Below are 54,627 nucleotides of genomic sequence, written 5' to 3' on the forward strand. Positions count from 1 at the left end.
CAGCGACAGGGCTGCTTAGCCGATATCCGGCAGTCCCCAGTCCTTGAGCGAGAACTCGGCCAGTGAATCAATGACCAGATCCGCATGCTCATACTGTTCACGCGGCATGTGCGAATCAGGCACTGCTACGGCATACATGCCCGCCGCCTTGGCTGCCGTGACGCCGAACGGCGAGTCCTCGAACACCAGGCAATCGGCCGGGTCCACGCCCAGACGGCGCGCGGCTACCAGAAAAATGTCCGGCGCCGGCTTGGCGGCCGTCACGTCCGGGTCATCAGCGGTCACCACGGTTTCGAACAGCTCGAACCAGGCGCGGTGCAGCGTGGTCTTGGCGTGGAAGTAATGCACCGACGAACTGGTGCCCACGGCGATCGGAATGTTGTGCTCGGCCAGATGACGCACCAGCGTCTCGGCACCCGGCATGGCAGGCGAATGCGGGAAGCGCTCGTCGAGCATCGGCTGGCGAATCTCCAGAAACTCCTCGGCGGTCATCGGCAGCTCGAGTGTTTTGGTCACGTACTCCGCAAAGTCGGTGGCGCCCCGGCCGATGGTGTGCTGCTTGATCGCCCAGTCAAACGTCTTGCCGTGGCGGCTGGCGATGGCGTGAGTAACTTCGGTGTAGATGCCTTCGCTGTCGAGCAGCAGGCCGTCCATATCGAAAATGACGGCCTTGATCGGGCCGCGTGGGTTCTGCGTCGTGCTCATGTGATTCCGTCCGGTCAGCAAATTCGTTTCAGCCTAACGTTTCCGCCAAGACCATGGCTACCCCATGTTTTAAGGAGCGTGTCTTGAAGGCAGTTTCAGAACGGCCTGTTCGCAACAAAAGGCAGAAGGCCATGTCCAAGGGGCACTCAATAAGTGCAAACGCACACAGAACTGACCAACAATGCTGGGCTGTCGCGAGCTGGCGGTGATAATCTCTCGCGACTTTTCGGCAGCGCTGCAGGCTCTGTCGACCCGCGACTCACAGGTGTGAACACACTGTGATTTCAGGGACGACTTCTCATCATCAGAACGGACATCTTCGAGTCACTATGAATAAATCAGCAGGTATAGCGGTTGGCGTGATCGTCGTGGCAGGAGCTCTGGCGACGGCTGGCGCCTGGTACACCGGTACTCAACTGGAAGGCGCGTTGAACGACTCCATCAGCCAGGCCAACCAGGAACTGGCGAAGTCGTTCAAGGGCACCGACACCAGCGTCAAGCTCGAAATGCTCTCCCTTGAGCGCCATTTCTTCAGCAGCACCGCGCACTACCGCGTCGATATCCAGAACCTGTCCGATAGCACACAGGGCGGGCAGTTCCTGTTCGTCGATCACATCCAGCACGGGCCGATCCCGCTGTCCCGCCTCAAGACCCTGAACCTGCTGCCTGTGATGGCGCTGAGCAATTTCGAGATGGAGAAAAGCCCAAGCTCGGAAAAATGGTTTGCGCTGAGCAAGGACGTATCGCCCCTCAAGGGTCAGGCCAGCATCGGTTATGACCGCGCCACCAAAGGCTGGGTGCAACTGGCACCGCTGGAAATGAACGAAACTGACGGTACGTTCAAATTCTCCGGCATGACTGTGAATGCCGCGTCCTCCGCCGACGCTCAGAAGTTCGACCTCGACGGCAGCCTGGACAACCTGCAGCTGAATGTCCTGTCGCCTGATGGTCCGGTGAACATCGAAGTCAAAGGCATGACGTTCGACACCGGCGGCACCAAGGGTAAATCCGGGTTTTACCTGGGCCATACCAACATGAAAATTCAGGCCGCCGCGTTCCAGCTGGTCGGCAAGCCGCAGGTGCAGCTCAAGGATTTCACCAACACCAACCTCGCTCAGGAAGATGCCGGTAACTTTGCCGCACAGGTCAACTACGACATCGGCATGATCGCCTATGGCGGCAAGGACGTCGGTGCCGCCCATCTGGGTATCAAGATCGCCAACTTCAATGCGGTGGCCACTCAGGCGTTGTACCAGCTCTACCAGAACACCATCCTGCCGCAACAGCAGGCCGCGATTCTGGCCGAGCGTCCGCTGCAGCTCGAACTGACGCCTGCCGAGCGTGAAGTGATGAACACCCAGACGAAAACGCTGCTGGCCGGCAAGCCTCGTATCGAACTGGAGAAACTCTCGCTCAAGACCGCCAACGGCGAAAGCCACATGCAGATCGCGGTGGACCTGACCGATCCGGGCTCGCTTGATCAGCCCGCTGATGCGCTGGCTGTGAAAACGGTAGGCGAGGTCAACGCCAAGGTCGTGCTTTCGAAGCCGATGATCCGCGACATCGTCACCCAGCAGGCCATTCGTGAAGGCCAGACCGACCTGAAGGCCATCGCCGATCAGGCCAGCGCTGCCAGTGACATGGCCAGCGCGATGGCCGAGATGATGCAACTGGCCAAGGTCGAGGGCGAAACCATCGTCTCCGACCTGCATTACGCCAACAACATGGTCGACTTCAACGGCCAGAAGATGACCCTGCAGCAGTTCATGGCGACGGTCATGGGCAAAGTCGGCGCACTGGGCGCCCAGTAAGCCTGCGTGTCGCTCGGGGCTGCAACCGCAGCCTCGGGCTACGCCTTCTTGAGGGACACGTCCCGCATCAGCGTTCTTATGACTTCCAGTGCTCGAAAATCCGCAGAGAACATCTACTGACAGTTGTGACAGTTGTGACAGTTGTGACAGGAGGCGAAGTCCTGATATCCGGTGGCACCGGGTTTTTTCGCTACTGAGTCAGCCCCACCAAGGTATCCGCCAACTGCCGGGTGCGTTGTGATGTTCCCGCCGTCATGTCGCTCGATCCCTCCAGCTCGCTCAACAACCCGGTCAGCGTGCCGACCTCGGCCGACTGCTCTTCGATATGCTGGGCGACCTTGCGAATCTCTTCAGCCAGACGCTCGATATCGGTGCCGATGTCGTTGGCGTTCTGCGAGGTCTTCTGCGCCAATTGCCGAACCTCGTCGGCCACCACTGCAAAGCCACGGCCCATCTCGCCTGCGCGTGCCGCTTCGATGGCGGCGTTGAGCGCCAGCAGGTTGGTCTGTCCGGCGATCTGCTGAATCGTCTGCACCACCGACTGGATGCGCAGGCTGGACTTGGCCAGTTCCCGCGAACCCGACACCACTTCGTCGGCCTGATTGACCAGGCTTTTGACGGTATCGCCCGCCTTGTCGATGACCTTCTCCTGATGCGTGATCGTCTGGGTCAGTTCATCCATCGAGACGTGCAACTCGCCTGAGTAGTGGCGCAGCTGCCCGGCAATCTCTTCCTGGTCCTGGTGAGCCTTGACCAGCACATCGCCCAGATCGCTCAGGCCACTGAACACCGGACGAATCTGCTCATCCAGACCGCTGGGATCAATGGACTGGACGAAGTTGCGCTGTTTGAACTGATCGATCTGTTTGACCACCACATGGCTCAGGCCCGCCAGTTTCTTGATCTGCCGACGCAGAAAGAACGCCTTGAACTCACCGTAGTAGGCGATGAAGTTGTCAATGTAGTCGTCGCGGAAGGACTGGCCCTCAGGCACCTTGAAAAAGAACACCGCGGTCAGCGTCTGATTGAGGTTCAGCCCGAGGATCTCCCCGAAGGTCGAGAAGCCCACGACAGGCGTGTCGCCGAACACATCGTTCATGCGGCCCAGTTCGCTGCCGTTGTTCAGGCGGCGCAGGATGCAGTCGCTCAACAACCCTAGCAACGGCTTGCCGGACTTGCCCTGCAGGAAGCGGGCGAAGTCCTTGCGTGTGCTGTCGATCATCGATGTTCGCTTGACCATCACCAGCTCTTCGCCCGGCGCAACGTCGCAGAACAGGTGGACCCGCTCGCTTTCGTAATCAATACGCGCGATGGAACGCACGAACAGTTCCTCGCCCACCCGGATGGCAAACGAGTACTGCGCCAGCTTGCTTTCCAGATCACGCCGCTCGCACTGCAACGCGTCACACAGTGCCGCCACCATGGTGCTGATCTCGCCACGCGCGTTGACCACTTGGCTGATGTAACGCTCTTCCAGCGACGCGGTCAGCACGCTCAGGCTCAGTGACGTAGGCTCGAAGTTCTGGCTTTTGAAAACCCCGAAACGCACATTCTTCGCGCTCTTGAGGAACACCACCTGAGCGTGGTTTTCGTAACTGCGCTTGCCGTCGTGGATCAACGTTTTCTGAAAGTCGCCCTTGCCACCCGCAGACCCTCCGACGAACAGACACGGAAAGCGCCCGGACTCATACAGCGCTTCCATGAAAAACGACTCCGACGCCGACAACCCGTCGAACGTGACATAGGCCAGCGTGTCGCGATGATCGATAGGCGTGCTCACTTGCGTGCGCTTGATCGAGTCGGTCAGCCGCGCAATACGCTCACGCATGGAAAGCCGCTTGCCCGCGCCGCGAATGTCCTCACTGTGCAACGGAATGTGCACCACCTCGGCACTCTTGATCACGCTGGCGTCGAACAACGCCAGCACGATCCGATCCCACTGATTGTCAGCTGCGCAATACAGCGAATCGTTACTCGAACACAACTCGCCCGACGTTGTGCACAAGCTGATTTTGGCATTCGGAAAACGCGCCGCCACAGACCGCGCGACCTGATCGAAATCGACATGCGGCGAGACGAAACCGGTGAGGTAAACCGGGTCGAAACTCAGGGCAGAGAGTTTTGCACTCAGCTCGCGGGCAGAGGTAATGACACTGAGAACGCCGCCGGTCCGCGTGGTAGTGGTCCGAAGACGGGATAGAAAGCTCATGATTGAGTCCGAAGAAGGTAGGAAGCGGGGCCGCGGGGGATGCGGTCAGATTCTTTTTCATCGGCTGGGAGGGGGATTGCGGTAGGGCTGACGGGTGAAAAACTGTCCGAATGGTCGGGATTTTGGATGGGTGGTTTCCGACTGTGTTTTAAAGAGGTGCCCAGACGGAGCGCTCATTGTCACGCTGATCGTTCCCACGCTCCAGCGTGGTAACGCCTCTCAGGACGCTCCGCGTCCGCTCTCGAATGTGGCGCAGAGCTTCACGGGCTGCATGCCCACGCGATGGACACGATCAGTGTTGAGGTGGGTTTGTGTATAACGATGAGGACGGAGCGTGGGGCGATATCCGGCCTCTAACGCTGCACACTGCTGCTGATCTGCCCCAGAAACTTCTGTGCGAAAAGCACTCGCTGCTCCGGAGTGTCAGCAGCGCCGCCTCGAGCCAGTTCTCTGATGCGAGCCTCCACCCCCTCGGCTCGACAGGCCAGGCCACATTCGTTGGCGATCTGTGCACTCAGGTCGGGTCGGGCGTTGATTTCAATAACCAGAGGCCCGAGATTCTGATCCAGCATCATGTCCACTTCGATGTAACCCAGCCCGCAAAGCTCGTGGCACCTGGCAGCAAGCTTCATGAAGTCGTTCCAGGCCGGCAGCCGGAAACCTTCGACAACCTCAGTCTTGTCCAGAGGCTTTCCAATATCCTTGAGCCAGGTACCTCGCAAGGTCATGCCAGACGCGATGTCGATCCCGACACCGATGGCGTCCGGTTGCCGACTGGTCCAGCCGGCCGATTGCCGCGTGGGAATACGCAGCATGGCCATCACCGGGTAGCCCATCAACACGGTAACGCGAATGTCCGGAACCCCGTCACCGCTGAAGCCTTGAAAGACGTCGTCCGGAATAACCCGATACTCGACCAGCGCACGATCCTTGTCGCCCCGCGAATAGGCTCCGCTGAGGATGTCTGAAACATGGTCCTCAATGTCCGCGTGGGTGACGATCTGCCCGGACAGCGTTCGATAACGGTCTTCGAAGCGTTCGGTGATAACCAGAATGCCTTTTCCGCCCGTGCCTCGGGCAGGTTTGATGACAAAGTCACTGTGCCCGTCGACAATCTGGCCGAGCTTTCTGATCTCTCTTTCAATGGCAATGACGCCATAGGTCTGCGGCGCTTCAAGGCCCGCCTGCGTCGCCCGTTCCTTGGTAAGGATCTTGTCATCGGCCAACTTGCTGAGCCTGCGCTTGTTGTACTTGAGTTCATAGTCGAGATCGCGCCGATTGATGCCCGGTATGCCCCATGCGTTCAGGGCCTTGCGGATTTTCCACAGGCCGGTCATTAGGCTTTTCTCTCCACGAACGCTTTCAGCTCGACCAGCTCTGTCAGGCGATAGCCGCGATAGCGACCCATCGCCAGCATAAAGCCGGTCAGGACCAGCAGCACGGCCGGGAAGGTAAAGACGAAGTAGACCAGCTCCGGCACGCTCATGATGATGTGTGCCAGCGACGCGGCGAAGAGGGTGCCGATTGCAACTTTCAGGGCGTGCCCGCCGCCGCTTTCCTCCCAGGTAATGGACAGGCGCTCGATGGTCATCGTCAAAATCACCATCGGAAACAGAGCCACCGAAAGCCCGCGCTCCAACCCCAGCTTGTGGCTGAGCAGGCTGACCGCGGCAATCAATATCACGACAAAGGTCAGCACTACGGACAGGCGAGGCAGCATCTGCAGTTTCAGGTGTTCAAGATAAGAGCGAAGCATCAGGCCCAATGCGGTGATGCCCGTGAACAGCAGAATGCCAAAGTCGAGTTGGGTTTCCCTGAACGCCAGCGCGATGAGCACCGGGGTGAACGTGCCCAGTGTCTGAAGACCGATCAAGTTGCGCAGCAGCAAAATCACCAGCACGCCGACCGGGATCACAATCATGATCATGAATGTTTTCTGAGTCTCCAGCGGCAGACCGTACAACGAATAGGACAGAAAACTTTTTTCTGCGCTTGCGTCCGCCAGCTTGGCCAACTGCATGGCGTTCATTTCGCTGTTGTTCAGGCTGAAGCTTACCGTTGCGTTCTTTCCGCCATCGACAGTGATCAGGTCTTCGTTACCGATCCACCACAACAGCCTGTCATCCGGTAACCCGGCCTGGCCTGTGTCCGGGTTGAAGTACAGCCACTTCTTGCCATTGAAACTGCGCAGCCAGAGTTCGGGTGTTTGCGGCTGATCGGCTACCAGCCGGATCGTGTGGACTCTTTCCATCGGAACATGTGCGAGCGAGAGCAGCAACTCAGTGATCTGCGCTTTTTTCTCTACCGACGTATTGCCAGCCAGCAGGAACCTCGCGTCATCGTTACCCGTATCGTTGACGCGCTTGATGGCCTCGCTCATGAAGGTTTCGACATCGGCGGAATGCCGGCGGATCGGCGCCACCAGAGCCTCTGCCGCGATTTTCTCTGCACCCGCAACCGGCAGACTGTCGCGATAGATCGGTCCTTTTTCCTTGGGCTTCTCTCCACGATATCGCTCGGTCAGCACCAGCCGGTAATACAGCTCCTGAGTCCCCTTGGCCCGACGCGATGACCAGGTCGCCTTGCGATTGCCGTCCACCACATTGACGCTCACGCCATAGTTCCTGGAAATGAAGCTTTCGTTGAGGTTTACGTAGTCCGATGTCAGCGAAGGCAAGAACATCTGAACCTTGATCGCGTCCCCGACATTGGCCTGAAACTCTACCTTGGCATCAATGTTCCAGAGATGATCGGTTTCATTCTGAGTCATCGGGATGCCGAGAACGGCAATCTGATAGGCCGTAATTCCGATCCCAAGCAGGGTCAGAATCGCGATCAGAAACTTCAGGTGGAGTGAGGTGGCGCGCATGGCTTTACTCTGCGTTGAGCGATGACGAGGTGAGTGTTGATATCGAGGTACTACGTCCGTGTGAGCAGACCATCATCTTCAGCATCGTGTGCGGATGGCCAGACAAGCAATCGCGTGCTGACATCCCAGGCAGGATTGGCCGGATAGTTAAACAGCCAGTTTCCGCTGCCGACATCTGCAAAGAACGTTTTGATCGTTGCAAAGCGGGATGGCACGCTCTTGACGCGTACAGATCAGGACAGGCACGACCCTGATCTGAGTCTGAAAGGAAGGGCTGATCACGCCTGATGGGGCCATGCATCCGACAATCAGCAGAGGGGCCTTCAGGCAGAGTGGTGGTGGGGGCTTTAGCGTCCAGCATGCATTGAATTCCATCCATTGAATAAGCATGACTCGGAAATTTGATTCCTTCGTGGCGGGTAGCATATTGCTATTTCCGCAGGCTTGGATACCTCTATCTGCTGGTGATGGAGGCGATTTTAGCGTGGGCCTCTGGAGGAGGATCAGTACGGGGGAAGCGCCTTAATCGCTTAACCGTACATGTGCAGCAGATCCTCGATCGGCTTGAGCTCATGTACCGCGAGCGGTGTTATGCCGAGCATGTTTCGTTGTTAGCTACCAGAGTTTCTCTACATTCACCCCGCATCCATTGGTGCGGATTCTATCCAGCAAATGATTTAGCGTGATAACAGGTTTTCCGATGTTTTGAGCGGTATACTCTTTCCGAAAGATTTTGAAAGTTAATAATCATCTAAGTTGCTCTCACTCTTAAAGTTGTCCTGAGTGTTCGCTAGCTCTTTATAATTAACAATTTTTCTGAATCTATTAATGCAATTTTTAGCTCGCTATCTTTCTTTCGCTAGGTGTCGACTCTATGTTGTAGGTCTGACTTAACTTCCAATTATGTTTTAAATAAAAAAGGCGTCAGGTGGTATTCTAGGTATAAGCATTTAAAGGCTCTCGAGGTTGGCTTTGCATCCATTGTTTTTCAATCGTAAGATTTCTTCTTCAAATGTGTATTTCTGCAGGTTTTCAGCTTTTTTATCATATTCTTTTCTTAGCAATCTAAATAAGACCCCTATATTTTTCTTGCTTTTTTTGTCAAGGCTTTCAATAAGGTCGTATTGGTTGTCTGATAGTAAAGGAAGTTTTTTTCTGAGGATATAATAAGCGCTTATGTTAGAAAGTAATCCGTGCGCATCTAAGTAATTTTCTTCCAGATACTTCACGTAATCATCGAAAATGCTAGTTAGTAGGCTTTGCGCTGCTTTCTGATTTTTCAAGAAGCCGCACATCTCTTGCCAATTACTGATATAGAGGTGATCTCCCCAGTCAGAGCCTCTGGCGAAATAGATGCCTTCACCTTTGAAGAATTCAGATATTTCATGTCTATCTAATGCTGTTTCGAAAGTAGTTGTCATTGAAGTTGCTCCCAGTCTTCAAAATTCTTCAATAATGTTCCAACGTCACTGTTATGGGTTACCTTTTCTGAACCAATTAGAGCGGCCTCCTTTGTTCCGCTTTTGGTCGCTCCACCTGGAACCCATTCATTAGGATAGGCGCCATTTTCTCGTCCATTTGGCATCTCATAACTAAATCGCGGGTCATCTGGTTTTATTTTGACAATCCATATGCCCTCTCCATCAAGATTCTTTGCGCCAAGATTTAGTTCTTCATTCAGGACTTTCCAGTCATTACCTGATGCTTTATATTTCGCAACAACACTTTCCATTTCCGATGTTAATCCTACAAATTTTCGTTGCGGAAAATCCGGGAATCTCGATCCGGTGATCCAACTTTCAATTACGACAAACGACCCACCTTCTTTTGCAAAAAGCTCCCGATGAGCGGTTACATAACTCTCTGGAAGATAGTCGCCAGGATTCGGTGGCCGATCCGCTTTGTCCATGTCGATAATTTCGTCGAACTTTTCCTGAGTCATTGGTAAGTGGTCAGGTTTAGTAGCGTTCGCGGAGTTTGTAGGAAGCTTACAATCAGGTCCTGGACAAGCCGAACTCAACCCCAACGGATCCACCCACCCCGTCGGGTTAGGCACGTACTGGTAGTTGTTCAACCCACCCGCAAGTTTGATCGGGTCCGGTGTCAGAAACCGTCCAGTGCCCGGATTGTAATAGCGATGGCGGTTGTAGTGTAGGCCCGTCTCGGCATCGAAGTACTGACCCTGGAAGCGCAGCGGGTTGTCGATTTCGGCGATGTCGAGGGTGGCGAGGTTGCCGTAAGCCCGGTATTTGGCCGACCACATGATCTCGCCGCTGTAATCGGTGAGTTCCTGTGGGGTGCCGAGGTGGTCAAGCTGGTAGTAGAACGGCTGGGCCTTCAGCGGACCTTCGCCATCGAGCATTGCCAAGGGGCGAAAGGTGCCCGGCTCGTGGATGTAGGTGCGATAACGGTTGGTTGCGCTTTCGGCGATGAGCCGTTCGCCTTGCCAGAGGAATTCGGTGGTATGGCTATCGACGGTCTTTTCGATGCGGCGGCCAAAGGCGTCGTATTTGTAGGACGCGGTACTGCCGCCCGGCAGGCTGACGCCGATCAGGCGGTGCTGGCAGTCGTAGCGGTATTCGGTGACGAGTTTCTGGCCGGTGCCGCGTCGCTCGCGGATCTGGTTGCCGTAGGCGTCGTAGTCGTAGTGCCGGTCGCCCTGCATGAGCAGGCGGTTGCCTTTGACGTTGGCCAGGTTGGCGACGGGCAGGTCGTTCTGGGCGAGCAGGTTGCCGGCCGGGTCATGGGCGAAGCTTTCCGGTGTGCTGCCGCGCACGCTGATCAGGCGATCCAGCGGGTCGTAGTGGAAGCTGCGGTTGCCTTTTCGGCTGTCGTTGACGCCTGCCAGATTGCCATTTGCGTCGTACGCGTAGTGGCGGTGGAACAGGTTGCGGTCCTGCTGGCTGACACTGTGGGCCTGAAGGCGGCCCTGGTCATCGTACTGATACTGGCTGAGCAACAGACCCTGCTGGCGTTGCTGCTCGCGACCGGCGATGAACTGGTGTGTGGTCAGGCGCGAGCCGTTGAGGTCAATGCTGCCAAGCTGGCCGCCGCGCTGGTGGTGGTAATCGAGTTTGCTGCCGTCAGGCAGGCGGCAATGACTCAACTGGCCAAGCGCGTCGTACTCATAACGCGTGGTGCCCCAGCCCTGATGCTCGGTAATCAGGCGATCCTGCAGGTCGTATTCGTAAGCGAGCGGCCAGTGACCGTCGTCGACGCTGACCAGGCGGCCTAGAGCGTCGTAGCGGTAGTGGACCGCGCTGCCATCGGCCAGGGTTTTGACCAGCAGGCGGCCAGCGCTGTCGCGCTGATACTCGGTGACGAGTTCGCTGCCGTCGTCGCCGAACTCGGTTTTCTTGAGCAGCTGGCCGTTGAGGTCGTATTCATAGGCGGTAGTGCGGCCATCGAAGCCGGTTTCCCGCTGGATCAGACCATTGCTGTAGTAGTCGAGGTGATAGTGCTCGCCGCGCTCGTTTTCGATTTCGGTGAGCAGCAGGCGGGCATTGTCGTAGCGATAACGCAGTTGGCTGCCATCTGGGTTGATGCGGCGGCTGACCAGATGCAGGTTGTCGGCGTATTCATAGCGGGTGATGCGGCCCAGCTCATCGCGTTCGGCAGTGACTTTGCCATAGGCGTTGTAGGTAAAAGCGCGGGTGGCGCCGCCGGGCAAAGTGATTTGCGCCAGACGGTTAGCTGCGTCCCACTGGTAATGGGTGATGGCGCCGGTTTCTTCCTGACGGGTGATCTGCCGACCCAGCGCGTCGTAACGGTATTTGCGCTGACCGCCATCAGGCAGGCGCTCTTCGAGCAACTGGCCAAGGCCGTTCCAGCCCAGCGTGTGGCGACTGCCGTCGGGGTGACGGATTTCCAGCAGGCGACCGTGCAGGTCGTAGCTGTAATGGGTTTCGTTGCCGTCCGGATCGATCTGGACGGTGATGTCGCCTTGACGATTTCGATCGTATTTCCATCGCGCTTCGCCACGTTCGACGCTTACCAGTTGGCCGTCGAAATAGCCGTAATAGGTTGGAAGTCCTTCAGAGGGAATGAGGGCGATCAGGCGTCCGGCATCGTTGTAGCGGTATTCAGTGACTGCGTCGAGTGCATCTTTTTCTGCAATCAGACGACCTTGTTCGTCGTAGATTTTCTGTAATTTTGCGCCATCAGGATCGGTTTGGCTGACCAGCCGCGCATTGGTGTCATGCACGTAGACCTGTTCGCTGCCGTCAGCATTGATGACCGTGGCTGTTCCGTTGTCATTCCAGACGTAGCGTATGTCCATCTGCGAGTAGTTGGCCCACTGACGCACGCAGCGTGAGGCCTTGCCTTCGCGCTCCCATTCCCAATGGAAGCTGGCACCACCGGCCAACTGCCGTTCGAGAATGACGTGCTGATCACTGTAACGATAGTGCTCGCTTTCACCGGCTGCGTTTGTGGCGCGGACCAGTTGATGTCGCTCGTTGTAGTGGTAGGTGACGAGGGTCTGTACTGTCAGCCATGGATCCTGTCGCTTGCCTTGCTCGTCATATTCCGGACGTTGTTGCTGGTACTCGACCGAGGCGATGTGTCGGTCGTTGTAACGCAACAGCAGCGAGCGTCCTGCTCCGTTGTCGATACGCTGGATGCGATCAACAAGGTCGTATTCGATATGTAGCTGGTTATCGTAGGCATCGCTGATGGTTGTCAGCCGACCGGCGCGGAAATGATAGAAGCGCGGCTTTTGTCCCGCTTGGGTCAGAATCAGTTCGCCTGGGGCATCACCTACAAAAATCGCTGCACTGGCCAGGCTGTTGGTAATGGCCGGACGCCGCTCGGTCGGCATCGGGAAGCGGGTCTGACGATTCTCGTTGTCAGTCCAGAGCACACCCTCATCGTCCAGTTGCAGGCGGTGGGAGAGCGAATGGCTCCAGCCGTAGCCCAGACGGCTATCGATTTCGACTGCGCTCGTCCGGTACAGGCGTGTCCATTCGAGATTCAAGAGTCCGCCGAGCTCACCGTCGGTGAGGGTCAGAAGCTCTTCCCCTGTGACCATTGAAACAGGGTCGCCGTTGGTGCAGGTTTTCTTCGCAGGTTCTGCAGGTTCATCAGCCGGGTTCTTCGACTGTGCAGGCGCGTCGTCGACGTGCTCTTTCTGTTCGACCTTTGTCGCGTTCTTCTTCTTGCCCCGTGCCTGAACCTGCGCGTCCGGTTCCACTGTGCCGGAAATGGGCGGCTTTTTCTTCGGAGCTGTAGCCGTGACAGCCGGTTTTGGTGGCGCGATGGCGACATCCGTCTTGCGCGCAGGGTTCAGCTTTGCCTCTGCATTCAGCAGCAGGGGCTTGGCGGTTTCGGCGTGAGCCTGTGCGTTTTTCCGGCTGAGCTTCATCAACATCGAGGTGAAGTCTTCAATCAGCGCCATGACTTTGCCGCTGTTTTGCGTCGCTTTGAGTGCTTTGGTGGCAACCCTTACAGTCAGGCCGATACCACCGGTCAGCACGACGCCGATCAAGATGTTCATCAGCACTTCGGTGGTCAGTTCGGCGAGCACTTCAGTACAGGTCTGCGGCGGCAGCATCTTGACCCACGCTACAATCGCAGCCACATAGATCCACATCAGCGGCTCGTCGCTGGCAATCAGCAACGCCGTGTGGATGGCTTCTTTAGACGCGTTGTAGATGCGTTTGATTTCTTCCTCGGTGAAGAACTTTTTCAGCTTTTCGTAGTTTTCCCGGGGATGGGCGACCAGGTTGTAGAGACTTTTTATATCCCCCCACAAGCCCATGATGGCTTTGAGAAAACCTTTCCAGGCCGAATCCAGTTGCTGCATGGCTCGCCCGGTCATGGACGCGTCGCTATGCGCCTGCCAGAGCGGCAGAAAGTCCGTACTCCACTGGGTGGTCAGCCAGCCGCTAAGCTCACCTATGACGCCCTGATATGAGTTGAACAGGCTGTCGATCTGTGCGGGCGTCGGGTTGGGGAAAAAAGTGATCTTGTATTGCTGGTTCGGCTTGAGCCCCGTGACTTCTTTGATGCCGCTGGGGCCAATGGTCACGTTGATAGGACCGCCAGCCTCATTCTTGCCCATGAATAAACCGTCGACCACAGGCACAAGTCGCACAGGCGTGTTGCCGATCGGCACGAAACGCGCGGACTCGAAGCTGTGCACCAGCTTGAGTTTGCCGTTGGCCGGGCATGTCGCATACAGGTCAGCGCTGCTCTTGCTGTCCTTGTCCTGGGTGCCGACTTCATCGCCTACCTGAAACTGCTGTTCCGCATCCAGAATACCGCCATACCAGGCCTCGGCATGTTTGCGGTAGTCCGCGAGGCACTTCTTGAAGTCCTTGATGATGACCTGAGCATCGGGTTGCTCGGCTGTCAGGTTGCCGACGATAGAACCCATGGAAATGTTCATACGGTCACCTCATTCTCCAAGTGGGCTTTCAGGAGCCCGGTATAGTTTTCTTCCGTGAGCGAGGTACGCTTTACGAAACGCGCCACTTTCTGCCGCAGATTGGATTCGGGAAACGAGAAGTACAGTTCGGCTTCATTTTCTTGCAGCCACTGCATCATGTTGTCGATGACAGTGTTGGGATCGTCGCCCGCAAGCTTTTTAATCAGTGCATCCGGCACGCTCCACCAAGGGAACGGCATCGGATCACCGACGACCCCCTGACCGGTTGTCAAAGCTCGTCCGTTGATCAGATAACGATCAAAAACCGGAACCACCTCAGACGCTTCTGCGCCGAGTTCGCTCAGAATCGGATAAATATGCCGCCCATCCCAAAACCGGAAAAACACCTCGGCCCCGTCCGGCATCTTCACTTGGGTCAGACTGCGCAGGTGTTCGAACACCACCTGCGGTGGATGCGTCGAAACGGCCAGCCAGCCCCAGTCCTCGGCATCGGTTTCAGCAATCCAGGTCAGGAAGGCTGATCGAGGCTTGAGTTCGCTCAGGTAGGGCATCACCGGTTGCCAGGTGTCATAAGGCGTGCCGCCCCAGATCGGAATGAATCCGGCGTCTGGCTCAGTCATGTGCAGGGTTTTAAGCGCGTCGGCATCACTGGCGGCGCTGACGACCACGTACAGGTGTTCGTCCTTGCGCAACGGTTGTTGCGTCAGCCAGTCTCGTGGCGTGAGTCGGTCAGATCGCACAGGCACCGTCCTTGCACTTCTCGCATTCTTCACAGAACGGTGCATTGCGTTTGAGGGTGTTGATTTGCGCCGGGGTCAGTACCGCACCGGCCTTGTCGGCATCGGCCTGCTGTAGCGGACCCGGCATCAGCGGGGCTGCCGGGGTGCCGCTGCCGGGACTGCCGCCGGTATTGACGTTGATCACCGGGCCGCTCAGGGTGACGCCGCTGGCGTCGATTTTGATGAAGCTGCCGCCCGCTTTGAGGGTCAGTTCGCTACCGGCCTCAAGCACGACCTTCATGCCGCTGCTCAGGTGGATTTCCTGACCGGCTTCGATGAACTGGCCGGTGCCGATCTTCACGTGCTGATTGACCGCCACGGTCAGGTGATCGTCGGCACGGGCTTCGACCTTGCGGTCGGCGTAGACGGTGTGGTGTTCCTCGGCCTTGAACTCGCTGTAACTGTTCTGCTCGACGGTGTCGTGTCGCTCGTTGCCGACGCGGATCTTCTGGTCGTGCTCGACGTTCTCGTCCCAGTCGCGCTGGGCGTGCAGGTAGATCTGCTCCTGTCCCTTGCGGTCCTCGATGCGCAGTTCGTTATAACCGCCGCCGCCCGGTGAGCTGAGGGTCTTGAACGTGCTGCGGGTCTTGTTTGCCGGCAGGTCGTACGGAACGACATTTTCCTTGTGGTACAGGCAGCCAGTGATCAGCGGCTGATCGGGGTCGCCTTCCAGGAAGGTCACCAGCACTTCCATGCCAATGCGCGGAATGGCGATGCCGCCGTACATCGCGCCAGCCCAGGCGGATGAGACCCGCAGCCAGCAACTGGTCTTGTCGTCGGCCTGGCCTTCGCGATCCCAATGGAACTGCACTTTGACGCGGCCGTACTGATCGCAGTGAATCTCTTCGCCCTGAGGGCCTGTGACCACGGCGCTCTGGCTGCCGAGAATACGTGGCTTGGGGTGGTCCAGCGGCGGCCGGTTCGGCACGTCCCACGGGGTGGCCTGGAAACGGTTGCGGTAGCCCTGATGGAAGTCATCCTTCAGGTCGGTCGTGTCGCTGGTGACCGACTCTTCCAGCACTTGCGGCTGCTTGCCTTCGTGCAGGATTTCAGTGAGCAGCCACAGGTCGTTCCATTTGGCCTTGGGGTGTTGAGTCATGGCCAGGAAATGGCCACTGACTAGCAACGGCTGATCGCTCTTGCCTTCGACCAACTGGTAGTCGCTGCGATGACGCTCCAGCGCTCGCTTGGCGAGGTGCTTGCCCCGGTCCCGGTCGACAAAGCGGCCGGGGTAGTCGTAATCCTCGAGGTCAGGCAGTGCGTCGCCACGGTTTTCGCTTTCCAGCGTCATGCGCGGCTTTTCGAAATCGTAGTCGCGACGGGTCGTGCGGCTGGTGCGGGTCTCCAAGCGCAGGTCGAAACGCTTGATCACCGGGTCGCTGGCGACCATGCCGGAGTCCTGCTGATAAGCCACGGGCGCCAGTTTCGGGAACACCGTCTGGTCATCGCCGAACACCAGCGTGTGGCCGGTGGTGCTGTGCTGGAAGTGGTAATGGATACCTTCTTCCTCGCACAGGCGCTGGACGAAGTGCAGGTCCGATTCATCGTACTGAACGCAGTAAATGCGTTCCGGGTACGTTGCCCCGACCTTGAACTGGTAGGCGTTGCTCTGAATGCCGTGTTCTTCGAGGACCTGGCCGATGATTTTCGGCACGCTCAGGTTCTGGAAGATGCGCTGGTTGATGCGGTGCGCCAGGTACGCCAGCTGTGGGCGCAGGGTCACGGCGTAGCGGGTCAGCCGCTTGCCGGAATCGCCCTGGGCGGCGCGGTAGATCTGGCCGTGAATGCCGCTGCCGTCAGGCGAAAGCTGCAGAAAGGCCGGTTTGTGCAGCAACGTTTCGAGGTCCAGGGACGGTTGCTCACTGACCAGCTCTACCTCGAAGGCGAATGGCTGGCTGATGGCTTCCCGGCCGGTAAGGGCGAACACTTGAAGGTCGTTCGAAAGCCCTTCTACGGTCAGGCTGAAGTGAGTCTGATTGGCCGGCGCGAACATCCCTTGTTCCTCGTGCAGTGCTGCTGCGCGCGTCGAGGCTCAACTAAAGCGGCCCGGCACACGCGAAATTCTGGAGGGGCGTAAACAACATCGACCAGCAGAGCTGGCCGATGCTTGAAGCGGTCGGCGCGACTTAGCCGGCGACCGGGGAACGCCAGTCATCGGAACCCGAAGTACCGGATACTTCGTGGGTCCAGGTGATTTTGCGGTAGGTGAACTCTACATCTTCCAGGTGAGTGAAGTGCGCGTTCGCCGGGTCCTGGCAGTTGTGCATGTAGTCCTTGATGTCGACGATGATCGCGTCTTCAAGTTTGGTGGTGAAGTAGTGTTCCTGGGTGCCGGCAGCCGAAGTGCGGTACCACTGGATGGTGATCTCGGTCAGGCGCTCGCCCGACGTCAGTGCTGCCAGCAGCAGTGGCGAGGACTTGTCGAACACCTTGGTGATCTTGACTGGCTTGTGAACGCGCTGACCGGTTGGCTGACCGGACTGTGGGTCACGCGGGATGATGACTTCGTGGCTGAAACCCTGAACCATGACCTGGTCTTCGTGACCTTCCTGGTAGGTGTTGCCGACCGAATCAGCGGTGAAGGCACCGGCAGTGATCAGGCCTTGTTTGGTGCCGGTGATGGACATGTACGCTGGCGTAGCCATGGAGGTGCTCCTTGCTGAATAAGTGAAGGTGCCCGGAGGCGAAATCGCCCGGAGGGTGCCTTGCAGATATCAAGCTTCGTGCCAGCTTGCAGGCAGCGTCTGTAAATCAGGCAGTTACCTGACATGGCGTGGGAAAAGGAGGNCGCCATTTCTTGCGCATGATGGCCATATGATGCTTTTTCGTGTAGTTGGTGTGTAATCCAGTCATAGAGATGTTTATGAAATTTATTGCATCTTTTTGGGTGCAGTTTGAAACCTAGTTCTCATGATGTGTGTCATACAACCTTATTATTTTTTTATGAAATTTTCGCATTTATTTTTTCAACTTTTTCGTTCCGTCGCGTAGACATCCCATAACAGAATTTTCTGCTGAAAAGGCTCTGTGTCGCTGCTTTCAGGCGACTGGTCAAGGTGCATTTCGAGCGGCTCGGCAATGCGTTTTCGTTATAAAAAGAAATTTCCTACAGAAAATGAAAACGCGTCTCCTTGATGTTTAATCGAATGCTTGCTAGTGGCCATCTCCGTGAGTAAGATTCCGACCTCTGAAAGCGTAAGACTCTCGACCGGCCAGCCGCGTGGTCGAGGCTTTTTGGCGCTTTATGCCATCGCACCCTCTAATGGCCCAACGGATGTCGTCGTAATCGAAGGTCAAGGATGTCCTACTCAAGCAAACTTTCTGCCCACTACCTTGAACTTGCCAAAGTTCCTGTTTCCGCTGAAAACTTCGCGGGAGAGGACGTGCGCTTTTCGGTCGAGTTCGAGGCACTGGAAAGCGAGCTGGGTAAAGCGCAGTCCATGCACGAAGCCGGTCAGATCGACTGGCTTAAAATTCGAGAAAACAGTGAGAGCCTGCTTCGCACTCAGTCCAAGGACTTGCGCGTAGGCGCATGGCTTGCGTGGGCGCTCTACCAGCGAGAGTCCTTTCAAGGACTGTTGGCCGGACTCGGTGTTCTGCACCACCTTTGCGAACATCACTGGGCTGATATTCATCCCAGAAAAGCCCGCACGCGCGCCGCTGCCGTCGGCTGGCTGGTGCCGCGTCTCGAGCAGGTGCTTAACGAAAACGTCGCGATCAAAGAGCAGTTGCCAATGTTCCGGCGTCTGGTCGAACACCTTGAAGGCCTCGATAAAGCGTGCACTGAGCATCTGGGTGACGACGCTCCATTATTACTGCCGATTTCCCGCCGTCTGAAAAGCATGGTCCAGCGCGCGGCTGACAACCAGCCGGAGCCAGGCGTGGTTGGTGCAGCGGTTGCGCAGGTCAAACAGGCGGCCACACAGCTGTTCACGCCCGGCGCGCCTATCGATAACGAAAAGGAAGCGCACAAGGCCCTGCGTGCCCAGCAGGAAAACGCACGTCCTCTGTGTGCCTGGTGGCTTAAACAGAAGGCCAGCGATCTGCGAGCCTTGCGCCTCAATCGCACATTGCTGTGGCTGCCGATCGATGCAATCCCCGAGCGAAACGCCGAGCAGATCACGGCTCTGCGCGGGTTGCCTGCAGACAAGCTCAAGGCCTATCAGGATCGCTACGATCAGGCCAAATATGCCGATCTTCTGGTCGAACTGGAAGCGAGTCTGGCGAAGGCGCCATTCTGGTTCGACGGCCAGCGCATGGCGTGGGAGTGCCTGCAAGGACTGAACGCCGAGATGGCCATGCGCGAAGTGGAAATCCATTTTGCGCTTCTGCTTCAGCGCCTGCCCGGCATCATCGAACTGCGCTATCACGACGGCACACCCTTTGCCGATCCGGCTACCCGGGCATGGGTCACCGCAAGCGTCATGCCGCACCTGCAAACCAACAGCGCACCGCGCAAGGTCGAAGTTGCCGATACCCAGCCAGCCTGGGAAGTAGCCCTCGAAGCGGCGCTGCCCATTCTGCGCAAGGACGGCCTGAAAGCCGCCGTGCAGCTTCTCAAGCAGGGGCTGCAAAAGGCGCAGGGCGGACGCGCTCGATTTTTCTGGCAGTTCGCCCTGGCCCGGCTGTGCTTTGTGGCCAAGAAATACGAACTGGCCAAGGCGCAACTCGAGACGCTGGATCAGACGTTACAGGAATCGGGCCTTCATGCATGGGAGCCCGATCTTGCACTGGAAGTACTGCATCTGCTGCATAGCTGCTGTGAGCTGTTACCGCAGAACCATGTAGTGCGCGAACGCAAGGAAGAGATTTATCGCAGGCTGTGCCACCTAGACCTCGAAGTGGTACTCGAATAGGCCCCAGGGCCACAACCGAAAGGAGAAAAGCCATGGCCAAAGAAGGCTCTGTAGCCCCAAAGGAACGCATCAACGTCACTTTCAAACCCGCTACCGGCGGTAATCAGGAAGAGATCGAGCTGCCGCTGAAGTTGTTGGCAATCGGTGATTACACCCATCGCAGGGACGAGCGCAAAGTTGAAGATCGCAAGCCGATCAGCATCGACAAGATGACCTTCGACGAAGTGTTGGCCAAGCAGGAGTTAGAGCTGACCCTGAACGTACCGAACCGTCTTCAGGATGAAGAAGGCGTAACGGAAGAGCTGCCTGTGAAGCTGCGTGTCAACTCGATGAAAGACTTCAACCCGGCCAGCCTGGTTGAACAGGTGCCGGAGCTGAAAAAGCTGATGGAACTGCGCGATGCGTTGGTGGCGCTCAAAGGCCCGCTGGGTAATGCGCCTGCGTTCCGCAAAGCCATCGAAAGCGTCCTCGCCGACGACGAATCCCGCGGTCGCGTATTGGGCGAACTGGGCCTGAAGCAGCCAGCCCCAGACGCCTGAGTCCCTATCAGCCAAGGAAGTCAAACCCATGCCAAGCAACAGTACAGCAAAGCAAAAAAACGTTGAGACAGGCGAACAAAGCATTCTCGACAGCATCATCGCCCAGACCAGCCTGACGCGTGACGACGAAGCCTACGACATCGCCAAGCGTGGTGTATCGGCCTTCATCGAAGAACTGCTCAAGCCGCAAAACGGCAACGAGCCGGTCAAAAAGGCAATGGTCGACCGCATGATTGCCGAGATCGATGCCAAGCTCAGCCGTCAGATGGACGAGATCCTGCACCACCCTGACTTCCAGTCCCTGGAATCGTCGTGGCGTGGTCTGCAACTGCTGGTCGATCGCACCAACTTCCGTGAAAACATCAAAATCGAAATCCTCAACGTCTCCAAGGATGACTTGCTGGAAGACTTCGAAGATTCGCCGGAAGTGATGCAGTCGGGCCTGTACAAGCACATCTACACCGCTGAATACGGCCAGTTCGGTGGTCAGCCGGTTGGCGCGATCATCGCCAACTACTTCATGTCCCCAAGCTCGCCGGACGTGAAACTGATGCAGTACGTCTCCAGCGTAGCCTGCATGTCTCACGCACCGTTCATTGCTGCTGCCGGCCCGAAATTCTTCGGCCTGGAAAGCTTCACCGGCCTGCCGGACCTGAAAGATCTGAAAGATCACTTCGAAGGCCCGCAGTTCGCCAAATGGCAGAGCTTCCGCCAGTCGGAAGACTCCCGTTACGTCGGTCTGACCGTTCCGCGTTTCCTGCTTCGCAACCCGTACGATCCGGAAGAAAACCCGGTCAAATCGTTCGTGTACAAGGAAACCGTTGCCAACAGCCACGAGCATTATCTGTGGGGTAACACGGCTTACGCGTTCGGCACCAAGCTGACCGACAGCTTCGCCAAGTTCCGCTGGTGCCCGAACATCATCGGCCCGCAGAGCGGTGGTGCGGTTGAAGACCTGCCGTTGCACCATTTCGAAAGCATGGGCGAAATCGAGACCAAGATCCCTACCGAGGTTCTGGTCAGCGACCGTCGTGAATACGAACTGGCTGAGGAAGGCTTCATCTCCCTGACCATGCGTAAGGGCAGCGACAACGCGGCGTTCTTCTCCGCCAGCTCCGTGCAGAAGCCGAAGTTCTTCGGCAACAGCGCTGAAGGCAAGGCTGCAGAGCTGAACTACAAGCTGGGCACCCAGCTGCCGTACATGATGATCGTCAACCGCTTGGCTCACTACTTGAAAGTGCTGCAGCGCGAGCAACTCGGTTCGTGGAAAGAGCGTACCGATCTCGAGCTGGAACTGAACAAGTGGATCCGTCAGTACGTCGCCGACCAGGAAAACCCGAGCGCCGAAGTGCGTGGTCGTCGCCCGTTGCGCGCCGCCCAGATCACCGTCAGCGACGTCGAAGGCGAGCCTGGCTGGTACCGCGTCAGCCTGAACGTGCGTCCGCACTTCAAGTACATGGGTGCTGATTTCACCCTGTCGCTGGTTGGCAAGCTGGACAAAGAGTAAACGGAGCTCACTCATGACTGGATACGGCAGCCTTTTCGAACGCCTGAATGGCGATGCGGAAAAACGCGTCAGCTGGAGCCGCGAGGTTTCCGCCACGGCGTCCGTGGCTGCCCATCTGGCCAAGATGCTCAGCACCCGTGCGGGCAGCGTGCAAACGCTGTCCGACTACGGGCTACCCGATCTCAATGACATGCGTCTGAGCCTGCACGACTCTCTGAGTCAGGCCCGTTTGGCCATCGAAAGCTTCATCGAAGCCTACGAGCCGCGCCTGAGCAATGTGCGTGTCATTTCCCTGCCGCGTGATCACGATCAGCTTCGCCTGTCCTTCAGCATCGAAGGGCTGCTGGAAGTTGAGGGTTTCAAGCGTCAGGTCAGTTTCGCCGCTCGCCTGGATGGTAGCGGTCAAGTGAAGGTCAACTAAGGAGATTCCTATGTCCGGAAAACCCGCAGCACGCGTCACCGACCCCACGGCTTGCCCGCTCCCCGGCCACGGTACCAATCCTATCGCCGCTGGCTCCGGCGACGTGTTTTTCGACGGCCTCCCGGCCGCCCGCCAAGGCGATGCCTCGGCATGTGGTGGTGCGATGTCGGGCGGTTTGGCGACAACCGTTCTGATCAACGGAAAACCGGCCGCCACGGTTGACTCCGTCGGGACCCATGGCAACAAGGTCACAGCCGGGTCCGGGACGGTGATTATTGGTAATTCGCACACGCCTGCGGCGTTTGTGGCGCCCGAAGCAATAGTTATTCCAGGCGTCTTTAACCGTATTTTTGCTTTTCATACTGTGGATGGCCAGCCAGTTACGAATCTGAATTACAGAATGGTTTCTGATAGCGGTCTAGAGAAAGCAGGCTGTACGTCAGCAACCGGTAATACAGGATGTTTCTCCACCGGTAAACAAGGCGAGATGGTTAACATCTACGTTTCGGCGGAGTAAGCGCGTGGAAACCTCTATTGTTATCGATGGCTCCGCGCACATATTCGAGACCTCCGATGGGAAAACGGAGTTAAAAATTAAAGCCGAAACGACGCCAAGTGAAGATAAAGAACCGAAAAAGCTTCCTTTGCCCAGTGTGTGGCTGATAACGAGAGGAAATGGTGTACCTCTTTTTGCTCTAAAACCAAATGCATCAGATGTTCAGTTCAGAATTATGAAGGCTGAGAAACTGTACGCAGAAGCAATTCAATGGTTTGAACCGCTGGCGGATAATTACCGTAAAAAGTGTTGGGTGAATCCTGAGTCCAGCACGGCTGGTACCGATGCTTACAATGCCTATAAGCAAATGACTTGGGCTCAAATTATAAAGTTTTCGATTGTTGATAGAATGTCAATTAGCTTTGCTCCTAACATGCCCGGCGATTGGAAAAACAGCTCAGAAGGGGGGGCTGGATTTTTAATGGTAATGATCGAAGGCGAACCCTATTGGGCTGATGGCGTTGGACAGATCCCTTTCGCCACTGATACCTACCGTTTATACCTTGAAGAAACCAAGCTTGCGGAAGCTGCTATTAAGAAAACCGTTGAAACAGGTATGAAGTATGGTGATGGTCTTCCTATATTTCCAACGGAGGACAAAACCAATGAGTACGATAATTACATGGTGCTGCGCGGTGCCTTATGGGCCTCCGAGAATTTTGAACTGCGCACTGAAAAGGTAAGAGTATTTGCGGGCCGAATGGGCTATCGCGAAAATATTGTGACGAGCACTGTGTACCGCGTCGCCTCTGACCAAAAATTGAGAACCTCTATAACGCAAGGCTCTGTAGATAAGTATGGAGAGTGGAAAAAATGATCTCCAGGATAGCACGAAGCGTGCTCATACATTTTTTTGCCTGCGTCATTTATGTCGTTGCTAATTACTATGGGGTTTCTCTCTATAAAGTTATTTTTGGCGGGTTGACCTCTCGTGGCGCTTCCATTGGAATTGCCATGTACATGGTTTTCTATTTGTTTGTTTTTTTGAATATAGTGATTGCCGTCATTCCACGGCAAATTTTTAAGTGGTGCATTGTTGCTTTCATGGTTGTGTTGATATTGGTCTATCTATTACCACTTTACCCCATTCGAGCCCTAGCTTATAGCGCTTTGACAGGTGGGCTTACTGCTCTGGCAATTGTGGTGGCTGGCAAGTTTGAACGGTTTTGGCTCTCTCGGGCCCTCAAATAAACTTCTTTTTCCATGGTCGTGCTCTCAGCAGCTTCAGTGCACATCAAACGAATCTATACCCAGGCAGCCAGACATGTCCTTTAACCACTACTACCAAAGCGAACTCACTGCACTGCGCCAGCTTGGTCGTCGCTTCGCCGAGCGTAGTCCTGCGTTGGCGCCGTTTCTGGGGCAGGCCGGGCGGGATCCGGATGTGGAGCGGTTGCTCGAGGGCTTTGCGTTTCTGACTGGTCGGCTGCGCCAGAAGCTGGATGACGAGCTGCCGGAGCTCAGCCATTCGTTGATGCATTTGCTGTGGCCCAATTACATGCGGCCGTTGCCTGCGTTTAGCATTTTGCAGTTCGATCCGTTGAAGCGTTCGGGGCCTGCGTTGATGGTCGAACGCGATACGCCGGTCGAGAGCCTGCCGATCAATGATGTGCGCTGCCGTTTCCGCACGTGCTATCCGACCGAGGTTCAGGCACTGGATCTGACGGCGCTGAACTACTCGGTCAAGGGCGGTGGTTCGCTGTTGAGCCTGCGTCTGGAGATGAGCGCTGAGGGTCACCTGGGTGAGCTGGAACTGAGCCGCTTGCGTCTGCATTTTGCGGGCGAACGTTACATCAGCCAGATGTTGTACCTGAGCTTGTTGCGCAACCTTGATGGCATCGAGTTGATTCCTCTGGACGGCGCTGGCAAACCCATCAATGGCGTCAACGGCACGCCGATGGCGTTCAAGATGCCGGGCGACCGCGTGCAGCCGGTAGGTTTTGCCGAAGAAGAAGCGTTGATCCCATATCCGCTGAACACCTTTCGCGGCTACCGCTATCTGCAGGAATACTTCGCGTTTCAGGACAAGTTCCTGTTCGTCGATATCAATGGCCTGGATCTGCTTAACGCGTTACCTGAAGAGACACTCAAGCAAGTCCGCGGCGTTGAGTTGCGTTTCGATATTCGCAAGAGCGGGATCCAGCGCCTGCGGCCCACGCTGGACAACGTGAAGCTGTATTGCACGCCGATCGTCAATCTGTTCAAGCATGACGCGTTGCCGATCCGCCTCGATGGCAAGCAGGACGAGTACCTGCTGTTGCCCGCCGAGTACGATCTGGAAACCTGCGGAGTGTTCTCGGTTGAAACCGTGACTGGCTGGAAGCCGGGTGGTCTCGGTTATCAGGACTATGTGCCATTCGAATCCTTCGAACACGATCCGAGTTTCGACGTGCCCAATAGCCGTCCGCACTACAGTATTCGCCAGCGTTCTTCGTTGTTGCACGACGGTCTCGACACTTATCTGAGCTTCGGTATTCGCCACATCGAAGCACATGAAACCCTGTCGATCGAATTGATGTGCACCAATCAGAACCTGCCGCGCAAACTCAAACTGGGCGATATCAACCAGGCCTGCGAAGACACGCCGGAGTTCTTGAGTTTCCGCAACATCACGCCAGCCACGTCCAGCTTCGCGCCACCGCTGAACCGTGACTTCCTCTGGAAGCTGATCAGCAACATGTCGCTCAACTACCTGTCGCTGGCCGACGTCAATGCGTTGAAGGTGATTCTCGAAACCTACGATCTGCCGCGCTATTACGACCAGCATGCGGAGAAGGTCAGCAAGCGCCTGCTGGGCGGTTTGAAATCGATCAAGCACAAACACGTGGACAGATTGCACCGAGGGTTGCCGGTACGCGGACTGCGCACTGAGCTGACCATCGACCCTGAGGGGTATATCGGCGAAGGCGACATGTTTGTGTTCGCTTCGGTTCTCAACGAGTTTTTTGCGCTTTACGCCAGCCTCAATTCGTACCACGAGCTGCGGGTAAAAAGCACACAGGGAGAGGTGTACCAATGGACACCACGTATGGGCCTCCAGCCCCTGCTTTAAGCGGGCTGACCCTGGGTATACGCGAGTACTCGCTGTTTCAGGCCGTGCTGCTGGTTGTCGACCGGCTGCGCGATGCACACCCGCACCTGAGCGAAGACGACCTGTACGACCAGTTGGAGTTTCAGGCCAACCCGAGCCTTGGCTTCCCGTCGAGTGACGTCAGTCGCGTGGAGTTTTTCCACGAGCACGGGCATTTGCGCGCGCGTATGCAGTTCAACCTGATCGGTCTGGTCGGTTCGGGTTCGCCACTGCCGGCGTTCTACGGTGAGCAGGCGCTGGGCGACAGCGAAGACGGCAACCCGACGCGTAATTTCCTCGACCTGTTCCACCATCGCCTGCAACGGTTGATGTTGCCGATCTGGAAGAAGTATCGCTACCGCGCCAGTTTTGAAAGCGGCGCGCTCGATCCGTTTTCGGCACAACTGTTTGCCTTGATCGGCCTGGGCGGCGAAGAAATTCGGCGCGCTCAGGAGCTGAACTGGAAACGCCTGTTGCCCTATCTGGGCCTGCTCAGCCTGCGTGCGCACTCGGCTGCGCTGATCGAAGCGGTGCTGCGTTATTACTTCAAACATGCCGAACTGACCATCGAGCAGTGCATCGAGCGCCGGGTGGAAATTCTCGACGAACAGCGCAATCGTCTGGGACGTGCCAACAGCATGCTCGGTGAGGATCTGGTGCTGGGCGATCACGTGCGCGACCGCAGCGGCAAGTTTCGCATTCACATCCGCGAGCTGGACTGGCAACGCTTTCACGAATTCCTGCCGATCGGTTTCGGCTATCAACCGCTGTGCGCGCTGGTGCGGTTCACGTTGCGTGACCCGCTCGACTACGACATTCGACTGGTTCTGCGCCAGGAAGAAATCCGCGAGTTGCGTATCGGTGAACAGAACGCCTGTCGCCTGGGATGGACCAGTTGGCTCGGCCGCGAGAAAGCGGACGGCGTGGTGACCCTGGGCAGCAAAATTCATTAAGGATCAATGACTGATGAGCAACGTAGACCTGCAACAACTGATTCAAGCGCTGGACGCCGAAACCCGCCGTGATCTGGAAAGTTCTGCGGAGCGCTGCGTCGCCCGTGGCGGCAGCAAGATTCTGGTTGAAGATTTGTTGCTGGAGCTGCTTGAGCGTCCGCAAGGTCTGCTCGCGCGCGCCCTGCAGGATGCGGAAGTGGACGCTGGCGAGTTGAGCGCCTCGTTGCAATCTCGGGTTGAGCACAGCGCCTCGCGTAACCCGGTATTTGCTCCGGAACTGGTGCAGTGGCTGCAGGACGCCCTGCTGGTCGCCAACCTTGAACTGGGCCAGACCCAGGTCGAGCAGGCCGCGCTGATTCTTGCACTGCTGCGTAACCCGATGCGCTACGCAGGCAGCCGCTATCAGCCTTTGCTGGCCAAGCTGAATATCGATCGACTTAAAGAGTTTGCCTTGTCTCAACAGGAGCAGCCTGCCAATGGCAAACCGGCTGCCCAAGGCGAGTCGCTGTTGGAGCGCTTCACTCACAACCTGACGCAGCAGGCCCGCGACGGCAAGCTTGATCCGGTGCTGTGCCGTGATGGCGCGATTCGGCAGATGGTCGACATTCTGGCTCGTCGCCGCAAAAACAATCCGATCGTGGTCGGTGAGGCTGGCGTCGGCAAGACCGCCATCGTCGAAGGCCTCGCATCGCGCATCGCAGCGGGTGAAGTACCGCAGGCGCTCAAGGGCGTAGAACTGCTGTCGTTGGACATGGGGCTCTTGCAGGCCGGTGCCAGCGTCAAAGGTGAATTCGAGCGTCGTCTCAAAGGTGTGATCGACGAGGTCAAGGCGTCGCCGAAGCCGATCATTCTGTTCATCGACGAAGCCCACACGCTGATCGGTGCGGGCGGTAACGCGGGTGGCTCGGATGCAGCCAACCTGCTCAAGCCGGCGCTGGCGCGTGGCGAACTGCGTACCATCGCTGCCACGACCTGGGCGGAGTACAAAAAGTACTTCGAGAAAGACCCGGCGCTGGCCCGTCGTTTCCAGCCTGTTCAGTTGCATGAACCGACCGTCAGCGAAGCCGTCACGATCCTGCGCGGCCTGGCGCAGGTCTATGAGAAGAGCCATGGCATCTACCTGCGCGATGACGCCGTAGTTGCCGCCGCCGAGCTGTCCGCCCGCTATCTCGCTGGCCGCCAGCTCCCTGACAAAGCCGTTGATGTCCTCGATACAGCGTGTGCCCGCGTGCGCATCAGTCTTGCCGCTGCTCCGGAAAGCCTCGAGCGCCTGCGTGGCGAACTGGCTGAAGGCGGTCGCCAGCGTCAGGCACTCCGTCGTGACGCCGAAGCCGGTCTGCTGATCGATCACGAGGCGCTGGAAGCGCTGGAAACGCGTCTGGAAGCTGCCGAAGAAGAGCGGGCTGCGCTGGAAGCGTTGTGGCTTGAACAGAAGACGCTCGCCGAACGCTTGCTGGAACTGCGTCAGCAACTGGCCAAGGCCCGTGAAGCGGCCGCTGTCGAGCCGACCGTTGAAATCGAAGAGGACGACGAGGGCACGGTCATCGAGGCCGTGGCGCTGGATGAAACGCAAAGCGTCGAAGCGCTGACCGCTGCTCTGAACGAAACGCACGTGGCTCTGACCGCACTGCAGGTCAAGGAGCGACTGGTGAGCTTCGAGGTCTGCCCGCGCCTTGTGGCTGAAGTGATCAGTGCCTGGACCGGTGTACCGCTGGCGCAACTGGCTCGTGAGCACAACGCCAAGGTGGCCAGCTTCGCCAAGGACCTGCGTATTCGTATCCGTGGTCAGGAGCAGGCTGTTCATGCCCTCGACCGTTCGATGCGTGCGACCGCTGCCGGTCTGAACAAACCCGATGCGCCGGTAGGCGTGTTTCTGCTGGTCGGCCCGAGCGGCGTCGGCAAGACCGAAACCGCGCTGGCGCTGGCTGATCTGCTTTACGGTGGTGATCGTTTCATCACCACGATCAACATGTCCGAGTTCCAGGAGAAGCACACCGTTTCTCGCCTGATCGGTGCACCACCGGGCTACGTGGGCTATGGCGAGGGTGGCATGCTCACCGAAGCGGTGCGTCAGAAGCCGTATTCGGTCGTGCTGCTCGATGAGGTCGAGAAAGCCGACCCCGACGTGCTCAACCTGTTCTATCAGATCTTCGACAAGGGTGTGGCCAACGACGGCGAAGGCCGCGAGATCGATTTCCGCAACACGTTGATTCTGATGACCTCGAACCTGGGCAGCGACCAGATCAGCGCCTTGTGCGAAGACGGCGCACGGCCAACCGCCGAAGTGCTTGAAGAAACCATTCGCCCGGTCCTCAGCAAGCACTTCAAGCCCGCGCTGCTGGCGCGCATGCGCGTGGTGCCGTACTACCCGGTCAGCGGGCCGGTGCTGCGCGAGCTGATCGAAATCAAACTCGGTCGTCTGGGCGAGCGTCTGAACCGTCGTCAGCTGGAGTTCACGTACTGCCAGAACCTTGTCGATCATTTGGCCGAGCGCTGCACGCAAAGCGACAGCGGTGCGCGTCTGATCGACCACCTGCTGGACCTTCATGTCCTGCCGCTGGTCGCTGACCGCTTGCTCGACGCCATGGCTACCGGAGAAAGTCTGAAGCGTGTTCATGCCACGCTGGACAGCTCCGGCAGTGTGACTTGCGAGTTTGCCTGAGGTGGGCGTGATGTTCACTCAGATGCCGCAGCCGTTGGCGTACGCCGAAGCCTTGCTGGCGCAGTTCGCCAGCCTGGCGAGGGCGGCCAACGGCGCCGAATTGCTGGGTGATTTTGTGCGCGGTCTTGCTGAACTCAGCGGCTGCGAGCTGGCACAGCTTTATCTTTTGGATGCCACTCACACCTGCCTGAAAATGAGAGCCGAGTGCCTGGACGGAATCCTGCAACCACGGGAAGCCGCAGGCCTGCCGGTGGATTACAACGGCGAGCAGTTGTTGCAGTTCGCCCTTTGCCAGAACCGCGTGGTGTGTCTGGGCGAACTGAGCGGCAGCCTGCACGAAACCAGTTTTCTGCCGACGCAAAGCACACCGTGGCAGTCGTTGTTGTGTGTGCCGGTCATCAACCATCAGCAGGCCGTTGAAGGCGTGTTGTTGTGTGCGAGCCACCGGCATGTCGATCTGCAGGGGTTTGCTGATTCCCTCGGTCAGTTTGGTTCGTTCGCACTGGGTCAACTCAACCTGCTGCAACGCTTGCATCAACCTGTGGATGAGGTGCGACCGGCCGTGGTCAGCACGCCGAGCATCAGCGGATACGGTTTGATCGGAAAAAGCGCAAGCATGCGTCAAACCTACTCCATGATCAGCAAGGTGTTGCACAGCCCTTACACCGTATTGCTGCGCGGCGAGACAGGCACCGGCAAGGAAGTCGTTGCGCGGGCGATTCATGACTTCGGTCCGCGTCGCTCTCAGGCCTTCATCGTTCAGAACTGTGCCGCGTTTCCAGAGAACCTGCTTGAGAGCGAACTGTTCGGTTACTGCAAAGGCGCGTTCACGGGCGCTGATCGTGATCGCACCGGGCTGTTCGAGGCTGCCAATGGCGGCACGCTGTTGCTCGACGAAATCGGCGACATGCCGTTGTCGCTTCAGGCCAAGCTGCTGCGCGTGCTGCAAGAGGGCGAGATTCGCCCGCTGGGCTCCAACGACACGCGCAAGATCGACGTGCGCATCCTGGCCGCGACGCACCGGGACCTGGCTGTGATGGTCAGCGAAGGCAAGTTCCGCGAGGACCTGTATTACCGACTCGCGCAGTTTCCCATTGAGCTGCCAGCCCTGCGACATCGTGAGGGAGACATTCTCGACCTGGCCCGGCACTTCGCCGACAAGACGTGTGCGTTCCTGCAGCGCGGTGCGTTGCGCTGGTCGGATGCGGCCCTTGATCACCTTTCCGGTTATGCGTTTCCCGGCAATGTGCGCGAACTCAAAGGCCTGGTCGAACGTGCAGTCCTCTTGTGTGAGGGCAATGAGTTGCTGGCCGAGCATTTCTCTCTGCGCCCGGACGCTGTGCCCGAGGACAGCAGCCTCAATCTGCGCGAGCGGCTGGAACAGGTCGAGCGCAGCCTGCTGCTCGACTGCCTGCGCAAGAACGATGGCAACCAGACCCTTTCCGCGCGTGAACTCGGCCTGCCGAGGCGCACGCTGCTTTACCGCCTTGGGCGCCTGAATATCAATCTGGGTGACTTCAATGGGTAGGCAAAAGCACTTGTTTTCACCTTATTCGCTTCTGACAGCGCTCCCCGAAAGGGGCGGCGCTTTTTGCTCACTTCTGGAGACCCTCTGATGTCTGTTCGTCACTGGCAAGCCGTCCTGCTCACTGTTGTCGTTCTATGCGGCCTCGGGGGCTGCAGCGGCAATTACAAATTCAACGACAACACCTATCGCCCATTGGGTGATCCGCAGGCGGTCAACCGCGGCAAGTGACCGCAAGGAGCATCATTATGGAACTGGTTTTCGAAATGCTGAACACCAAGCAGTTCGTGCCCACTGACTTGTGCCAAAAGACCTTCAAACAGGCTGGCGGCGTGATTGGCCGGGGGGACGATTGCGACTGGATCATCCCGGACCGCAAACGGCACTTGTCCAATCATCACGCGTTGATCAGCTATCGCGACGGCTCGTTTTTTCTGACCGATACCAGCAGCAACGGTATCCAGGACAGCACCAATGGCACGCGTCTGCGCAAGGGCGAAGCGGTACGCATCGAGCACGGCAGTGAATACATTCTCGGTGATTTCGAAATCCGTGCCCGACTGGTACGCGACCCGGCAGCCTTCGACGTGGAAGTCGGTCGCCCTCAGGCGGCTGGCAGCATCATTCCGGACGACGCATTCCTCGATCTTGATCCGCTCAATGCGCTTGATCAGCAGGAGCGCGTTTACTCGGAAATCGAAGAGCTGATTTCACCCAGCAACGTAATTGATGACGGCCGTCAACGCGCTGACTATGCACGTATCGATATGGAAAGCCTGCTGGTGCCGGAACTGGTCGAGGTTCCAAAAGAGCCCGCACCTGCGCCAGCCCCGCCACCGGTCGAGCGTCAGTCTGACGGTTTCTGGGAAAAATTCGGGGCTGCGCTGGGCGTTGACCTCAAAGGGCTCGACCACGATGCGAAAGAGGCTCTGGCTCTGAACGCAGCGCGCTTGCTCAAGCAAAGCGTCGGCGGTTTGCAGCAGAGCCTGCGCACGCGCAGCGAGCTCAAGAACGAATTGCGTCTGGCGCAGACCACGGTGCAAGGCTCGCAGAAAAACCCGTTGAAGTTTGCCGTCGATGCCGGTGAAGCGCTGGACATTCTGTTGCACGGCAACAAGCCCGGACAGTTGCCGGCCGATCAGGCGATATCGCGCGCCTTCCGTGATCTGCAGGCCCATCAGGTCGCCTTGCTCACAGCCAGCCGCGCGGCTGTTCGCGGCACGCTTGAACACTTCTCTCCGCAACAGCTCACGCTGCGTTTCGAGCGCGACAACAAGCCGCTGATTGCCACCTCCGGAAGCCGCTGGAGAGCCTATGGCCGCTATCACCAGGCGTTGCGCCAGGATACCGACTGGAGCGAGCGCCTTCTGGCCCGCGATTTCGCTCAGGCCTACGAAGAGCAGATTCGTCTGATTTCCACACTCCACACTGACCACCAAGGATGATACGCATGTCTCGCCGCTCGACTGCTTTCTTCAACATGCTGGCTGCGCTGACCGCCCTGGTGGTGCTGGCTGGCTGCTCTACGTTGTCGCCGTATTCACACGTCACCAAACTCAACCTGAAGCTGACCGCCAGCGATCAGGTGAACCCGGATCTGAATGGTCGCCCGTCGCCTGTCGTCGTGCGACTGTTCGAACTCAAGCACCCGGTGGCGTTTGAAAACGCGGACTTCTTCAGCCTGTATGAACGCGCGAAGGAGTCGCTGGCGCCAGACATGGTTGCCTCCGAGGAACTGGAACTGCGTCCGGGTGAAACCGTCGAGCTCAAGCTCAGCCTGCAGGAAGGCAGCCGCTACGTCGGCGTTCTTGCAGCCTATCGGGACCTGCCGGACAGCAGATGGCGCTACACGCTGCAAGTGACGCCGGTAGAGATCACTGACGCCGATCTGACGCTCGACCAGAACGGCATTCGCAACACTAATGAACCGCTCGCCAAGGCAGATGACTGACCATGAATTCCCATAAAGTCATTTGGCAGGAAGGCATGTTGCTGCGCCCGCAGCACTTCCAGCACAACGATCGCTATTACGATCACCAGATGAAAACCCGTACCCAGTTGCTGGGTAGCTACACCTGGGGTTTTCTGAGCCTGGACATCGACCTGCAGTTTCTCAATATGGGCAAGCTGGTCATCAGCAATGCCTCGGGAATTCTGCCGGACGGCAGCCTGTTCGAGCTGGGAGGCAACACCGAGCCACTGGCGCTCGACGTGCCGCCCAACACCGGCAATACGCCGATTTATCTCGCACTGCCGCTGGTCACGGGTAACCACATCGAATCGCGTCGTCCGGAGCAGTCCGATGTGCTGGCGCGCTACACCGCTTACGAGGCGGAGGTGTCCGACTCCAACGCGGGCGATGACTCTTCGAGTCAGGTCAGCTGCGGTCGTCCCGACTTCAAACTGCTGCTCGGCCAGCAGCAGAGCGACCAGGCTTACGTGAAGCTGAAGGTCTGCGAAGTGCTCGATACCACGCCGGATGGCGTGATCAGCCTCGACCCCGATTTTGTGCCGACCTATATCCAGGCTCACGCGTCCAGCTACCTGCTGTCGTGCCTCAAGGAAGTCATCAGCATGCTCAGCCACCGGGGCGACACGATCGCTGACCGGATTCGCTCCAATGGCAAGGTGGGTGGCGCTGAAGTCGGCGACTTCATGATGCTGCAACTGATCAACCGCACTGAGTTGCTGCTGCGTCACTATCTTGGCCTTGAGCAAGTACACCCTGAAGAGCTGTATCGCACGCTGCTGACCATGCTCGGCGATCTGGCGACCTTCTCCAGTGACAGCAAGAGACCGCGTCTGGACAGCCGTTATCAGCACAGCGATCAGGGTGCCAGCTTCCGCAAATTGATGGAGGCGATCCGTCAGGTGCTGTCCATGGTGCTGGAGCAGCACGCCATCGAGCTGGTTCTGCAGGCCCGTCAGTACGGCATCATCGTATCGCCGCTGCACGATCACAAACTGCTGGGCTCGGCGTCGTTCGTGCTGGCAGCCAGCGCCAACTGCGACTCCGAAGAGCTGCGCCACCGTTTGCCGGCGCACCTCAAGGTCGGTCCTGTGGAGCGTATCCGCCAACTGGTCAACCTGCATCTGCCAGGTATCAAGGTCAAACCGCTACCGGTGGCCCCGCGGCAGATCGCGTTCCACTCCAACAAAACCTATTTCATCCTCGAACTCAGTTCCGAAGACCTGGCACAACTCGAGCGCTCCGGCGGCTTCGCGTTCCACGTGTCCGGCGAATTCGCCGAGCTTGAACTGAAATTCTGGGCTATCAGGAACTGACCGACATGAGCAAGGACACGGATTACAACCAGGACGATAAAACCGTCCTGCTCGACCGCCAGGGCCACGGCCCGGCCGCGAGCCCGCTGACGGACTTCGCTGCGCCGCCACGGTTCGAGCAACTGGAAGAGCGCATGATCTACGCGGCACGTCTGCGCCCGGCCGAGGCCTTCAACATCAGCCTCAATTCGCTGGTCGCGGCTGCCTCCGATCTGCTGTCGGAAGTGGTACGCCTCAAGCACAGCGACACCCGCGAAGACATGTACGCGCTCAACGAGCGACTGACTGCCGGCCTGAAACTGTTTGAAGTCCGCGCATTGCACAACGGTGCTGAAAGCAGCCAGGTGATGGCCGCCCGTTACGTGTTGTGCACGGTGGTGGACGAGGCAGTGGTGACCACCCCGTGGGGTAACGAAAGCGAGTGGTCGCAGATGAGCCTGCTCAGCAGCTTCCACAACGAAACCTTCGGGGGCGAAAAGTTTTTCCAGCTTCTCGACAGGCTGTCGAAAAACCCGGTCAAGCATCTGCCGATGCTGGAGTTGATGTACCTGTGTCTGTCGCTCGGCTTCGAGGGCAAGTACCGGGTGCAGGCGCGCGGCATGCTCGAGCTTGAAGGCATCCGCGATGCGCTGTATCGCCAGATTCGCCAATTGCGCGGCGACGTGCCTCGCGAACTGTCACCTCACTGGGAAGGTTTGAACAATCAGCGCCGCAGTCTGGTGCGCATCGTGCCTGCCTGGATGGTGGTGTTGTTTACCCTGGTCTGCCTGGCGGTGATGTATTTCGGCTTCGCCTGGGTACTGGGTGAACAGCGCGAAACCGTTTTGCAACCTTATCAGCCGTTTGATCCGGCCGCGGTCCAGCCGCAGTCGCAGCCGTAAACAGGGACGCATGATGAAAAACTTCTTCAAGAAAGTCGGCGCATTCCTGCGCAAGACATGGGTCTGGACGCTGCTGCTGGTGCTGTTCGTTGCGTTGTTGGTGTGGTTCGTCGGGCCGCTGCTGGCGGTTGATGATTACAAGTTCTGGGAAAGCTCCACCTCGCGCCTGCTGACCATCAGCGTGCTGTTCCTGATTTGGGGCCTGACGATGGTGTTCGTCAGCTGGCGCGCGGGTGTTCGCAAGAAAGCCCTCGAAGAAAGCGAAGATGGCCAGGATCGTATCCGCCGTGAAGAGCAGATCGACGAAGAGCAGAAAGAGCTGAAAACGCGCTTCAAGGACGCGTTGAAAACCCTCAAGACCTCAAGCCTGTATCGTGGTCGCAGCGAGCGCTGGCGCAGTGATTTGCCGTGGTACCTGCTGATTGGTCCGCAGGGCAGTGGCAAAACCAGTCTGCTGGATTTTTCGGGCCTCGAGTTTCCGATCAACAAGATCGAACGCAAGCTGACCCGCGACACCCTCGGCACTCGCCATTGTGACTGGTACTTCGCCGATCACGGCGTGCTCATCGACACCGCTGGCCGCTACCTGACCCAGCCGGATGCCGAAGTCGATGGCAGTGCCTGGAGCACCTTGCTGGATCTGCTGCGCAAACGTCGTCGCAATCGTCCGCTGAACGGTGTGCTGGTGACCATTCCGGTGGAAACCCTGCTGAACAGCAGCGAGCAGCACCTGGAAACACTGGCTCGTCAGGTGCGTGCGCGCTTGCAGGATGTGCATCAGAAACTGCACGTCGATGTGCCTGTCTATCTGGTGCTGAGCAAAGCCGACCGTCTGTTGGGTTTCGACGAATTCTTCGATCAACTGACGCGTGAAGAAAGCGATCAGGTCCTCGGCACCAGCTTCCGCAAAGAGCAGAAGGGCACCGATGTCGCGGTGCTGCGTACCGAGTTCGAGGAGTTGCTGCGTCGCCTGAACAGTCAGGTGATCATGCGCATGCACCAGGAGCGTGATACCCAACGCCGTGGCCGCATTCTCGACTTCCCGCATCGACTGGGGCAGATCGGCGAACGCCTGTGTCTGTTTGTTGACCTCGCATTCACTGGCAACCGCTACCAGCGTGTCAGCCAGCTGCGCGGTTTCTACCTGACCAGCGCACCGCATCTCACAGAGGAAATGGACGCCACCACCGCAGGTATCGGTGCCAATCTGGGCATGAGTGCTGGCGTGCTGCCAACCCTGCGCAGCGGCCGGTCACGGTTTATCCATCACCTGCTCAGCCGTGTCATCTTTCCAGAGGCCGATCTTGCTGGCCTGGACAAGCGCGAGCGCAGCCGTATTCATTGGGGCCAGCGTGCCTTGTACGTGGGGGCACTTGCTTCTCTGGCGCTGTTTGGCGTGCTCTGGGCAGGCGGGTTCTCTGCAAACTATTCACGCCTGGAGAATCTGCGCAATTTGGCCCAGAACTGGACGCAGCAGCGTTCGGCACTGACCGCCCGCGATGATTCCATGGCGGTCCTCAAGACGCTCGACACAAGCTACGCGGCCACTCAGGTATTTCCCGAAAAAGGCGATGTGAGTTACCACGAGCGTGTTGGTCTGTATCAGGGCGAAGAGGTCAACCCGGTGGTCAGGGTTGCTTACGAGCGCGAGCTTCATGATCAGTTGCTGCCCCGCGTAGCGAACCTGCTGGAAAGCCAGATCCGCGCCAACACCAAGGATCGCGACCGCCTGCTCAACAGCCTGCGTGCATACCTGATGCTGAACATGACGGATCGCCGCGACGCGCAATGGCTCAAGGACTGGGTCGCCACCGAATGGTCTCAGCGCTATACCGGCAATACAGCGGTACAGAACGGCTTGAACACCCATTTTGATCGTTTGCTGAAGCAGCCATTCAGCTACCCGCTGAATGATCCACTTGTGGCTCAGGCGCGTCAGATTCTGCGCAGCGAGTCCCTGGCGACTGTGGTTTACCGCATGCTGCGCGAGCAGGCCCGTAATCTGCCGGAATACACCTTGAGCCAGCACCTTGGTCCTCAGGGCGCACTGTTTGTCGGCACCGATTACAAAATCCCCGGCTTCTACACCCAACAGGGCTACCAGCAGTACTTCTCTGTTCAGGGCACGAAACTGGTCACCGATATCCTGAGCGACAACTGGGTTCTGGGTGAAGGTGCTGGTCTGAGCACCATGGACCTGCGTCGTCTGATGGTTGAACTGGAGCAGCTGTACTTCCGTGACTACGCCAACTATTGGGGTGAAGCGGTAGGCCAGGTTCAACTGCCTGCGATCAATGACTTCGGCGAAGGCGCCGAGCAACTGGCAGGTCTGACGTCGGCCAACTCGCCGATCATCCAGATGTTGGTTGAAGTGCGCGAGAACACCCGTTTCCCGGTGGTCGCCGACACGGCTGATGAGGCCGCTGATGCAGCAGGCCAACTGGCGGAGAATGGCGGCAAGCTCGGTAAGCTGGCGGCCGCTGCAGCGGGCAAGGCATCCGATGCGTTGGCGAAAAACCTGCCGGATACCGCCAGAAAGTCTCTGCAAAGCCGCTTCGAGCCATTGCATCGCTTGCTGGATGACAACAATGGCCCGACTGCCGACCTGACCCCGGCTCTGGCCGCGCTCAACGAGCTGCAACTGCAGATGGCAAGCCTGGCCCGTTCCAGCTCGCCGGATCAGGCTGCTTTCGAGATGGCCAAAAACCGCATGGGCGGTCAGCGTGATGCGCTGAGCAACCTGCGCACGACATCCGGTCGTCTGCCACGTCCGGTGGGTGTGTGGTTCAACGTGCTGGCAGAAGACACCTGGCGTCTGGTGTTGGGCGATGCCTATCAATACCTGAACCAGCGCTACCAGAGTGAGCTGTACAGCTTCTACGGCAAGGCGATCAGCAAGCGTTATCCGTTCGATGCCCACAGCGCCAGCGACGTGGCAATCAGCGATTTCCGTGAATTCTTCAAGGCTCAGGGTATTGCCGATCGCTTCTTCGACAGCTACATGCGTCCGTTCGTCAGTGGCGATCCGGGCAACTACCGCATGCGCAGCGTCGATGGTTACACCTTGCCGGTTTCCAAGGTCTACCTCGACCAGATGGCCTCGGCACTGGTGATCCGTCAGAGCTTCTTTGCCGACAACCCTGCCGAACCGCAAGTGCAGTTCAAGCTGGAGCCTTACACCCTCGACCCGGCTGTCAGCCGCTCCGAGTTCAAGTTTGGCGACAAGACCATTGAATACCGTCATGGTCCGATCGTACCGGTGTCGTTCAAATGGCCTACTGATGCCGAAGACGGTCGCACCAGTCTGGTACTCGACAGAATGGCTGGCCGTCCGCTGGGTCTCGAGAAGAACACCGGCCCATGGTCGCTGTTCCGCCTGTTCGATCTGATGCAGACCGAATACCTGAAGGGGCGTGACGTCCTGGTGCTCAAGGCCGACGTGGGTGGTCTGCGCGCCAACTACCTGTTGACCAGCCAGCGCACGCCTAACCCGTTCGACATGGGTACGCTGCGCAGCTTCCGTATGCCGGGGCAGCTTTGATGCTGGTAGCCAGCCCCTGGCGCAGCGCTGCGCGCACCGATGCCGGCAAGGTTCGGGCGCGCAACGAAGACGCTTTTCTGGACTCCCCACAGCATGGGCTGTGGGTGGTCGCGGATGGCATGGGCGGTCATCAGGGTGGTGATGTCGCCAGCCAGTTGATCGTCGCCAGTCTGGCGGAATTGCCGGTGCAGGAAGGCTTTGACGAGCGCCTCAAGGGCATTCGTCAATGTCTGCACTGGCTCAACCGCCGTTTGGGTCAGGAGCTGACGGTCACTGCGGGTCACCACGACAGCATCATGGGTAGCACCGTGGTGGCGTTGATGGTCGAAGGCAATCGTGCCGCCTGCATCTGGGCGGGCGATAGCCGTTGTTATCTATGGCGTGGACAGCGCCTGTATCAGCTGTCCAAGGACCATTCACTGCAACAGCAACTGATCGACGAGCAGAAAATGAGCGTCGAGCAGGCCCGCGCCCATCCTGCCGCGCATGCCCTGACGCGTGCGGTTGGTGCAGCAGAACAACTGACCCTGGATGTACTGGAACTGGAGGTATATCCCGGTGATGCGTTTCTGCTGTGCAGCGATGGCCTGTACCAAGGACTCAGCAGTGATGCACTGGGTAGCGCCCTGAGTCTGACCGCACCCCAGGTCGCGCTGGAGCGCCTGTTCGATGGCGCCTTGCGTGGCTCGGCGCGGGATAATCTGACGGCGGTGGTGATCCGCAAATGACTGAGCTCATGCGACCGACCGACGACCTGCAGGTGAACGAGGAGCAGGACAACAACCTGACCTACTTTGCGTTTGCCAAGTCGCACAAGGCCGAACCTGCACTGGCACCGACCAAGGCCAGTATCGGTGAGATGCCCGAGGTGCTGGCGGGGCGTTACCGTATCGAGCGTCTGCTGGGTGCCGGTGGCATGGGCACGGTCTACCGTGCACGGGACTTGCTGAGCGAACAGTTCGGCGAGCCTGATCCGTATGTTGCGCTGAAAATCCTCAGCGAAGAATTTGCCGAGTCGCCGGACGCCAGTGCCTTGCTTTACAGCGAGTTCGCCCTGACCCGACGCCTTCGCCATAACAACGTGCTGCGCTTGCACACGTTCGAAGTGGACACTGAGTGCCAGCGGGCTTTCATCACCATGGAACTCATGCGTGGGCTGACCCTGGACAAACTGCTCTGCGAGCGGCCTCTTGGCCTGCCGTGGAAAGAATTGCGTGACATCGCGCTGCCGCTGCTCGATGCACTGGCCTACGCCCATGCTCGTGGTGTGCTGCATGGCGACATGAAACCCAGCAACGTCATGCTCAGCGAAGACGGCGTGCGCCTGTTCGACTTTGGACTTGGCCAGGCCGAGGAGGGCGTTATGCCGGGATTGCCTCATCTGAGTCGCGACCGTTTCAATGCCTGGACGCCGGGCTACGCCGCACCGGAACTGTTGGAAGGCCAGGCACTGTCAGCCAGTGCCGATGTGTACGGTGTGGCCTGCGTAATCTTCGAATTGGCGGGAGGCAAGCATCCGTTTCGCCGCCTGCCATCGATCCAGGCCCGCGACGAGCGTCTTGAGCGTGAGCTGAAGGCCCCGGGGAATTTACCGAAACACTGCTGGCCTGCGTTGCGGACGGCACTGACATTCGATGCACGGGATCGCAAGATCACCGCCAAACAACTGCGTGACGCTTTCGCCGTCACTTCGTCCAGGCTGCAACGCTTGATGCCATGGTGTAACGGATGACGACCGAACAGGGAGCAAATGATGTTCAATCCATCTAACGAAACGCACTTCAGCCTGACCGTCAAAGACTTCTCGGGCGATCTGCAGGTGCTGTCGTTTACAGGTACTGAAGGTATTAGCCAGCCGTTTCGTTTCGACCTGGAACTGGTCAGCGAAAACCCGGACATCGATCTGGAAGCGCTTCTGCACAAGCAGGCGTTTCTGGCGTTCGACCCTCAGGGTAATGGCATCCACGGGCAGATCTACCGCGCAGCCCAGGGGGACGCGGGCAAGCGTCTGACGCGTTATACCCTGTCTCTGGTGCCGCAGTTGCAGTATCTGCATCACCGTACCAACCAGCGTATCTATCAACAGATGTCGGCGCAGCAAATCATCGCGTTGATCCTGGAAGAGCACGGCATCAAGGGTAACGGCTACAAGTTCCAGCTCGGCCAGCCGTGCCCTGAGCGTGATTACTGCGTGCAATACGATGAAACCGACCTGCATTTCGTGCAGCGACTCTGCGAGGAAGAGGGTGTTCACTACCACTTCCAGCACAGCCAGGAAGGGCATGTACTGGTGTTCGGCGATGACCAGACCGTCTTCCCCAAGCTGGGTGAGCCCACGGCGTATGTACAAGGCAGCGGTCTGGTCGCTGACGTGCCTGTCATCAAGGGCTTCAAGCTGCGCCTGGAAACCCGCACAGGCCGCGTGACCCGACGCGACTACGACTTCGAGAAGCCGAAACTGCAACTTGAAGCCGCTTACAAGCCCGCCAACGAAAGCAACGAGCCGGACCTGGAGGACTATGACTATCCGGGCCGCTTCATTGATCGCGCACGTGGCAAGTTCCTGAGCCAGCGAGCGCTGGAGCGTCATCGTGCCGACTACCAGCAAGCCGACGGCTGGGGCGATCAGACCGCGCTCAAGAGCGGGCATTTTCTCCAGCTATCCGAGCACCCTCGTGCCGAGTGGAACGACCTGTGGCTGCTGACCGAAATCTTCCATGAAGGCAAACAGCCGCAAGTGCTCGAAGAGTCGGTCACCAGCGACACCACCAACAATAAGGACGACTTCCACCAGGGCTATCGCAATCGATTCCTGGCGACCCCGTGGGCCGTCTTTTATCGCCCAGCGCTGGAACACCCCAAACCGCGCGTGCTCGGTAGCCAGACCGCCGTGGTCACCGGCCCCAAGGGCGAAGAAATCCACTGCGACCAGTATGGCCGGGTGAAGGTCCAGTTCTTCTGGGACCGCGAAGGCCTTGCCGATGACAAGACCAGCTGCTGGCTGCGCGTATCCAGCAGTTGGGCGGGTGACCGCTACGGCGGCATCAGCATCCCGCGCGTCGGCATGGAAGTCCTGGTGTCATTCCTTGAGGGCGACCCGGACCAGCCACTGGTGACCGGCTGCCTGTACCACAAGGAAAACCAGGTTCCGTACCCGCTGCCCACCAACAAAACCCGCACGGTGTTCAAGACCCTCAGCTCGCCGGGCGGCGGCGGTTACAACGAACTGCGCATCGAAGATAAAAAAGGTGCTGAACAGATCTTCATCCACGCCCAGCGCGACTGGGACGAGAATATCGAGCACGACCAGAAAATCCGCGTTGGCAACGAACGCCACGACACCGTTGAAAAGAACACCTACACCGAACTCAAGGCCGAAGAACACCGCACCACCTACGCCGACCGCAAAACCGAAGTCCGCATGGACGACCACCTGACCGTCGCGCAAAACCAGCACGTCAAACTGGGCACCGCGCAACTGACCAGTGCAGGCACCGAGATCCACCTGAAAGCCGGTGAGAAGATCGTCATCGAAGCGGGCGTGGAACTCACCGTGAAAGCGGGTGGAAGCTTCATCAAGCTCGACGCCGGCGGAATCACCATGGTCGGACCGATCGTCAAGGTCAATGCTGGTGGCTCCGCAGGGAACGGCACCGGGATCGGCATCAAACCACCGGTATTGCCTGGGGTTGTGGATAAGGACAAGGCGGGGAGTTTGATGGATCAGGCGTTGGTGAATGCACCGCCCGAGAAGGTTGAGCCGAAGGCTTTTTTTGTGTTTTCTGAGTAAAGAACAAGGATTTATTGATGAAAAAGAATTTGGTTCTACGGTTTGCCATAGCTTTCTTGCTACTTAGTACTTTCACTGTGGGGGCTGAGGCGGCTAGCAGTGGGCAAGTACTCTGCCCTTCGAAGGATATTTCCAAATTTGTGGACGTATTTGCAGAGGACGCGGCCATTCAGAAGCAATTCACTATTTTTCCTCTTAAAAAAATAGTGACAGTAGATGCTGAACCAGAGCCCAAGCAGGAAACTCAGCTGGTTGCCAAGGAAAATGCGTCGTTCCCACTCATCCCTGAAAAGAGTGTACGTACGGAGCGTGGGCTTACGCTTGGTGTAGTTGATAATGACCAGAAAACAGCCACGATTAAGCTGGAAAAACCTGATACAGACTATCAAGTCTTGTACGTTTTCAAGTTGAGCAGCTGCTGGTTTTTAGACGAAGTCAAAGATTATTCACTTTGACGCTTGGTTGAAAAGGAATTTATATGTCTTTTGCTGAAGTTATGCTTCGGGTCCTGCCTCCGGTAAATGGTATACAGCCCCACATCACGGGTCACTATGGCGAGCAACGCGCTAGCGGACCTCATGGCGGTACTGACTTCAATTATGTCGGAGGTCAAAGCGGCATTAATTTGCAGAACCCCAAAGTGTATGCGCCGATAGCGGGTACGGTGACATTTGTGGGCGGTTCATATGGATCGATCAAGATAAAAGACGCAGATGGCAATAGTCACGAAATTCTGCATACGAGCAGTCACACGGTCGCAGTCGGAGCAACTGTTGCCGCTGGCGATGAAATTGGCGCGATGGGAGGAAGAGGTCCGGGCGGAGCAGCGGCCTACGCTAGGCACGTTCATTATCAAATGAAAGGTCCTACCGGTGCGTTGATCAGTCCGGAGGTTTGGTGGAGCGAACGTTCGGCCGCTGGAGGTAGCCCAGCACCGTCTGAGCAGGTAGGTTCTTCGGCCAGCTTCCAGTTTCCTATTCGCAAAGCGGGAGGCTCGCAATTCAAGGACGCGGAAGAAGTGTTTGCCGCCCTGGAGAAAGAAACTTCAGGCCACTATCTTTTGGGAAGCCATAAATTTTGGCACGGTGGCATCCACATCAGCGATCAGAGTGCGCCGCAATGCGTTCGAGAAGAGCCTGTACGCTGTATAGGCAACGGTGTAGTCGTCGCCTACCGCCTGAACAAGGATTATTTGACAAGCGAATTTGCAGGTGCTGAGGCAACCCAAACCCTGAAATATTCAAATTCGTTTTGTCTCGTGCGCCATGACTATAAATCACCACCTAACACTGAAGTGCAGCCTGGCACCAGCAACGAATTGACGTTCTACAGCCTGTACATGCATCTGTTACCGTTTGAGCGCTATCCCATTTCGCAAGACGAGATCCCCACTCCGCGAATCAAGATGATTGCGAGCGGCTTCAGGGCAAGAAGCGACATCAAGGGCGCTCCCGATTGTCAGGAATATGGAGCCATCTCCGCAGGTGCCGAAATCGAAATTCTGGAAGAGCACGCTGATCGTGTTCATGCCAAAGGAAAACTCATAAAAGGTGCAGTTGGCGGGCGCACAGATGGGCAGGAGTTTTGGTTTGCCTACAAACAGAATGGCGCTTCATACCCCAAATCTGATGGCACTCCCAGCTGGCAAGAAGTAGTCCCGCCTGAGAGAACCAAGCCAGGCTACTGGAAAGGCAAGGTCAGAGCGGTGGTGACCGCAAGCGGGCTCACGCTCCGCCAGCCGCCTGCGTCACTCACTCACGGTGCTCCGGCAGGACAACCCATAAGCGCAGCAACGACGCAGGGTACCAGTCAGGGCCTTGTTTTATGCACGAACAGCACGATTGAGTTCGATAGTGCAAAAGTGCTCAATCTCAAGATTGGAACCAAGACAGTTCGAATGGCTGAGTGTACGTTCATTCCGAGCACCTCAGGTCCGACGACGGGCTTGAAAGGCCATACCATGCCAGTGCCAGCGTCTTTCTGGGCTTGCGTCGAGGATGTCTCTCCCAATCGCTTTGTTCAATGGCAAGAGCTGACGCCTACCGTTTTCGATGTCGTCGTTCCAATGGATACGGCAATAAAAGCAGGAGATCCAATCGGGTATCTGGGTCTTAACGAAAACATTGCAGGGCCAACAGGTGGGGTTTCCAGCAAGCATCAGGTGCATGTGGAGGTCTTTTCGGCTGATCCTAGAATTGAGGATTTTTTGAAGAATAAGGCTGGCGTGAAGGAGGGCAAGCAATATATACATATTCCTGCTGCTACGGTGTTAAAGAAAAAACCGCCTGAGAACGGTACTGTTGAAATATTGACCGAAAATTTCGTCGAGTTAACAAAGGCAGTTCCATTTAAAGATACGATCGAATGGTATGACGTTTCAATATTGGATAGCGGTGAAAATAAGTCTGGTTTGATTAAGAAAGAACTAGCAACAGTCATAAGTCAGCATGATTGGGAACGGTTAGGCTTTAAAGTAGTTAAAGAAAGTAATCAGGCATCAGATGGCTTTCTTGATCCTGATGATATGCCTGAATTCTTCATGACGCTTTACAAACAAATAGACTTGCTTGGGAATAAAGACGGTAAGTTAACTTCTGAAGATTTGCTGGCAGCTTTAAAGAATAACGAATTCAGAGACCGGTGGTCAAAGCTTATAGCTGATCACCCAACCGAATGGAAGTTTAAGTCGGGTACGTCTAAGTGGGCTCGTTTAGACGAACTATTAAAGGATTACCCGGCCGTCTTGAAGCACGAAAAAGAACGAATAGATAATTTTGTGTTTTGGGATGAATTGGTCGCTGAATCAAAGATTGGTGATAATGGCGGGGTGGTCAAGCACTTTCATCCAGTGAGTTTTGTAGGAAATATGCTTGAGTCTACAGGCGGTGCGGTTTGTAAGAAGTGCGGGAAAAATATATCTCTTACACTTGCGTTAGTTCGGAAGTTTGTTGGTTCTGCCGTGAGTGATGAATTTTTAACTGAATTTACCACTAAGGCTAATGAGATTTTCCCTAAGTACGGTGTGAATACGTGCTCTCAAGTTGTCCATATTCTAGGTCAAGGGAAGCATGAAACTAAACGTTTTACTGCTTTCAGAGAAAGCCTGAATTATACTCGACGCAGTTATACTGCGGAGAGACTATATAGAATGGCTCCTACAGCGATAGATAATGGTTTTAGACGTTTAGGAATGAATCTTACTCGAGCACAAAAAATAGTCTATGTTGATCAGCATTTGATTGGGAATGATGCAGGGTACGGTAAACACAGCTTTGGTAGTTCAGACTATCCGGATAATGATTATAGAGGGCGTGGTCTACTTCATCTTACGCACTACGAAACATATCATAAGTGCGCATTGGCTATAGGAGCCAACATAGATGCTAATCCGGCTCTTGTTGAGACTGATACAAAAGTGATTATCGAGACTGGGGCATGGTTTTGGAAGCAGAACTCAATCGGTAACATTGCGGATGACAACGCTATAGCAATAGATGCCAAGATTCGAGCGGTAACAGCCAAAATAAATTCGGGTCTTAAAGGACTTGATGAGCGAATCGAATTCACAAAAGAAATATTAGCCGTATTCAAGGCTGAATTAAATTCTTGTGCGGAGTAAGAAAATGAAATTTTTCAAAGCGTTTGTTTTTGTTTTTTCTGTTTTGTCTTCGCTCAATGCGGTCTCGTGTGTGCTTCCGGAGAGTAAAGCGTTTCCAGCTATAACTGCTGGAAACGCAGCTATAGTTTTTGATTTTGTTGCTGTTGAAGACGAAACTGGAAGCGCCTTCGCGGAAGGGGATAAGCAGGTTGGAATTGATATTAATCTTTTTGATTGTGAGGATGGAACAAAAAAACTAATTGGCCAGCTTCCCTTCCTGGCAGATACCGGGAAAGTAAAAGCTGCATTTTTCACAAATATTGAGCCAAACAATGACAAAAGGCTGTTCGTGATTCATGGAGTAGAGATAAGGTCAGACACGGGTGAAAGGTACTCTGGAGACTATTATACTGTTCAGGTTTATAAGCCCGTAAATGATCGCTACGTCGAGGATGATAAACTGTCTGGCTATTTCGGTTATGGCGCAGACGTTTTAGATAAGGAAAATAAGATTGTTTATACGTTTCCGTATAAAACGGAAAAATCCATTGTTTCTAGGTTGAATTCTAAGGGGTTCGATGATTGGAGATCTGGTGCTTCCATTAAATTAAAGGTTAATAAAAAGACTTATATTCATAACAGCCCGGTCGCCAGCGATATTACTAAGATGTACCTCATTGTCGGAGATGAAGTCGAGCAGAAGGCTATGGAGGCCGGTTGGGTCTCCATAGTTTATACAAGCGCAAAAGGGAAAAAAATAAGTGGCTGGGTGCTATGTGCAGATCTAGATAAGTGTTGATCTAAATTTGGACTAAGGGTTTCGGCTCGTCTCTGATTTGCATCGCGCCTGAGCTTCAGGCGCTTCACGTTACTAACGTGTGATCAGGTTTTTGATAAAAATGCATTATCGCTTGAGCCAGGAAGTTTTGCTGCGGCAGTAAGCCAAGATAAAGCCACGTTATATATTGATGCTTCGGAAGGCTCACGGACCAAAGGCTATCTGATCAAGGGTGATCGTGTGCGTATTTTGGAATATCGCTTTGGCTTCTTGAAGATCGCATACGAAAGTAAAAGCGGGGCTGTTTTACATCGATGGATCGAATTGTCTTCGGTGATATAGGCCTTCTCATAAGTCGTACCAGCAGGAGATGTCAGATGGTGTCGTTAGCCTTATCAAACGCGTTGTTTGCCGTGTTATGTATGCTGAGCTTGACGGGTGCTGCGTTCGCTGACAGCGACTGTAATGTCAACGAAATATCCAATCCGGATATTATTACTTGTACCCAAGCGTCTTATGCCAAATTGGATAAAGTATTGAACGCGCAGTACAAGTCGCTGCTTTCTGAGCTGGACTCGCCTTCCAAGTCTGAGCTGCTCTCCACACAGAAGGCGTGGGTCACGTTAAAAGAGGAATATTGTGACGACCTGAAACACTCGGGTGCTGAGTCCCCCGTGGAAATTATTTCCTGTAAAACGCAATTCACAAGCTTTCGCTTGAGCGAGCTTATTTATCTTCATACAGGCGTTGTGGGAGATGGATTCTACAAAGCTGTTTCGATGGTAAATAACAATGTAACATCCTTCGATTACGCCGAGGCTTTTGAATACGTTAGCGGGGACAGCGATTTTGGCGCTTTTTGGAAGGGTTACGCAGGGAAGAATTGTGCCATGACGAATAAGTTGTACGGTGAATCGCTGAAAGGCTGTATGGCAAGGATGAGGTTTCAAACGCCCATTTATTGATAGGGCAATAATAGCGCGTCAATAAATCGTGTTTGAATGTTTATGGGTTCGCTATGTTTTGTCGGCGGCTGCTTTTAAGATTTTTTGAATTTATGCGATTGCAGGGTGATTGAATGTTTAATCGTGAAATGATGGCCGTGACCCTGTCTCTTTCATGCTCCATGCTATGTCACGCGGACACGGATCCAGTTGATATTGTGTCGGGATTGGCGGTAGCACGCTGCATTTCAGTCATTTCAACGAAAAATTCGGTGGCTGGAGTCGTGTGGAATATAAGTCCCCCACACATCGTTTCCTTCTATATGCACCGCCCGACGGGACTGTCGATTCCGGTATAGGCGTTGTAGCTGGATCTGATAACAGCATGGTATCGCCAGATAAAAAGAACGTGCTCATCCAGCGCACAGCAATCGGCTATGTCGAAGATCCGCAAGGCAACCGTATTATTTCCGAGCAAACCCACTGTGATGTGATCTCTCTGGAGAGCGGTTGCGCCAAAAATCTCGGCTCCGCGATTCAGTGTGACGGAGAATGGGTTGGCGATGCATGGAAAGACAGTACAGGCCATTTGTTTGATTTTTCAACATCAGGATCTTCGCCTCAGGAGGTTAGAAATCAGGCGTCGAAATTGTCCTCTGCCAGGCCCCGCGCGCTTTCGTTGAGCGACACGCTGTTTATGGGGGTTCCGTCATACATGGCGTGCTATCCGGTAGACGCAGATATTGCTGCTTACAATGATCTTGGTTTCTACTTCGCCGAAGGTGGAGAGCATCTTTGGGCCATGCAGATTTATGAAAAGTTACTGGATTTGGCGCCAGGAAGGATTCCTCTGCAGCTGAATGTCGCGGACTCGCTTTGGGCGCTGGGTCGGCACGACGATGCCAAATCTCACTATTCCATTTACCGTGATGCCATGCTGACAAAAGCCCCTGCAAACAGGATCCGGACCGTGTCCAGTTGCGGTTGAAATAGGCTCCACGCAGTTCGTTCTGCAGGACAGGTCATGACCCCATCAAGGAAGACTAGAAATTGGGCAAACAATCCCGCAACAAGCCAGGCCCCCTCGACCCAAAGCTGATGTATTTCTACGCCCCGTACACCTTCCGTGCCCGCTACTTTCCGATGTTCATGTTTTCCATTTTCATGTGCATTTTTTCGCTGGCCATCACGACAAGCATCATCACGCAGGCCTGGTTTGGTCATGACCGCGATGCTTCCATGGATGCCTTCAAGCTCATGATGGGCACCAGTGTGATCATGTCAGCCGGCGGCATTTTGCTGGCAAGAGGGCGGCTGTGGGGGATGTGGGTGTTGGTGGCGTTGCTGGCAATCTGTCTGGCTGCGGTGCTGGTGACCTGGGCTTTGCCTGATCGGCGTGTCGATGCGATCAGTTCGATGCTGGGCGTGCTGTTTCCGTTGCTTGGCTTTTTGTCACTGAACAGCAGGCGTCACCGGGAGTTGCGTGAGCAGTTTGTATTTAATCGCGCTCAGCGCAAGGTGCTACGTGAAGAGTACAAGCTCAGGGATGCGCGTAAGCGCCATATCGAGAGTCGCAGGGCCATGCTGCGCGAGAGGAAGGCGAGGCGTCGATAGCGGGGGCGTTTTCGACAGGCAACAAAAAACCCGCCGAAGCGGGTTTTCCCAAGACCATCCCGACTTCCTGTCGGACGCCTCCTAGGCGATGGTCGATCATCCTTGATCCTGGTGTGCTCCCTGCTCACCACTTGTTGGATCCAATCTTACGGCTCTTGTTGTTGGACAAAAATAGCCAACTACCCCTAGGGCGTGTAAGCCTTTGGCTATACGAGGCCGTTGCAGCCCTGTTCCTGCATCCAACATGCCGTGGGAATGTGACAAGTGATGCGTGGGAGGAAGAGGGCGTACATATTTTTGATCATTCGTCCATGACGCTTCACAAATCGCAGGCAATAAAAAACCCGCCGAAGCGGGTTTGTACCAAGACCATTCCAACTCCCTGTCGGCTGCCTTCGTGGCGATGGTCGATCGTCCCTGATCCTGGCGAACTCCTTGTTCACCAGTTGTTGGATCCAATATTACGGCTATGTCACGGGTTCAAAAATAGCTGATGACTCATTAGCGTGTAAGCCTTTCGCTATACCTGCGTGGGATTTAGTCGAAGGTCGGGTGATGCAGTCCTGCCTGCGCGAGCTATAACTGAGCACAGCAGAACCACGAAATCACCGGCCCGCTGGGGTCCAGAGCTAATAATTCGCCAGGTGTGTCTATGTCGATCTTCCATCAGGGGCTGTCCAAAGGCCCGGCCAACCACATGGCGCTTACGCCGTTGAGTTTTCTTGAGCGTACTGCCGCGACCTACCCGGATTATCCGGCGGTGGTCCATGGTGCGATCCGGCGGGACTGGGCGCAGACGTATCGCCGCTGTCGTCAGCTCGCTTCAGGGTTAAGCCAGTTGGGCGTGCAAGGCGGCGATACGGTTGCGGTGATGCTGCCCAATATTCCGGCAATGCTTGAAGTGCATTTTGGGGTGCCGATGCTGGGGGCGGTGCTCAATACGCTGAATGTGCGCCTGGATGCGTCGGCCATCGCTTTCATGCTCGGGCACGGCGAAGCCAAGGTGTTGATCGCTGACCGGGAGTTTCATGTGGTGGTGCATGCGGCACTGGCCATGCTGGAGCATCCGCCGCTGTTGATTGATGTGGACGACCCGGAATACGGCGAAGGGCGGGCGCTCAGCGAGCTCGACTATGAGGCACTGCTCGCCGTGGGCGATCCCGAGTTCGAGTGGCAGTGGCCTGAGGACGAATGGGCGCCGATCTCCCTGAATTACACCTCCGGCACGACCGGCGATCCCAAGGGGGTGGTCTATCACCATCGCGGCGCGTTTCTGAACGCCATCGGCAATCAGATGGCGTGGGGCATGGGTCTGCATCCCGTCTATCTATGGACGTTGCCGATGTTTCACTGCAATGGCTGGTGTTATCCGTGGACGATCACTGCGCAGGCCGGCACACATGTGTTCCTGAGGCGGGTCGATCCGCAGAAAATCATCACGCTGATCAGCGAGCACAAGGTCAGTCATCTCTGCGGGGCGCCCATCGTACTCAATGCGCTGGCCAATCTGCCCAATGCCGCGGCCGTCTCGTTCGGGCACGGGGTCAATGCGATGACCGCAGGTGCTGCGCCGCCTGCCCGGGTCATTGCGTCGGTCGAGGCGATGGGCATCTGTATTACTCATGCTTACGGCCTGACCGAAACCTATGGCCCGGTCACCGTCTGTGCCTGGAAAGCGGAGTGGGACGAGTTGCCGCCTGACGAGTGTGCGTCGCTGAAGGCGCGTCAGGGCGTGCGTTACCCGACGCTTGAAGACGTCATGGTCGCCGACCCGCATACCCATCAGCCGGTGCCAAAGGACGGCCAGACCATTGGCGAGATCTACATGCGCGGTAACACGGTCATGAAAGGCTATCTGGGCAACCCGGCCGCGACAGACAAGGCCTTCGAGGGCGGCTGGTTTCATTCCGGCGACCTGGCCGTCTGGCATGCCGACGGTTATCTGGAGATTCGTGATCGCAGCAAGGACATCATTATTTCTGGCGGCGAGAACATTTCGACCATCGAGGTCGAGGGCGTGCTGTATCGCCATCCTGCCGTTCTTGAGGCGGCGGTGGTGGCCAGACCCGACGAGAAGTGGGGCGAGACGCCGTGTGCCTTCGTCACACTCAAGACCGGCTGTGACCAGGTGACGGGCGAGCAGATCATGCGTTTTTGCCGCGAGCACCTGGCAGGTTTCAAGGTCCCGAAAACCGTGGTGTTCACACCGCTGCCGAAAACCTCGACCGGCAAGATCCAGAAGTTTCTGCTGCGGGACTGGGCAAAAAATGGCCAGATCGATCAGGGCGTAAAGGTCGCCGCTGCTTCGCAATAGCGTTGTTCGGCGTTTCTGCTTTCCTGATCGCGGTCCCGACTGGCGCGCTTGGTCCAGTCCCGGCATTCTTCGCGGAAATTGACCTGAGCGGATCTGCGGCACTCGCGCCGCTCCACCGAGCGGGCGAGGAAGTTTTCGCACACGCTGTCGCCGTCGATGGTGTTGTCATAGACACGCCATTGCGCGCGGTAGCGGTCGCGGCCGTCCCATTCGCGTATCGACACCGTTGCGACCTTGTAAGGGCGTGACGGACGGGCTGCGGGGCGAGCGGCATCGGCCTTGAATTCAGCCATGTAGGTTGCGGACACCATGCCTTTGGCCGGCTCGGCCTGAACGGCTCGCGGGACCTGACCGAAGCGGCAGTTCAGAACGCTTTCGTCGATGACATTGCCGTTCTTCAGACAGTTATCCAGCGGTTGCACTGGGGCGTTTTGTGCCGCCGTGGTCGCAGGAGCAGGTGTCGGCACCACGTAAGGCTCCTGGCGCAAGGCGGCAGAAGGCGTGCTGGCAGGCAGTGCGGGCTCGGAGTCCGTCTCGGGTGTTTGCGCCTCAACGGCGGGCTGCTCAATGGCAGGAACAATGACCTTGGGCTTGCGCAGCTGCGAAGCAATCATGCCGCCGAGGCAACCCACAACGATCAGGCCTGCCAGCCACAGGCCGTAGGCGCGCGGCTTGCGAGGACGTGGCGTTGATCGCCGGGCCGGATGCGAACCCAACACCACATCGACCTGACCGGGCACCAGACGCTGGATGCGGATAATGCCGTCATCGTCAGGCTGCTGCTGATTGGAATTCATCCCTGCTCCTTGAGTCATCCATCGTACGCTGCCAGGTCTTGTCGCCGTGCAGCGGGCGCGAAACTTCAAGGATATCGGCGTTCGGCGGGATTTCTGAAATGTATTAGAGGTGTATTCGCGGTGCTCGACAGGCTAAGGTCGAGTCCGTTTTGATTCACCAGGGAATTTTGCCTATGCACGAGCGTCTTGAACAGGTTTTCGGTTACTCGCAGTTTCGTCCAGGGCAGGAGGCTGCGATCAGCGCCGTGCTTGCCGGGCGTTCTGCTGCAGCCATTTTCCCGACCGGCTCGGGCAAGTCCCTGTGCTACCAGTTGCCTGCGCTGATGTTGCCGCATCTTACGCTGGTGGTTTCGCCATTGCTGGCGTTGATTCAGGATCAGTTGGCGTTCCTGCAGCGTCACGGTATTTCGGCGGCAAGTATCGATTCGGCGCAGAGCCGGGAAGATGTCGCGCAGGTCATGGCGCGGGCGCGGTCCGGCGAGCTGAAGATTCTGATGATTTCCGTGGAGCGCCTCAAGAACGAGCGTTTCAGACAGTTCATCACGCAAGTGCCGATCTCGCTGCTGGTGGTGGACGAGGCGCACTGCATTTCCGAATGGGGCCACAACTTCCGTCCCGATTACCTGAAGCTGCCCGACTACCAGCGTGAGTTCAACATCCCCCAAGCCTTGCTGCTGACCGCCACGGCCACGCCGCAGGTGATCATCGACATGCAGGAGAAATTCGCCATCGCCCCGCAGGACGTGGTGACCACCGGGTTCTATCGCCCCAACCTGCACCTGTGGGTCGAGCCGGTTGCCGGACGCGACAAGCGTCGGCGGCTGGTCGAGTGGCTGAGCGAGCGAGGCGGGCAGCCGACTATTGTCTACGTCACGTTGCAGAAGACCGCTGAATACATCGCCGCGCATCTGCAGCAGAACGGACTTCCCGCGAGTGCCTATCACGCCGGTCTGCCGAACGATAAGCGTGAATCGATCCAGAAACAGTTCATGAGTGGCCAGTTGAACTGCATCGTCGCGACTATCGCCTTCGGCATGGGCATCGACAAAAGCGACATCCGCAACGTGGTGCATTTCGATCTGCCCAAGTCCATCGAGAACTACAGCCAGGAAATCGGTCGGGCAGGGCGTGACGGCGCGGCGTCCGATTGTCTGGTGCTGGCCAACCGCGACAGCCTCAACGTGCTGGAAAACTTCGTGTATGGCGACACGCCGGAGCGCGAGGGTATAGCACGGGTGCTGGACGACCTGCTCGCCGCGCGTCATGACGGGCAGTGGGAGTTTCTGCTGAACCCGCTGGCCGATCTCAGCAACATCCGCCAGCTGCCGCTCAAGACCCTGCTGGTACAACTGGAGCTGCGCGGGATCATCGCGCCGCGTTATGCGTACTTTGCCGAATACCGTTTCAAATTCCTGATCGAGCCCGCTGAGTTGATGGCGCGCTTCGAGGGCGAGCGGCGTCAGTTTGTCGAAGCTGTGATTCAGACGTCCAGCCGGGCGCGAACCTGGGCGACGGTGGACTTCGACGCGCTGTATCAGCAATACGGCGCCGAGCGCGGGCGTGTAGTCACGGCGCTGGATTACTTTCAGGAGAAAGGCTGGATCGAGCTGGAAAGCAAGCAGATGACCGAGGTCTACAGCCTGCTGCGCACCGACTTTGACCCGGATGCGCTGAGTAACGAGTTGCACGTCTACTTCAGTGAGCACGAAACGACCGAGGTCGCCCGTATTCACACCATGCTGGAGGTGTTCGCCAGCGATCAGTGCCTGACCCACCGTCTGGCGCGGTACTTCGGAGACGATAATGCGCCGGAGCGTTGCGGACATTGTTCGGTGTGCCACGGTCAGGTCGCTTACCTCCCAGAGCCGCCCGCGCTGCAGCCGCTTGATGAAAGGGATTTTCAGCACCTGTGTGGCGATTTCATCCGCAAGCACCATGACTACAACGGCCAGCTACCCAGCGCCGAATGCCTGACGCGTTTCCTGTGCGGCATCAGCGTGCCGCTGTTCACCAAACTCAAGGCGCGGGCGACCGCAGGGTTTGCCGAGCTTGAGGACTATCCGTATGCGCAGGTCAGGACGTGGGTGCAGGGTCGGATGGACTCATAACGACGGCCAAGGCCTATAAGCCTGACACAGCGCTTATCTGCAGCAGACACCTGACCGTGGGAGGCGCCACCACGTCTTCGACGTAGCGCTGTCGCGCAGCAAACACCGGACCGTGGGAGGCGGCTTG

The 54,627-nt window shown here is 56.9% G+C and carries 38 protein-coding genes and 2 pseudogenes; 29 read left to right on the forward strand and 11 right to left on the reverse strand.

Annotated features, from left to right (window positions below; genetic code table 11):
• Window positions 1-15 precede the first annotated feature (15 nt).
• The gene (locus AO065_RS17545; protein WP_004882960.1) at window positions 16-705 is read right to left on the reverse strand and encodes an HAD-IA family hydrolase; all 690 of its coding nucleotides are present in this window, start codon (window positions 703-705) and stop codon (window positions 16-18) included.
• A 329-nt stretch (window positions 706-1,034) separates the two neighbouring features.
• Between AO065_RS17545 and AO065_RS17550 the strand changes: the two genes are divergently transcribed.
• Window positions 1,035-2,516, forward strand: a complete 1,482-nt coding sequence (locus tag AO065_RS17550; protein ID WP_032651285.1) for a YdgA family protein — start codon at window positions 1,035-1,037, stop codon at window positions 2,514-2,516.
• 190 nt (window positions 2,517-2,706) lie between these two features.
• On the opposite strand, the pseudogene AO065_RS27890 reads toward AO065_RS17550, so the two are convergent.
• From AO065_RS27890 to AO065_RS17590, 9 genes and pseudogenes are all read right to left on the reverse strand, one after another.
• Window positions 2,707-3,063: pseudogene (locus AO065_RS27890) on the reverse strand (methyl-accepting chemotaxis protein); the annotation flags it as partial.
• Window positions 3,064-3,618: 555 nt separating this feature from the next.
• Window positions 3,619-4,725: pseudogene (locus tag AO065_RS27895) on the reverse strand (FIST signal transduction protein); the annotation flags it as partial.
• 353 nt (window positions 4,726-5,078) lie between these two features.
• Window positions 5,079-6,062, reverse strand: a complete 984-nt coding sequence (locus tag AO065_RS17560; protein WP_004882963.1) for an alpha-L-glutamate ligase-like protein — start codon at window positions 6,060-6,062, stop codon at window positions 5,079-5,081.
• A complete protein-coding gene (rloB, locus tag AO065_RS17565) occupies window positions 6,062-7,594 on the reverse strand; it encodes an osmotic stress tolerance membrane protein RloB (protein WP_004882964.1) in 1,533 nt (510 codons plus the stop codon). Before rloB ends, AO065_RS17560 begins: the two co-directional genes overlap by 1 nt.
• A 950-nt stretch (window positions 7,595-8,544) precedes the next feature.
• Window positions 8,545-9,015, reverse strand: coding sequence for a hypothetical protein (locus tag AO065_RS17570; RefSeq protein ID WP_004882965.1), 471 nt, complete (start codon window positions 9,013-9,015; stop codon window positions 8,545-8,547).
• Window positions 9,012-13,982: an RHS repeat-associated core domain-containing protein gene (locus AO065_RS17575; RefSeq protein WP_004882966.1), complete on the reverse strand. Its 4,971-nt coding sequence runs from the start codon at window positions 13,980-13,982 to the stop codon at window positions 9,012-9,014. The genes AO065_RS17570 and AO065_RS17575 overlap by 4 nt, the downstream gene beginning before the upstream one ends.
• A complete protein-coding gene (locus AO065_RS17580; RefSeq protein WP_004882967.1) occupies window positions 13,979-14,722 on the reverse strand; it encodes a DUF4123 domain-containing protein in 744 nt (247 codons plus the stop codon). The genes AO065_RS17575 and AO065_RS17580 overlap by 4 nt, the downstream gene beginning before the upstream one ends.
• Window positions 14,712-16,754 (reverse strand): type VI secretion system Vgr family protein, encoded by a 2,043-nt coding sequence (locus AO065_RS17585; RefSeq protein ID WP_004882968.1) that lies wholly within the window; start codon window positions 16,752-16,754, stop codon window positions 14,712-14,714. Before AO065_RS17585 ends, AO065_RS17580 begins: the two co-directional genes overlap by 11 nt.
• A gap of 133 nt (window positions 16,755-16,887) precedes the next feature.
• Complete coding sequence (locus AO065_RS17590) at window positions 16,888-17,406, reverse strand: Hcp family type VI secretion system effector (protein WP_004882969.1); 519 nt, start codon at window positions 17,404-17,406, stop codon at window positions 16,888-16,890.
• 654 nt (window positions 17,407-18,060) lie between these two features.
• Here AO065_RS17590 and tssA point away from each other — a divergent pair.
• The 27 genes from tssA to AO065_RS17725 all read left to right on the forward strand — a co-directional run bounded on the left by tssA (window position 18,061) and on the right by AO065_RS17725 (window position 51,595).
• A complete protein-coding gene (gene tssA / locus AO065_RS17595) occupies window positions 18,061-19,617 on the forward strand; it encodes a type VI secretion system protein TssA (protein ID WP_004882970.1) in 1,557 nt (518 codons plus the stop codon).
• A gap of 32 nt (window positions 19,618-19,649) precedes the next feature.
• Entirely contained in the window at window positions 19,650-20,156 is a 507-nt protein-coding gene (gene tssB, locus AO065_RS17600; protein WP_004882971.1) for a type VI secretion system contractile sheath small subunit, read from the forward strand.
• 28 nt (window positions 20,157-20,184) lie between these two features.
• On the forward strand, window positions 20,185-21,663 hold the full coding sequence (gene tssC / locus AO065_RS17605; RefSeq protein WP_004882972.1) for a type VI secretion system contractile sheath large subunit: 1,479 nt from the start codon (window positions 20,185-20,187) through the stop codon (window positions 21,661-21,663).
• A 13-nt stretch (window positions 21,664-21,676) separates the two neighbouring features.
• Window positions 21,677-22,084 (forward strand): type VI secretion system baseplate subunit TssE, encoded by a 408-nt coding sequence (tssE, locus tag AO065_RS17610; protein WP_003413694.1) that lies wholly within the window; start codon window positions 21,677-21,679, stop codon window positions 22,082-22,084.
• Window positions 22,085-22,094: 10 nt separating this feature from the next.
• The gene (locus tag AO065_RS17615; RefSeq protein ID WP_004882973.1) at window positions 22,095-22,601 is read left to right on the forward strand and encodes a PAAR domain-containing protein; all 507 of its coding nucleotides are present in this window, start codon (window positions 22,095-22,097) and stop codon (window positions 22,599-22,601) included.
• Between the two features lie 4 nt (window positions 22,602-22,605).
• Entirely contained in the window at window positions 22,606-23,457 is an 852-nt protein-coding gene (locus AO065_RS17620) for a hypothetical protein (protein WP_004882974.1), read from the forward strand.
• Entirely contained in the window at window positions 23,454-23,831 is a 378-nt protein-coding gene (locus tag AO065_RS17625; protein ID WP_004882975.1) for a hypothetical protein, read from the forward strand. The genes AO065_RS17620 and AO065_RS17625 overlap by 4 nt, the downstream gene beginning before the upstream one ends.
• A gap of 73 nt (window positions 23,832-23,904) precedes the next feature.
• Window positions 23,905-25,692: a type VI secretion system baseplate subunit TssF gene (tssF, locus tag AO065_RS17630; RefSeq protein ID WP_004882976.1), complete on the forward strand. Its 1,788-nt coding sequence runs from the start codon at window positions 23,905-23,907 to the stop codon at window positions 25,690-25,692.
• The gene (tssG, locus tag AO065_RS17635) at window positions 25,656-26,663 is read left to right on the forward strand and encodes a type VI secretion system baseplate subunit TssG (protein WP_004882977.1); all 1,008 of its coding nucleotides are present in this window, start codon (window positions 25,656-25,658) and stop codon (window positions 26,661-26,663) included. The genes tssF and tssG overlap by 37 nt, the downstream gene beginning before the upstream one ends.
• A gap of 13 nt (window positions 26,664-26,676) precedes the next feature.
• Window positions 26,677-29,325, forward strand: coding sequence for a type VI secretion system ATPase TssH (gene tssH, locus AO065_RS17640; protein ID WP_004882978.1), 2,649 nt, complete (start codon window positions 26,677-26,679; stop codon window positions 29,323-29,325).
• A gap of 10 nt (window positions 29,326-29,335) precedes the next feature.
• A complete protein-coding gene (locus AO065_RS17645; RefSeq protein WP_004882979.1) occupies window positions 29,336-30,853 on the forward strand; it encodes a sigma-54 interaction domain-containing protein in 1,518 nt (505 codons plus the stop codon).
• Window positions 30,854-30,940: 87 nt separating this feature from the next.
• Complete coding sequence (locus tag AO065_RS17650; RefSeq protein ID WP_004882980.1) at window positions 30,941-31,081, forward strand: hypothetical protein; 141 nt, start codon at window positions 30,941-30,943, stop codon at window positions 31,079-31,081.
• Between the two features lie 17 nt (window positions 31,082-31,098).
• The gene (gene tagH / locus AO065_RS17655; protein WP_004882981.1) at window positions 31,099-32,295 is read left to right on the forward strand and encodes a type VI secretion system-associated FHA domain protein TagH; all 1,197 of its coding nucleotides are present in this window, start codon (window positions 31,099-31,101) and stop codon (window positions 32,293-32,295) included.
• 5 nt (window positions 32,296-32,300) lie between these two features.
• Window positions 32,301-32,801, forward strand: a complete 501-nt coding sequence (gene tssJ, locus AO065_RS17660; protein ID WP_004882982.1) for a type VI secretion system lipoprotein TssJ — start codon at window positions 32,301-32,303, stop codon at window positions 32,799-32,801.
• 2 nt (window positions 32,802-32,803) lie between these two features.
• Window positions 32,804-34,135, forward strand: a complete 1,332-nt coding sequence (gene tssK / locus AO065_RS17665) for a type VI secretion system baseplate subunit TssK (RefSeq protein WP_004882983.1) — start codon at window positions 32,804-32,806, stop codon at window positions 34,133-34,135.
• A 5-nt stretch (window positions 34,136-34,140) separates the two neighbouring features.
• A complete protein-coding gene (gene icmH / locus AO065_RS17670; RefSeq protein ID WP_004882984.1) occupies window positions 34,141-35,016 on the forward strand; it encodes a type IVB secretion system protein IcmH/DotU in 876 nt (291 codons plus the stop codon).
• A gap of 13 nt (window positions 35,017-35,029) precedes the next feature.
• Window positions 35,030-38,557, forward strand: coding sequence for a type VI secretion system membrane subunit TssM (tssM, locus tag AO065_RS17675; RefSeq protein WP_004882985.1), 3,528 nt, complete (start codon window positions 35,030-35,032; stop codon window positions 38,555-38,557).
• Window positions 38,557-39,285, forward strand: coding sequence for a PP2C family protein-serine/threonine phosphatase (locus AO065_RS17680; RefSeq protein ID WP_004882986.1), 729 nt, complete (start codon window positions 38,557-38,559; stop codon window positions 39,283-39,285). Before tssM ends, AO065_RS17680 begins: the two co-directional genes overlap by 1 nt.
• Complete coding sequence (locus tag AO065_RS17685; RefSeq protein WP_004882987.1) at window positions 39,282-40,289, forward strand: serine/threonine-protein kinase; 1,008 nt, start codon at window positions 39,282-39,284, stop codon at window positions 40,287-40,289. The genes AO065_RS17680 and AO065_RS17685 overlap by 4 nt, the downstream gene beginning before the upstream one ends.
• A gap of 21 nt (window positions 40,290-40,310) precedes the next feature.
• Window positions 40,311-42,347 carry a type VI secretion system Vgr family protein gene (locus tag AO065_RS17690; protein ID WP_004882988.1) on the forward strand — a complete coding sequence of 679 codons (2,037 nt, stop codon included), beginning with the start codon at window positions 40,311-40,313 and terminating at the stop codon, window positions 42,345-42,347.
• A gap of 17 nt (window positions 42,348-42,364) precedes the next feature.
• Entirely contained in the window at window positions 42,365-42,802 is a 438-nt protein-coding gene (locus tag AO065_RS17695) for a hypothetical protein (RefSeq protein ID WP_004882989.1), read from the forward strand.
• A gap of 23 nt (window positions 42,803-42,825) precedes the next feature.
• Entirely contained in the window at window positions 42,826-45,966 is a 3,141-nt protein-coding gene (locus tag AO065_RS17700) for a peptidoglycan DD-metalloendopeptidase family protein (RefSeq protein WP_004882990.1), read from the forward strand.
• 4 nt (window positions 45,967-45,970) lie between these two features.
• Window positions 45,971-46,744, forward strand: coding sequence for a hypothetical protein (locus AO065_RS17705; RefSeq protein WP_004882991.1), 774 nt, complete (start codon window positions 45,971-45,973; stop codon window positions 46,742-46,744).
• A 356-nt stretch (window positions 46,745-47,100) separates the two neighbouring features.
• Window positions 47,101-47,688 (forward strand): lysozyme inhibitor LprI family protein, encoded by a 588-nt coding sequence (locus AO065_RS17710; RefSeq protein WP_004882992.1) that lies wholly within the window; start codon window positions 47,101-47,103, stop codon window positions 47,686-47,688.
• Between the two features lie 364 nt (window positions 47,689-48,052).
• Window positions 48,053-48,655 (forward strand): tetratricopeptide repeat protein, encoded by a 603-nt coding sequence (locus AO065_RS17715; protein ID WP_004882993.1) that lies wholly within the window; start codon window positions 48,053-48,055, stop codon window positions 48,653-48,655.
• A gap of 62 nt (window positions 48,656-48,717) precedes the next feature.
• The gene (locus AO065_RS17720) at window positions 48,718-49,281 is read left to right on the forward strand and encodes a hypothetical protein (protein ID WP_004882994.1); all 564 of its coding nucleotides are present in this window, start codon (window positions 48,718-48,720) and stop codon (window positions 49,279-49,281) included.
• Between the two features lie 652 nt (window positions 49,282-49,933).
• On the forward strand, window positions 49,934-51,595 hold the full coding sequence (locus AO065_RS17725) for an acyl-CoA synthetase (RefSeq protein ID WP_004882995.1): 1,662 nt from the start codon (window positions 49,934-49,936) through the stop codon (window positions 51,593-51,595).
• Here AO065_RS17725 and AO065_RS17730 read toward each other — a convergent pair.
• Entirely contained in the window at window positions 51,562-52,392 is an 831-nt protein-coding gene (locus AO065_RS17730; protein WP_004882996.1) for a hypothetical protein, read from the reverse strand. The genes AO065_RS17725 and AO065_RS17730 overlap by 34 nt on opposite strands.
• Before the next feature lie 173 nt (window positions 52,393-52,565).
• Between AO065_RS17730 and AO065_RS17735 the strand changes: the two genes are divergently transcribed.
• Window positions 52,566-54,500: a RecQ family ATP-dependent DNA helicase gene (locus AO065_RS17735; RefSeq protein ID WP_004882997.1), complete on the forward strand. Its 1,935-nt coding sequence runs from the start codon at window positions 52,566-52,568 to the stop codon at window positions 54,498-54,500.
• Window positions 54,501-54,627 lie beyond the last annotated feature (127 nt).

The sequence above is a fragment of the Pseudomonas viridiflava genome, from assembly GCF_001642795.1.
GTDB lineage: Bacteria > Pseudomonadota > Gammaproteobacteria > Pseudomonadales > Pseudomonadaceae > Aquipseudomonas > Aquipseudomonas viridiflava.

Excerpts from the sequence above, each read along its gene's own strand:
- AO065_RS17585 (WP_004882968.1), bottom strand. The coding sequence starts at position 16,754 with ATGTTCGCGCCGGCCAATCAGACTCACTTCAGCCTGACCGTAGAAGGG.
- AO065_RS17730 (WP_004882996.1), bottom strand. The coding sequence starts at position 52,392 with ATGAATTCCAATCAGCAGCAGCCTGACGATGACGGCATTATCCGCATC.
- AO065_RS17725 (WP_004882995.1), top strand. The coding sequence starts at position 49,934 with ATGTCGATCTTCCATCAGGGGCTGTCCAAAGGCCCGGCCAACCACATG.
- tssH (WP_004882978.1), top strand. The coding sequence starts at position 26,677 with ATGAGCAACGTAGACCTGCAACAACTGATTCAAGCGCTGGACGCCGAA.
- AO065_RS17570 (WP_004882965.1), bottom strand. The coding sequence starts at position 9,015 with ATGACAACTACTTTCGAAACAGCATTAGATAGACATGAAATATCTGAA.
- AO065_RS17680 (WP_004882986.1), top strand. The coding sequence starts at position 38,557 with ATGCTGGTAGCCAGCCCCTGGCGCAGCGCTGCGCGCACCGATGCCGGC.
- AO065_RS17550 (WP_032651285.1), top strand. The coding sequence starts at position 1,035 with ATGAATAAATCAGCAGGTATAGCGGTTGGCGTGATCGTCGTGGCAGGA.
- AO065_RS17700 (WP_004882990.1), top strand. The coding sequence starts at position 42,826 with ATGTCTTTTGCTGAAGTTATGCTTCGGGTCCTGCCTCCGGTAAATGGT.
- AO065_RS17695 (WP_004882989.1), top strand. The coding sequence starts at position 42,365 with ATGAAAAAGAATTTGGTTCTACGGTTTGCCATAGCTTTCTTGCTACTT.
- tssC (WP_004882972.1), top strand. The coding sequence starts at position 20,185 with ATGCCAAGCAACAGTACAGCAAAGCAAAAAAACGTTGAGACAGGCGAA.
- AO065_RS17645 (WP_004882979.1), top strand. The coding sequence starts at position 29,336 with ATGTTCACTCAGATGCCGCAGCCGTTGGCGTACGCCGAAGCCTTGCTG.
- tssM (WP_004882985.1), top strand. The coding sequence starts at position 35,030 with ATGAAAAACTTCTTCAAGAAAGTCGGCGCATTCCTGCGCAAGACATGG.
- AO065_RS17615 (WP_004882973.1), top strand. The coding sequence starts at position 22,095 with ATGTCCGGAAAACCCGCAGCACGCGTCACCGACCCCACGGCTTGCCCG.
- AO065_RS17560 (WP_004882963.1), bottom strand. The coding sequence starts at position 6,062 with ATGACCGGCCTGTGGAAAATCCGCAAGGCCCTGAACGCATGGGGCATA.
- rloB (WP_004882964.1), bottom strand. The coding sequence starts at position 7,594 with ATGCGCGCCACCTCACTCCACCTGAAGTTTCTGATCGCGATTCTGACC.
- tssE (WP_003413694.1), top strand. The coding sequence starts at position 21,677 with ATGACTGGATACGGCAGCCTTTTCGAACGCCTGAATGGCGATGCGGAA.
- tssG (WP_004882977.1), top strand. The coding sequence starts at position 25,656 with ATGGACACCACGTATGGGCCTCCAGCCCCTGCTTTAAGCGGGCTGACC.
- AO065_RS17710 (WP_004882992.1), top strand. The coding sequence starts at position 47,101 with ATGGTGTCGTTAGCCTTATCAAACGCGTTGTTTGCCGTGTTATGTATG.
- tssA (WP_004882970.1), top strand. The coding sequence starts at position 18,061 with ATGTCCTACTCAAGCAAACTTTCTGCCCACTACCTTGAACTTGCCAAA.
- tssF (WP_004882976.1), top strand. The coding sequence starts at position 23,905 with ATGTCCTTTAACCACTACTACCAAAGCGAACTCACTGCACTGCGCCAG.
- AO065_RS17715 (WP_004882993.1), top strand. The coding sequence starts at position 48,053 with ATGGTATCGCCAGATAAAAAGAACGTGCTCATCCAGCGCACAGCAATC.
- AO065_RS17685 (WP_004882987.1), top strand. The coding sequence starts at position 39,282 with ATGACTGAGCTCATGCGACCGACCGACGACCTGCAGGTGAACGAGGAG.
- tssJ (WP_004882982.1), top strand. The coding sequence starts at position 32,301 with ATGTCTCGCCGCTCGACTGCTTTCTTCAACATGCTGGCTGCGCTGACC.
- AO065_RS17735 (WP_004882997.1), top strand. The coding sequence starts at position 52,566 with ATGCACGAGCGTCTTGAACAGGTTTTCGGTTACTCGCAGTTTCGTCCA.
- AO065_RS17625 (WP_004882975.1), top strand. The coding sequence starts at position 23,454 with ATGATCTCCAGGATAGCACGAAGCGTGCTCATACATTTTTTTGCCTGC.
- tagH (WP_004882981.1), top strand. The coding sequence starts at position 31,099 with ATGGAACTGGTTTTCGAAATGCTGAACACCAAGCAGTTCGTGCCCACT.
- AO065_RS17590 (WP_004882969.1), bottom strand. The coding sequence starts at position 17,406 with ATGGCTACGCCAGCGTACATGTCCATCACCGGCACCAAACAAGGCCTG.
- AO065_RS17705 (WP_004882991.1), top strand. The coding sequence starts at position 45,971 with ATGAAATTTTTCAAAGCGTTTGTTTTTGTTTTTTCTGTTTTGTCTTCG.
- AO065_RS17690 (WP_004882988.1), top strand. The coding sequence starts at position 40,311 with ATGTTCAATCCATCTAACGAAACGCACTTCAGCCTGACCGTCAAAGAC.
- tssB (WP_004882971.1), top strand. The coding sequence starts at position 19,650 with ATGGCCAAAGAAGGCTCTGTAGCCCCAAAGGAACGCATCAACGTCACT.
- AO065_RS17650 (WP_004882980.1), top strand. The coding sequence starts at position 30,941 with ATGTCTGTTCGTCACTGGCAAGCCGTCCTGCTCACTGTTGTCGTTCTA.
- icmH (WP_004882984.1), top strand. The coding sequence starts at position 34,141 with ATGAGCAAGGACACGGATTACAACCAGGACGATAAAACCGTCCTGCTC.
- AO065_RS17545 (WP_004882960.1), bottom strand. The coding sequence starts at position 705 with ATGAGCACGACGCAGAACCCACGCGGCCCGATCAAGGCCGTCATTTTC.
- tssK (WP_004882983.1), top strand. The coding sequence starts at position 32,804 with ATGAATTCCCATAAAGTCATTTGGCAGGAAGGCATGTTGCTGCGCCCG.
- AO065_RS17575 (WP_004882966.1), bottom strand. The coding sequence starts at position 13,982 with ATGAACATTTCCATGGGTTCTATCGTCGGCAACCTGACAGCCGAGCAA.